The organism is Kribbella sp. NPDC050470, assembly GCF_044458365.1.
GTDB lineage: Bacteria > Actinomycetota > Actinomycetes > Propionibacteriales > Kribbellaceae > Kribbella.
Map to the genome: position 1 here is coordinate 114,892 of NZ_JBITHV010000001.1, position 57,671 is coordinate 172,562.

Consider the following 57,671-nt stretch of genomic DNA (forward strand, 5'->3'; position numbering starts at 1 on the left):
AGTGATTCCGACGGATCGGTTGACGCCGAACTATGCCGTCAGTGCGGGTGTGAACGGTGCGGTAAGCGGCGCGTCTGATCTGCAGATCGGCTGCCGTCCGTCGGGGTCGAATCTGAACTGTTCGTCGACGTCGGGCTGGAACGCGTTCACGTCTCTGATGTACTTCCCGAATCTGGTCGACGCGTTCCGGTACGACACGATCACTGCGGCGCAGTTGGAGGTGTACAACTACCAGGCAGACACCTGTTCGTCGCGCGGTGTGGATGTGTACGGCGTGATGGAGGGCTGGCAGAACAAGCCGTTGGCGGACGTGAAGTACCCGGGTCCGCAGGTGACGCCGTCGGTTGTCGCGGCGAAGAGCTTCTCGCGTGGCTACGTGTCGGGCTCGACGGGTACTACGGCGTGTGCGCCGAGGTACGACGCGATTCCTTTCAACGGGGCGGGTGTGTCGTGGCTGCAGAGCCTGGTGGACGGTAAGCGGTCGAACTTCGGGTTCGCGATGTCCGCGAACCAGCGGACGGACCGGTTGTCGTGGAAGAAGTTCGCTGGGATCAACACGGCGAACCCGCCGAGGCTGGCGGTGACGCACTCGCCGTACCACGCGTCGTACGCGTTCAGGAAGCAGAACCCGGCGGACTACGTCACTCAGGACAAGGCCGGCAAGTTCCCGATGACGATCACGAATCTCGGTGGGTTCACCTGGCAGCCGGGTGACGACTACATGAGCTACCGGGTGTTCAAGAACGGTCAGTTGGTGAACACCCCGGCGATGACGACACCGGTCACGACGTCTGTGCCGCACGGCGGCGAGATCAACCTGGATGTCGCGGTCGGGGCACTTCCCGGGACTGCTGCGGGGATCGATTACCAGATCGAATTCTCGATGGTGCATCGCGACACGACGATCCATCGCTGGTACACCGACTGGGGCGTCGAACCGGCGGCGCGGTTGATCACGGTGCAGAACGTGGCTCCGGTGGTGGACCCGTCGAAGGTGTGGCCGCTGAACGGTGCCCAGACGTACACGCTGACCCCGCAGGTGTGGGCGAGCGGGATCGACCCCGATGCACCGGAGAGCTCGCTCAAGTACGCGTTCCGGGTGTGCGAGGTGGTCGGGAGCGATCCTCATGTGGGCTGCTTCTTCAGTGGCACCTACACGTCGTCGAAGACGTGGGTGGTGCCGGCCGGGAAGCTGGCCTGGAACCGTGAGTACCAGTGGGAGATCTACGTCCAGGACAACGACGGTGAGCACACGATCGGGGCGCCGATCACGATGTTCACCGATGTTCCGCAGCCGGCGATCACCTCGCACATCGCGAACAACGACGGGAAGTCGCAGGACAAGCCGTACGACCCAGCGGTCGGCAACTTCACCACGTCCGCGCTGGACATCGTCGTGCCTGTCGCCGGCCCGGAGCTGAACGTGTCGCGCACGTACAACAGCCTCGACCCGCGGCGCGACGGATTGTTCGGTGCGGGGTGGTCGAGCCGCTACGACATGCGGCTGGTTATCGAGAACGACGGCAGCGCGCTGGTCACCTATCCGGACGGCCGGCAGGTGCGGTTCGGGAAGAACGCCGACGGCACGTTCGCCTCGCCGCGCGGTTCCAAGGCGGTGCTGACTGCGGCTTCGGGGACCGGGCCGTGGACGTTGCAGATCGTGCCGGGGACGAAGTACGAGTTCGCCCTAGGGGCCGGCAAGCTGAGCAAGATCCACAGCACACTGGGCAAGCCGCTCGCGCTGACCTACCGGGCGGACGGCACGCTCGAGTCGGCGGCGAGCCAGGATGGCGCGGGTCGCAAACTGACGTTTACCTGGACGGCCGACAACAAGCATGTCGCGTCGGTCAGCACCCAGCCGGTGAACGGCAGCCCGCTGACCTGGACGTACGAATACACCGGTGACGTGTTGACCAAGTCGTGCAACGCCGAGCAGAAGTGCACGACGTACGCCGTGGCGCAGGGCTCGCACTACCGCAGTGCCGTGCTGGACAGCCGACCGGACGGCTACTTCCGCTTGTCCGACGACGGCAGCGACAACTCGGCGACCAACGAAATCGACATCACGCTGAACGACGGGTTCGGAACCTACACCGGGGTCACGTTCGACCAGGACAGCCCACTGGCCGGAGCGGGTGACGCGGACAAGTCGGTCAAGTTCACCGGCACGTCGCGCGTCGGGCTGCCGAACGGTCTCGCGACCCGCAGCCGCGACGAAGCAGTCGAGCTCTGGTTCAAGACCAGCGGCACCACGGGCCAGCCGCTGCTCGGCTACCAGAAGGCCGCCTTCGGCTCCACGACGACCGGTGGGATGCCGGTGCTGTACGTCGGCAGCGATGGCAAGCTGCGTGGTCAGTTCTGGCATGGGTCGGTCGAACCAATGACGTCGGCGGCGACTGTCAACGACAACCAGTGGCATCACGTCGTACTCACTTCGATGGGGACGCGGCAGTCGCTGTACCTGGACGGTGTCGCGATCGGCACGATCACGCAGAGCGTGGTCGACCACGCCCAGTTCCCGGTGAACCAGATCGGTGCTGCGGTCGCGGCCGCGCCCAGTGCGTGGCCGTCGTACGGCACTGAGACGGCGAAGTACTTCAACGGGCAGATCGATGAGGTCGCGCTATACTCGCATCCGCTCACCACCAAAGACGTAGCCACCCACTGGCAGCAGGGCCGCAACCCGGCCGATCAGCTGACTTCGATCACGTCGGCCGGCGGCCGCGCCACTGCCGAGGTCGAGTACGACCCGGCCAAGGACCGGGTCCGGCGGTACGTGGATGACAACGGCGGTGACTGGACGATCGGCGACCCCCAGGTGATCGGCAACGCCGGCACGGACCAGCGCCGCCTCGTCAAGGTCACTGGTCCCGACAGCATCTCGTACATGTACGAGTACGACGCGGTTGCCGGTTGGCTGCTGCGGACCGGACGGCCGGAGGGTACCGACACCCACAAGCCGTGGACGGCCGACACCTCGCCGCAGTGGCCGGAGAGCGGCTACAGCATTCGCAGCTACACCTATGACAAGACCGGCAAGCTGACCGACGTCACCGGCGAGATGGGCGGCAAGGTCACCATGACCTACGACGCCCGCGGCAACGTCTCGTCGACGAAGACCTGTCGTGTCGCCGGTGCCGGTACGGCGCCGCCGACGGACTGCAAGACCGAGTACACGGCGTATCACGCCAACGAGGCGTGGCCGGCGCTGGATCCCCGTTGGGACAAGCTGCTGGCGTTCCGCGACGGCCGGTCGTCGAGCGCGACCGACGACACCTACAAACGCAACCAGAACCTGACCGTCAATGGTGACGTCGCCAGCGAGTTCACCCCCGATGGCGGGCTCAAGACCTATTCGTACACCGACGGCGTCCAGACCGGTCCGGACGGCAAGCCGATGCCGCCAGGGCTGCTGAAGACCTCGACGGTCAAGCTGAACGCGACGACCACGGCGCAGACGCGGTACCTGTACGACGAGCACGGCCAACTGGTGCAACTGACGGCGCCGTCGGGCCTGGTGACCAAGTACACGTACGACGAGATCGGGCGGAAGAAGACCGAGACGCAGATCTCCGACACGTACCCAGGCGGCGTCACCACGACCTACGACTACGACAAGATGTCGCGGATCACCGCCGTCACCGGCCCGGTGACAACCGACGCAGTCACCGGCGAGCAGCACCAGCAGAAGGCCGAGCTCGAGTACGACGCCGACGGCAACGTGATCAAGACGACCGCGCGGGACCTGAAGACGACGGACGAGCCACGGGTCGCGACGACGGAGTACGACGACCGCAACCGGCCGGTCCGCACGGTCGATGCCGACGGCAAGCTGACCCAGCAGGGGTACGACGCGGCCGGCAACCGGACCTGGTCCGAGGACGCGAACGGGAACCGGTTCGAGTACAAGTACTCGGATCTCAACATGTTGACCGAGGTCTGGGACATGAACCTCCCTGTGGACCCGGACAACCCGCCGTCCGGCGAGCCACGAGAAGGGGTCGACTACGCCATACGGTCCAAGACCACCTACGACGAGGCCGGGCGCAAGGCTGCCGAGGTGGACGCGATGGGTCGCGTCGTCACCTACGAGTACAACCTCGACGACAGCCTGAAGAAGCAGATCCTCCAGGACTTCCACGACCCGGACGGCTCCACGCGCGACTACGTGCTGGAGGAGAACACCTACGACGGGGCCGGGAGCCGGATCAGGGCTGTCACCGACAACGGCATCTCCGTCACGGACTACACCTTCGACAAGGTGGGTCGGGTTGCGACCGAGACCGCGGATCCGGACGGTATGAAGCGCCGGATGACGTACACCCACGACTTGGCCGGGAACATCACGCGCGAGGAGAGCTCGGGGGCGGGCTCGAGCGCCGGGCAGGCGGTTCCGAGCACGGTAACCGATGTCACCAGCTATCTGTACGACGTGGCCGGTCGGCGGATCTCGCAGACCGTCGAGAACACAGGTGGTGCGTTGCTGACAACCTCCTGGACCTTCGACCAACGCGGCCTGGAGACGTCGATGACCACGCCGCGCGGGAACGTGGCCGGCGCGGTCAAGGCCGACTTCACGACGACCTTCACCAACGACGAGCTCGGGCGGAAGGTGAAGACGGTCGCTCCCAAGGTGCAGGCCGAGTCCAGCCGCGACGCTCCGGCCGATGTGCAGCCGACCGTGCTGACGGGATATGGCGCGTTCGGTCAGGCGACGTCATCGAAGGATGCCCTGGGCAACATCGTCAAGTCGACGTTCGACAAGCTCGGCCGGGCGGTCGAGGTGACGGCGCCGTCGTACACACCGCCGGGAGGCGCGGCGATCACGCCGAAGTCGACCTTCGAGTACGACGCGGTCGGCAACCTGCTCGCGCAGATCGACGAGCGTGGGAACACGAGCCGCTTCACCTACGACCACTTGAACCGGCAGGTCCAGGTCGACGTACCTGGCAAGACCAACGACGAGCGTGCGGTCACCAAGCTCACCTACACCCCGAACGGTCAGATCGCGTCGACGACGGACCCGCTGGGTGCGGTGAAGAAGTTCACCTACGACGACCTCGACCGGATGGTCACCTCCACCGAGGTGGAGCGGAAGCCGACTGCGGGGAACTTCGTGACCCGAATGACGTACGACGACATGGACAACCTCGTGAAGGTGCAGTCGCCTTCTGGGGCTGGCTCGATCACCATTCACGACATCCTGGGTCAGCCGCTCTCAGTCAGCGACCCGAACGGCGTGCTGACCAAGTTCGCCTACGACTACGCCGGCCGGCAGGTGCAGACCACCGACAACATGGGCCGTACCAGCGTCGCGACCTATGACCGAGCAGGGCAGTTGGTCGCGTCCAAGCTGCTGAACTCGTCCGGCGTGGCGCTCGGCACGACCGTGCTCGGCTACGACGCCGACGGAAACCTCACGTCGTCCACACCCGCATCGGGCAACCGGGCGACGACGTACACCTATGACGCGCTCGGCCGGATGAAGTCGCAGGTCGACCCGGTGAACGCAACCGAGTCCATCACCATCGGGTACGGGTACGACGCGGCCGGGAACCGGACCCGCTACACCGACGGCCGCGGCAACTCGACCGTCTACACGGTCAACACGCTCGGGCTGCCGGAGAAGGTGATCGAACCCTCGACCACCGCCCACCCAGCTGTGGCCGACCGGACCTGGACCGCGTCCTACGACGCAGCCGGAAACCCGGTGTCGCTGCTGTCACCTGGTGGGGTCCAGCGGACCCGCACCTTCGATGCGGCCGGGCGCCTCGCGAAGGAAGAGGGCACCGGCGCGGAAGGCTCGACTGCGACCCGTGACCTGACCTATGACCTCGTCGGACGCGTGGCGACAACCAGTTCTCTGGACGGCGTCAACACCTACACCTACAACGACCGCGGCATGCTGCTGCGCGCTGACGGCCCCTCCGGTACGTCGACGCACGGCTACGACGCCGACGGACTGCTGACCCAGCGGATCGACGCCGCCGGGACCGCCGACTTCACCTACATCCAGGGCCGCGCGGCCACCGTCACCGATCCTGTAACTCGGGCACTGCAAACCCTGGGATACAACCCTGATGGACAACTGACAACGATCGACTACGGCTCTGGTCGGGTGCGGACGCTCGGCTATGACGCCTACGGGCGGTTGAACTCCGACGTGCTGAAGGCGGGATCGACGTCGGTGTCGTCGATCACCTACGGGTACGACGCCGACAACAACATCACCTCGAAGAACACCACCGGCGTAGCCGGCGCCGGCAACAACACCTACGCCTACGACCAACTCGGCCGCCTCACGTCCTGGACGAAGGGATCAACCACCACCGAATACGGGTGGGACGCCGCCTCCAACCGGATCAAGGCCGGCACGAAGCTTGCGTCGTACGACGAACGCAACCGGCTCCTGAACGACGGCACCTCGACCTACACCTACTCGCCGCGCGGCGCGTTGCTGTCCAAGGTCACCGGGACGACGACGGAGGCGTTCACCTTCGACGCGTTCGACCGGATGATCCGCACCGCCGACCGCGACTTCACCTACGATGCCCTCGACCGTCCCGTCCAGGCAGGCACGGCGCGGATGCGGTACGACGGCTTCAGCGACGAGGTCGTCTCCGACGGCACCCAGTTCTTGGGCCGCTCGGCGACCGACGGGCTCCTGTCGGTCGGCTACGAGACGACCAAGCGCCTGGTCCTGTCCGACCGCCACGGCGACGTCATCGCCGGCTTCGACCCCGCCGACACCGCCCTCGCGGCAGGCCTGCCCGACACCCGCACCTACGACCCCTTCGGCAACTCCACCAACGCCACCGGCCTCAAGTACCGAGTCGGCTACCAAGGCGACTGGACCGACCCCCGCTCCGGCGACGTCAACCAAGGCGCCCGCTGGTACAACCCCACCTCCGGCACCTTCAACTCCCGAGACAGCATCAGCCACACCCCCGGCACAGCCTCCTCCGTCCTCAACCTCTACGCCTACGGCGCCGGCAACCCCATCACCCGCTTCGACCCCGACGGCCACCGATCCGTCGACCCGGAGACCGGCGGCACGCTCAAGAAGCGCTGCTACTGGAAGGAGATGGACGGACTGGTATGGGTCTGTGAAGTCACCGGCGAGGTCTCGGGTGGCGACTGCAAGGCTCTTGGAACCTGCCAACCTGACGACGGGTGCAAGAAGAACTGCGGCACCGGCACCGGCACCGGCACCGGTGACGGTGGTGGCGGGTGCAAGAAGAAAGGCGGCTGCGGCGGTGATGGCGGCAGCGGCGATGGCGGCGATGGCGGTGGTGGCTGCAAGACCACCAAGTGCGGCAAGCCGAAGCCTCCGGTGGTCTGCGATCCGGAATGCCAACTCAAGAAAAAGACCATCGAGGAACGCGAGGAGATCGAGCGCGACGCCAAGACCGTCCCCCAGCCCCCACCAGGCGACCCGGTCTGCACCAACGGCAACCCATCCCTGTGCCCCGTCGAACCCATCCAGCCAGCCACCGTCGTAGGCGCCCAAGACGACCTAACCGACGAAACCAGCAACTGGTCCGACCAACAACACCAAAACGCCCTCAACCAAACCGGCTCCGTCGTAGCCAGCATCGGCACCACCAGCAGTTACAGCTGGCTCAGCTCCTTTCAACTGCCAGACCTCATTCCCCCCTGCCGATGCGGTGGAGGCCCGGGTGGCGGATTCGGCCGCGGCGGCGCCGGCGGCGCCGGGGCAGCCGCCGGTGCCGGAGGAATCTCGATCTCACCGCCGGTCGCTGCAATCCTCGGCGGGTTCCTGGGCCTCGCCTGGGCGCTGTCGAAGGACCAAACAGGCGACAACACATCCTCCTCCAGCGGTAGCGGCACGGGGGCGGGCGCGGCTGCGCAACCGCCGGAGGACGGTGAGAAGGATGCGAGATCGAGGGCGAACTACGACTCGAACGGTGACCCAGTCGATGGTGCGACGATCTCAACAGATGACGCACTCGGGGCTGCAGAGCGGTGGCTGGGCCCTGGCTACACTGAGCCTATTAAGGGCAGCGGCCGTTTCGTGTCAAAGGATGGCACACGCGTTGCCCGTCTCGGCGATAGCGACATCCTTGGCAGGCATGGCGGTGGTCCGCACATAAACCTCGAAAGATTAGGGCCGAATCCAGCCAAGCCAGGCAGGATGAAAGTCGTAGAGAATCGCCACGTCTATCTCAAGTGAATGCATGGTGACGGTCGGATGAAGATAGTTATGAATGTCCCGGAGTTTGATCCGCAGCGAGGGCTGCGCTTCGAATGGGAGGATGGCTTCGAGATCGGGGTCGAGGTGGTCGACGCCGAGGTTCGGCTGGTGGCCAATCGGGCCGGGCTGGTCTCGCTCGCTCGCCATCTGCTGACGTTGGCTCAGGATGGTGTGCCGAGTGGGCGCCATATGCACCTCGTTGCGGATCAAGAGCTCGAATCGTCAGTGGACTTAATTATCGAGCGCCGAGACGGCTGGTCGTAGTGCGACGCATTCTGGTGGTCTCACTTCGCATCGGCGTAGGTTTTGACGGTGGCGGTGGTGAAGGCGAAGTGGGTGGGGGTGGGGCCGAAGGTTAGGGTGCCGGCGAGGTTGCTGGCGGATTGGATGGCTTCGGCTACGGCGGGGGCCTCTTCGGTGGGGGTGTGGACTATTACCTCGTCGTGTTGGAAGAAGACGAGTTCGGCTTTCATGGTGGCGAGGGACTGGCGGAGGGCGGCCAGGAGCAGGAGGGCCCAGTCGGCGGCGGAGCCTTGGACTACGAAGTTTCGGGTGAAGCGGCCGCGGGCTCTCGCGTGGCGGGCGTCAGTGGGTTGGTCGTCGACGCCGGGGCCTTCGAGGAGGGCTGCGTCCAGGGGTGTGCCGGCGGGTGGGCAGGTGCGGCCGAGCCAGGTGCGGACCAGGCGGCCTTCTTCGCCGGCGCGGGCGGCGTCGTCGACGTACGCGACGGCCTGCGGGAATCGCTTGCGGAGCATGGCGAGGTTCTTCAGCCCGTCGCCGGACGTCTGGCCGTAGATGGCGCCGAGTACGGCGAGTTTCGCCTTCGCGCGGTCACCGGAGAACGCGGCGTCCGACACGGATTTGTAGAGGTCGCCCGGAGAGCTCGCGACCTCCATCAGGGCCGGGTCGCGGGAGATCGCGGCGAGGATGCGCGGCTCGAGTTGGGAGGCGTCGGCGACGACTAGGCGCCAGCCGGGGTCGGCGACCACCGCGCGGCGGATGACCTTCGGGATCTGCAGACCGCCGCCGCCGTTCGTGACCCAGCGACCGGACACCGTCCCACCCGGAAGGAACCCGGGCCGGAACCGCCCGTCGTGCACCCAGTCCTGCAGCCAGGTCCAGCCGTTGGCGGTATAGATCCGGTAGAGCTTCTTGTACTCGATCAGCGGCGCGACCGCCGGATGGTCGATCGTCTCCAGCTCCCACCGCCGCGTCGACTTCAACTGATACCCGGCTGACTTGAAAGCCTTCAGTACGTCGGCCGGCAAGTCGGGCCGCACTCGCCGGCCAAAGGCAGCCGACACCTCGTCCGCGAGCTCGGTCAACCGCCGCGGCTCCCCGGTCCCGCCGAACCGTTCGCCGAGCAGCTCGGTCAGCAAGGCGCGATGCGCGTCGGCGCTCCACGGCAACCCGGCGCGGTCCATCTCGGCCGCGACCAGCATGCCGGACGATTCCGATGCCGTGAGCAACCGCATGCGGTCCGGGTGCTCGGCATCCCCATGTCGTCGCAGCTGGTCGGCGTACACCTGCAGCAATGCCTCGAAGGGGACGGCCTCTTCAGCGATCTCGAACAGCGACGACTGCTCACCCGGTACGACGGGACGCAACGGCGGATCGGGTGGGACAGGGCGGCCGGTCAACCGTGCCCAGGCCGCGGCGGCTGAGCGCGGCTCGCCCAGCCGGCCCTCGTGGCCGAGGAGAAGGCCTTCGCTGTTCTCGATGTCGTAGCAGCGTTCCACTCGTACGCCGGCCGAGAGCAGGCGTGGATAGATGTCTGAGGTGGCCCGCCACACCCATCGCGTCACTTGCGGACGGGAGGCGACGGCCGCCACGAGGTCGGGCTCGTGGTGGACGGGGTCGACGGGGTGGCCGTCGGGGCGCAGGGCGACGAGGACTGCCCCGCCACCCTCCTCCGGCGCAATCGCCCACCGCTCGTCCACCCGCAAATCATCACACTCACCGCCGACAGTTCTGCCCACCGCACCTTGAGAAGCCACCAACCACAATGTGGTCCCGGAGGTGGTCGGTGGCTTCTCAAGGTGGACTACGCGGGGGTCAGAGCCGGCGGCACTGGTCTTCCTTGTTGCCGCCGACGATGTTGCCGGAGCCGGTTGGGGCAGGGACGTTGGACTTGCACTGCAGGTTGCCGTTGATGCGGTTGGTGTTGATGTACTGCGCGCCGCGGTTGGTGAACGACTGGACGTCGCCCTTCACGGAGTTGGACCGCAGTGACGCCGTCCCGCCCTGCTTGAGCTGCACGCTGCCGCCGATGGTGCTGGAGCTCAGGCCCACGTGAGCGTGCCCCTCGGCCTGGACGTTGCCGACGATGCGGGCCAGCGACGTGGCCAGCCGGGCGTTCCGCTCGACCTTGACGGTGCCCTTGACCGTGGTCCGGAGCAGCGTGCAACTGGCGCCCGCCGGCACCCGCAGGTTGTCCACGGTGATCGCGCCCAGCGTGCCGCGGCAGACACGTTCCTCGGCGTGGGCGGCGGGGGCGGCGAGCAGGCCGCCGGCCAGTGCGAGCGTGCCCGCGCCGGCCACGATGATGGAGCGTTTCATGGTGTCCTCCGGTGTCTGGCCGGCCCGTCCGGCCGGCTCCAGACCACTGTCTTCAGCCCGGATGAGAGCCGGGTGAAGAACAGGTGAGAGTCGGCTCATCAGGCCAGTTGTGTGACACTGGACTTATGTGGCGGGAGAGCGATCTCGACCCGGTGGACGGGACCAAGACCGAGCAGGTCGAGGCCCTGGTACTGCGACGGATCGAGCGGGGCGACCTGTCGATCGGCTCACGGCTGCCGTCGGAGCGTGTTCTGGCGGACCGGCTGGGGCTCAGCCGCGTGACCGTCGTACGCGCGTTGGATCAGCTGCGCCAGGACGGCGTACTGGAGACAAAGCGTGGTTCCGGGACGGTAGTGCGGCCGCTGGACCGCCTGCTGGACCCGATCGCGCCGGCGTCGACCGTGACTGCGGGGGACCAGCCCGTGCTGGACCTGCGCTTCGCCACGACTGCCGCACCACACGACGTGGCGGAAGTGGCCGCCCAGATCGTCGAGGACGGCCTGCCCCACGCCATGGGTGGCGATGGCCCGCCTCCGGGGGGCTCGCTTGAGCTGCGTACTGCGCTTGCCGCTCGACTCACCCATGAGGGCGTACCGACCGAGCCTGATCAGCTCACGTTGACCGTCGGAGCCGCAGCCGGACTCAACGCCGCTCTGGCCGGCCTGGACCTCGGACCAGGCGTAGCGATCACCGAGACACCGACGTACCCGGCCGCCTTCGATCTGCTTCGCAAACACCGCTTGGACGTCGCCGGCTGGCCTGCAGGCGTGTGGGACACCGACCAGCTCACCCACCTCTGCAGACGGCACCGCCCCAAGGTCATCTACCTGCAGGCCGACAACCACAACCCGACCGGGCTCAGCCTGCCGCCAGACCGTCGTACGGCGGTCGTCGAGATCGCCCGGCGTTATGGCGCCGCCCTGATCAGCGACGAGACGATGAGGCCACTGTGGTTGGCCAGTGGCGAGCAGGCCGAGCCGCTGAGCCGCTACTCGCGCACTGTGAGTGTGGGGTCGCTGTCGAAGACCGTGTGGGGCGGACTGCGCGTCGGCTGGGTCCGCACCGGCAAGCAGCTCCGCAGGCGCATTAACACCGCCGCACAGCTCAGCGTGGCGTCGCCCAGCGCTCTGGACGACCTGCTGGCCCAGGCGATCGTCAGCCGCCTCGACCGTGTGATCAGCCGGCGCCGCACCCGCCTTAGGGCGAATCTCCAAGCCCTGGAGAGTGGTTTGAGGACACTCGACGGTGTGGCGTGGCCCACGCCGACCGGTGGCATGACGCTGTGGCTGGAGCTGACCGAGACCAGAGCGCGGCGAGTGCTCGACAAGGCCCGCGAACAGGGCTTGCTGCTGGGCGCAGGCGACCTGTTCACGCCGGACGGGACTGACCGGCGGCACATCCGGATCCCGTTCACCGCGCCGCCCGCCACGCTGCGGCTCGTGGTGGCCCGGCTCGGTCAGGCGCTGGCTCAGTCCACTTGATCCGAGGTGGACTGAGGATAGGTGCCGCGCGGCCCCTAACCTGGAGACGTGCCCCAGGACCAGGAGGAAGCAGTGACGGAGAACCAGACCCCCCAGACCGGTACCGCGAAGGTCAAGCGCGGGATGGCGGAGATGCTCAAGGGCGGTGTGATCATGGACGTGGTCACCGCCGAGCAGGCCAAGATCGCCGAGGACGCCGGCGCGGTCGCGGTGATGGCGCTGGAGCGGGTCCCGGCCGACATCCGCGCGCAGGGCGGCGTCTCCCGGATGAGCGACCCGGACATGATCGACGGCATCATCAACGCCGTCTCCATCCCGGTGATGGCCAAGGCCCGGATCGGTCACTTCGTCGAGGCCCAGGTGCTGCAGAGCCTCGGGGTCGACTACATCGACGAGTCCGAGGTGCTGACCCCGGCCGACTACGCCAACCACATCGACAAGTGGGCCTTCACGGTTCCGTTCGTGTGCGGCGCGACCAACCTGGGCGAGGCGCTGCGCCGGATCACCGAGGGCGCGGCGATGATCCGCTCCAAGGGCGAGGCCGGTACCGGCGACGTGTCCAACGCGACCACCCACATGCGCCAGATCCGCCAGGAGCTCCGCCGGCTGCAGAACCTGCCGGAGGACGAGCTGTACGTCGCGGCCAAGGAGCTGCAGGCGCCGTACGAGCTGGTCAAGGAGGTCGCGCAGGCCGGCAAGCTCCCGGTCGTGCTGTTCACCGCCGGCGGTATCGCCACCCCGGCCGACGCCGCGATGATGATGCAGCTCGGCGCCGAGGGCGTGTTCGTCGGCTCCGGCATCTTCAAGTCCGGCAACCCGGCCCAGCGCGCCGAGGCGATCGTGAAGGCGACCACCTTCCACGACGACCCGGACGTGATCGCCAAGGTCTCCCGCGGCCTGGGTGAGGCGATGGTCGGCATCAACGTCGACGAGATCCCGCAGCCGCACCGCCTGGCCGAGCGCGGCTGGTGACGAACAGCCTGCAGTCCGTGGACGAGCGGACAGCCCGCGAGCTTCGCGGGCTGGCCCGCGTCCTGGTGCGGTCCGGGTACGCCGACCACGCGGCGATCACGGCCGCGCTGACGGAGGCCGTGCAGGAGGACGCACCGTCGATGGACGCGGCGGCGCTCGTGCCGCTGCTTATCGGTGAAGCGGTGATCGACCTCAACGCCGAGGCGGCAGGCTGGCCTGCGACGACTGATCCCGACCGGCTGGACGCCGTACTGGCCGAGCTCGAGTCCCGAGGGTTGGTGGTGGTCCGCTACACGTCGGACCACCACGCGGCCAGGCAGGCGCTGGAGGCGGCCACGGATCCGAAGGGTCTGGTGTTCTTCACCGACACCGACGTCTGGCACGCGGTGGACTTCGGGATGCTGGAGCTGAAGGTCTGGCATCCCGACACCGCCAACGTCGCGCCGGGCGAACCGCTCCTGGAGGACGTGCTGGCCCTGCTGAACCAGTACGGCCTGCCCGCAGTTTTCGACGAAGGCCGCATCGAGGTGACCCTCGACTGGCAACGAAGGGTGACGCTTTGACCGTGATTGGCGTGTTCGCACTGCAGGGCAACGTGCGTGAGCACGTGGCCATGCTGAACCAGGTCGGCGCCGAGGCGGTGCCGGTACGGCGGCCCGCCGAGCTCGAGCGGGTCGACGCGATGGTGCTGCCGGGTGGCGAGTCGACCACGATGGACAAGCTGGCCCGGGCGTTCGAGCTGTTCGAGCCGCTGCAGAAGCGGATCGCGGACGGGATGCCGGTGTTCGGCACCTGCGCCGGGATGATCATGCTGGCGAACGAGATCACCGGCGGGATCGAGGGCCAGGAGACGCTCGGCGGGCTGGACGTGACGGTCCGGCGGAACGCGTTCGGGCGGCAGGTGGACTCGTTCGAGGCGGACCTCGAGTTCGCGGCGTTCGACACGCCGTACCACGCGGTGTTCATCCGGGCACCGTGGGTGGAGCGGGTCGGACGGGACGTGGAGGTACTCTCGACCGTGAGGTCGGGCCCGGCCGCGGGTAGGATCGTCGCGGTTCGTCACGATCGGCTGCTGGCCACGTCGTTCCATCCGGAGATGACCGGGGACGCCAGGCTGCACGGCTACTTCGCCGAGCTGGTCCGCAGCCTCTGAGTCAGTTGCAGGAGCACGAAGGGTTGGGTTCGCCATGTCAGGCCACTCCAAGTGGGCCACCACGAAGCACAAGAAGGCCGTCATCGACGCGAAGCGCGGCAAGCTCTTCGCGAAGCTGATCAAGAACATCGAGGTGGCCGCCCGGATGGGCGGTGGCGACCCTGGCGGGAACCCGACCCTGTACGACGCCATCCAGAAGGCGAAGAAGTCGTCGGTCCCGAACGACAACATCGACCGCGCGGTCAAGCGCGGCTCCGGCGCCGAGGCCGGTGGCGCGGAGTACCAGACGATCATGTACGAGGGCTACGGCCCGAACGGCGTCGCGATGCTGGTCGAGTGCCTGACCGACAACCGCAACCGCGCGGCCGCGGACGTCCGGACGGCGATGTCCCGAAACGGCGGCTCGCTGGCCGACCCGAACTCGGTCGCCTACCTGTTCAACCGCAAGGGCGTCATCGTGCTCGCCAAGGACCAGGACGGGAAGTCGCTGTCCGAGGACGACGTGATGGAGGCCGTGCTGGAGGCCGGCGCCGAGGAGGTGAACGACCTCGGCGAGTCCTGGGAGGTCGTCACCGAGGCCACCGACGTGGTCGGGGCCCGGACCGCGCTGCAGGACGCCGGCATCGACTACGAGTCGGCCGAGGTGCAGTTCGTCCCGTCGATGACGGTCGAGCTCGACGCCGACGGCGCCGGCAAGATCTTCCGCCTGATCGACGCGCTCGAGGACAGCGACGACGTCCAGAACGTCTACGCGAACTTCGACGTCTCCGACGAGATCATGGCGTCAGTGAGCTGAAGTTCGCGTTTGACGCGCTGTATTTGATTCCCGTCTCCGACGGGGGCTCGACGTCTCCGACGAGATCATGGCGTCAGTGAGCTGAAGTTCGCGTTTGACGCGCTGTACTTGATTTCCCGTCTCCGACGGGGGCTCGACGTCTCGGACGAGATCATGGAAGCCGCCAACGCCTGAGGTGAAGGCTGGGGTGTTCCCCAGCCCTTCCTTCTTGCTTGAAGTGTGTCAAAATCTTGACGAGCGTCAGAGCTGATGGCACGATTCCAGCAATCCGTCGTACGGCCCGTCGTAAGGAGTGCGCCATGGCTGGAACGTTCGTCCTCATCACCGGTGCCTGGCATGGCGGGTGGGCCTGGCGGCCGGTCGCCGAGCAGCTGCGGGCCGCGGGTCAACGGGTGCTCACGCCGACCTTGCCCGGACTGGCCGACGGCGACGACCCCACGTCGTACACGCTGGGCGATGTCGTCGACGCGGTCGTCGAGCTGGTCGAGGGGGAGGACCTGCGCGACGTCACGCTGGTCGGGCACAGCTGGGGCGGATACGTGATCGCCGGTGCGGCCCCGCGGCTCGCGTCGCGGCTGCGCAACCTCGTGTTCTGGAGCGCGTTCGTGCCGGCCGAGGGCAGGAGCCTGTACGACGAGGTGCCGCCGAACTACCAGGCTTTGTTCGACGGACAAGCCGCTGCCTCCGGCAACAACTCGGTCGCGATGCCGTTCGAGGTGTGGCAGGCCGCCTTCATGCCGGATGCCCCCGAGGACGTCCAGCGCATGGTCCACGGCCTGCTGCTGCCGCAGCCAATGCAGTACTTCACCGAACCGGTAGCCCCGCTGGAGCTCGACGTTCTAGGCGTGCCTGTGGCCTTTCTCCTCGGCGAGAACGACATCGCGCTGCCGCCCGGCGAGTTCGGCTGGCACCGATTCGCTGAGCGTCTCGGTGTCGCCCCGATGCCGGCACCGGGCAGCCACGAGGCCTGTTTCACGCGTCCGGCCGAACTCGCCGAGGCCTTCCTCAAGGCCTGACCGATGAGAGGCCTGGAAGGCCTTGCTCAGTCACTGCTCCACCTGGGGTCGAACCGAAGCTCGGGCCCGTGGGCTGATGTGGAACTGTTCGGGCGGTGGCAGCGTCTGCGGCATGGCGAGAGCAATCGAGGTCCGGGTCGTCGTGGCCCGAGGTAGTGATTGCTGAAAGGGGTTCGCGATGATCACTGGAGTCGCCAAGGTCGTCGTGCCGGTCGATGATCAGGAGCGGGCAAAGCAGTTTTGGAGCGGCGCAATCGGATTCGACGTCGTCAGGGACGAGTTCTACGGTGACGAACGCTGGATTGAGGTCGAGGCGCCCGATCACTCGGTCGTCCTCGTGCTGAGCCGCCGTCCCAGTGACGAGCCGAGGCGTCGGGTGTCCGACGCGCTCCCGCACTCGAATGTGTTCCTGACGTGCGAGGACATCGAGCAGACCTACGCCGAACTGACTGGGCGAGGCGTGCGCTTCCCTGCACCGCCCGCGGAGATGCACTTCGGCTTGTGGTCGATGTTCGAGGACTGGGAGGGGACGCGGTTCGCGCTCGGACAGTGGGGATCGCGGCCGGCGAAAGGCGCGACGACCGCGCCCGCCGATCCGCCATGATGGGGCGGCGGGCTCCGGTGCGCGGATGATGTAGATGTCCAGAGTCGCGCAGTACAGTCTGCTTGTGGTGCAAGGTTCGGCTCGAGGGTGGTTCGAAGCCGAGGGCCTTCGGCGCGTTGTGCCGTTCTTCTCTCTGGCGTTCGGCCTCGTTGCGGCGATCACGCAGCCGTCGTCGGCCGGCGACATCGTCCTGGCGGCGGTGCCGATCGCCGCTTTCGGCCTGTGGGCCTTCGCCCCCAACGTGCCACTCGCCGCCGTTTCCGTCGGCCTGGTCATCCCGGTGGTCGTGGTACAGCGCTCCGGGCAGCTCGAGCCGGTCATGTTCAATGTCGTTCTGCTCGCTTTCGCAGCCGCGCGTTGGTCTCGGCCACTCGCGGCGGCGTTGCTCGGTGTGCTCGCGGCGGCCACACCGGTGCTGGTGGCCCTGGTCCAGGATCCGATGGAGGTCGCCGTCGGTATCTGGATGGTCGCCACGGTCTTCATCTGGATCGTCGGCCGCGCGGTCGCGCGCCAGGATCGACTCGTGGTCGAGCTCGAGAGCACCCGCCGTCAGCTCGCCGAGCAGGCGCTGCTGACTGAACGCCGTCGGATCGCTCGTGACGTCCACGACTTCGTGGGGCATGGGTTGGCCGCCGTGATGCTTCAGGTAACGAGCGCCCGGCACGTACTGCACCGCGACCTGGCGTCCGCCGAGGAAGCGCTGCGATCGGCCGAGGAGGTCGGCCGCCTGAGCATGGAGGAACTGCGGCGTACGGTGACGCTGCTCCGTCACGACGACGAGGCGGGAGTCGCACCGCCACTCCCGTCCACCAGAGAGATTCCCGCGCTCGTCGACCAGGCCCGGGCCGGAGGTCTGGCTGTCGAACTGCGAATGCGCGGAGACTTCACCCGGATCTCACCGGGGACGGGCGTCGCGCTCTACCGGATCGCTCAGGAGGCGCTGGCGAATGCTGCCCGGCACGCGCCGCGCGCGCACACCGTCCTCGGGCTCGAGCTGTCAGCTGAGGACGTTCGGCTCGTGGCCGAGACCTCGGGACCCGTCGCCACCGCACTGGCGACTGATCCCGAGCGGCCTCATTACGGCTTGATCGGCATGGGAGAACGGGCGAGTGCGCTCGGCGGCGACCTCGTGGCCGGCCCGACGCCCGACGGTTGGCAGCTGAACTGCCGGCTTCCGCTGACGGTCGACAACCAGCTACCACCAGGACCGTGAACGCCATGATCCGCGTTGCTCTCGTCGACGACCAGGCGATCGTGCGTGGTGGCTTGGCACGGATCCTCTCGCCCGCGGACGGTTTCGAGGTCGTGGCCGAGTGCGCCGACGGCAGGCAGGCGGTGGAGCAGTTGCCCGCCGTACGGCCGGACGTCGTCCTGATGGACATCCGCATGCCGGCTCTCGACGGCATCGCCGCGACGAAACGTTTGTGCGCCACCGAGAACCCCCTCGTGGTCCTCGTGCTGACGACCTTCGGTGAGGACGAAGTGCTGTGGGGCGCGATCGAGGCCGGCGCGGCTGGGTTCGTGCTCAAGTCCTCGTCCGCCGAGGATCTGATCGCGGCGGTTCGTGCGGTCGCCGGCGGCGGAGCCTGGTTCGATCCGGCGGTCGCGCCGCGGCTGCTCGAGCGGTACCGGCGGGTGGTCGCCCCGGCGGCACGGGATGCGGCGCGGCTCGACCTGCTCACCAACCGCGAGCACGACGTCCTGCGGTTGATGGCGCGCGGTGCCACGAATGCCGAGATCGCCGCGGCCCTGCACATCGCCGAGGCGACGGTGAAGACGCGTGTGGGCAGCATCTTCACCAAGCTTCGGGTGCGGGACCGAGCTGCCGCGATCGTGTTCGCCTACGACCACGGTGTCGTCACCCCGGGCCGTACGCCGTAGGACGGCCTCCACCCCTGGTCGTGGCGCGGTTCGGGCCCGCAGGGCGATGCCTGAACCACCCAGGCGTGATTAGCGTCGGCGTGTGACCGAAAAGCTCGCGCTGGTGTGTAGCCGTCGACCGTGGCTCGTCGTCGGAGTATGGCTCGTCCTCATCATCAGCGCCTTCACGCTGGTGGCGACGCTCCTCGCGTTCGAGGGCGAGGCCGAGATCACGAGGACGACCGAGTCCAAGCAGGCCGATCGGGTCCTCGCCGAAGGCTTTCCCCAAGAGGTGAGGAGCGGCGACGCTGTCAGCGAGGTCGTCGTCGTGAGGGCCGAGGCCGGCAAGATCGCATCGGCTGCGTCGCGTTCGCGAGTCGTCGCGCTCGCGGATGAGCTGCGCGCGGCCGGGGCGGTCCGCGTCGTCACGTACGACGAGAACCAGCGCCTCGTGTCTCAGGACGGGGACTCGACGGTGCTCCAGGTCGCGCTCGGCCGCGACGGGGAGGACAAGGTCGAGGACATGGTCGACGCGGTTCAGCGCCTCGATGACGAGCCTGGCTACGCAGCGGCGGTGACCGGCGGCTGGATCGCGGACGCCGACGAGGACGCCGCGTCGCTGGAGGATCTGAAGAAGGGCGAGCTCTTCTTCGGCGTTCCACTCGCGCTCGTCATCCTCCTGCTCGTCTTCGGCGCGGTCGTCGCGGGCCTCGTTCCGGTCATGGTCGCGCTCGCATCGATCGTGGTCTCCCTCGCGCTCGTCGCACTCCTCGCGCAGGCATACGACCTGTCCGTCTTCACCCAGAACATGCTGATCGGCATGGGCCTCGCCCTCGGAATCGACTACTCGCTCTTCACCCTCTCCCGCTATCGGGAGGAGCGGCTGCGCGGGCAGGAGAAGCTCGAGGCCATCGCCACCGCCGGCGCCACCGCCGGCCGGGCCGTCCTCTTCAGCGGCATCGCCTTCGCGCTCGCGATGCTCGGGCTCCTGCTGGTGCCCAGCACGATCTTCCGCAGCCTTGCCGCCGGCGCGATCCTGGTCGGGATCGTCTCCGTGATCGCCGCGCTGACGCTACTCCCCGCGGTCCTCGCGCTGCTCGGCGACCGGGTGAATGCGCTTCGCATCCCCTTCTTCGGCCGCGCAGCCGAGCAGGCAGGCCGTGAGGGCCGCTTCTGGGGCGCCATCGTCCACCGGGTCATGCGCCGCCCCGCCATCAGCCTGGTGCTGAGCGCCGGCCTGTTGCTCGCGCTGGCGGCCCCGGTGCTCGCGCTCGACACAGGTACGTCGGGGGCGGCGACCCTGCCTGACCGCTTCGAGTCGAAGCAGGGCTACCTCCTCCTCCGCGAGGAGTTTCCGAAGGAGTCGACCGAGCCGGTCGACATCGCGATCGCCGGAGACGTCCGCGGTCCCGCCGTCCAAGGCGCTGTGACTCGGCTCGAGCAGGAGATCGCGCGCCGCCCGATCTTCGGGGAACCTGTCGTCGAAGCGAACCAGGCGGGCACGGTCGCCCGCGTCACGGTTGCGATCGCGGCCAATCCGGACAGCGAGGGAGCGATCGAGGCGGTCCGTGGGCTGCGCGACGAGGTCGTCCCCAGCGCGTTCGCCGGTGTTGACGCCGAGGTGTACGTCGGCGGCGATACCGCCGAGGAACTCGACTACCAGGACACCGTCAACTTCTGGCTCCCACTCGTGCTGCTGTTCGTGCTCGGACTCAGCTTCCTCCTGCTCACGCTGGCGTTCCGCTCGATCGTCGTTCCCGCGACCGCGATCGCCATGAACCTGCTGTCGGTCGGAGCGGCGTACGGACTGCTCGTGCTCGTCTTCCAGGAAGGCATCGGCAACGAGCTCCTCGGGCTGAGTCAGGCCGAGACGATCGACGCCTGGGTCCCGCTCTTCTTGTTTGCCGTCCTCTTCGGTCTCTCGATGGACTACCAGGTCTTTCTGCTCAGCCGCATCCGTGAGCGCTACACCGAGACCGGCGACACCGACGCCGCCATCTCCTTCGGCATCGGCTCGACGGCCCACCTGATCACCGGCGCCGCACTCATCATCATCGCCGTCTTCTGGGGCTTCGCGATGGGCGACACCATCGCCTTCCAGCAAATGGGCTTCGGCATCGCTGTCGCACTCCTGATCGACGCGACGATCGTCCGCTCCGTCCTCGTCCCGGCAACGATGAAGCTGCTCGGCGAGCGCAACTGGTACCTGCCCTCCTGGCTCACCTGGCTCCCCGACGTACGCGTCGAGGGCCCCAACCCGCCAACGAAGGCCACGGTCGCGCCGACGCCTGGCAGATACCACTGACGGCATGATTGCCGTGTCCCGGCCGGCAACGCTCGTCGACCTCCTCAAGGCACGAGTGATGAGCTGATGCGCGCGATGATTTCGGGGTGGTTGTCGAGGAGGTAGTAGTGGTCTCCGGGCAGGACACCGGTTTGCACGGGTGCGCTGGTGTGCCGGCTCCAGCCTGGTGAGTCCGCGGCTGGTACGTGCGGGTCCTGCCCGCCTACCAGGGCGGTGATCTCGGCGGTTGAGGCGCACGGCGGATTGCTGTCGTCGGCCGGCAGCGTCCGCCCGTCGAGGGCAAGCGCCTCGACAGCGTCGAGCCGTTCGGCGAGCTGCTCCGGCCGGTCGCTGAGCACCACCGTGCATCCGGCATCCTTGACGACGTGGCCGAAACGTTCGTCCGGCCAGTCGCCGTCAAGCGGTACGAATGTCGCCCCGCACTTCAGGCTGCCCAGCAGGGCCACCAGCGTCTCGGGCGAACGCGGCACGCACACCCCGACGCTCGCTCCCGGCCCGGCGACCTCGGCACGCAGGACGCCGCCAACGAGGACTCCAGCAGCCATGTCTTGCCGATGCCCGGCTCGCCAGACACGACCGGAGGATGACCACCATCCCCGCGCAGGCACCGCCACCCAGCTTGCGCGGGGATCTCCTCGATGTGCTCAGGCCACGACTTTGAAGCCGTGGCGGAGGCCGAGTTTGGTCAGCGACTCCTTGCCGGGGATGCCGTCGGCGTCGGCGCCGGTGAAGCCGAGCTTGCGCTGCCACTGCGCATAGGCCTTGATGGTCACCGTGCCGAACGATCCGTCCTTGGCGAACGCCGGGGACAGCAGTCCCTCGGCCACCAGCGCCGCCTCGACGATCCGTACCGCGGCCGGATGCGAGGTCGCGCCTTGCGGACCCGGCGCGTCCTTGCGGGCAGCGCTCGCGACCGCGGCCGCCGACACCGTCGGCAGTCCCGCACTACCGGCGCCGCCACGCGCTGAAACGGTCTTGTAGTTCGGCCGGCCGAAGCCGCGGATCATCGTCGCGCCGCCGGCCCAGCGCCGGCTGTGCCGGAACACCCCGATGCCGGTCCTGCTGCCGTCCAGGTTGGTGTTGCCCTCGATCGTCTTCACGAAGTCGCCCTCGACCCGCTCGACGAAGAAGACGTGCGCGATCCGGCCCAGATCCCGGTCGAACAGGAAACCGACGTCGCCGGCTCGCGGACTGTTGAACAACCGGCCCGCGTTCTTGAAGCCGCTCTGCATGGTCGGGGTGAACGCGCTGTTCGTGCCCGGCACCAGCGGCACCTTGTTGACCTTCCACCCCGCGACCAGGAACGTCGCGCACCAGGCCTGCCCGTTCGCGTGCCCGGCCTTGGCGGCGTACGGGTTCTTGTTCGACCCGAGCGGCTGCTCCATCGTCCGCACCTGCGCTGCCGCCCAGGTGAGCAGGTCCCGCACGGTGCCGCTCATGACTCCGACTCCAGCGTCGCCCCGTCCACCAGGTCCTCGTCGTACTGCGGGAGCCGGGTCTGCTCGACCTGGTCCTGCGCTCCGTCCTCCGGCAGCGGGTAGTTCCCCGTCTCGACCGGCGTCTCGTCGTCCATCCTGCTCTCCCCCCTCGGTTCCAAGCCCGGCCCAGGCGGACCGGCCCCTCACCGACACCATCCGCAGCGGCCTTCAGACAGACTTAAAGCGTCCTTAAGGAGCTACCTGGCGAAGTCGGCGAACGGGCTGGTGCGGAACCAGGTCCGGAACTGCCGGGTCAGCCCGGGCGGCCCGATCAGTTCGACCCGGCCGGTCCGGATCGCGGCGCGGTAGCTCAGCCGCTTGAGATGCAGATCGACGAGAGCCGCCGAATCACTCCGGCACACCAGATCCTCGTCGTACCCACTGGGCCGCGTGCAGAGCTCGGGCTGCGGCCGGCGCAGGATCATCCAGTGGGTGTCCGCGGGCCGGTCGCGCAGGTCGAACCGCACCGTTGTCGTACCTGCTGGGATCCGGTCCAGGTCGACCAGCTTCATGGTGGCCCAGAGCACGTACGCCGGGTCCAAGTGGTGCGGCTCGATCTCCAGCCAGTGGGCGCCCCACTGACCCATCGCGTCGAGCACCGCCCGGAGGGCCTGGCCCATCTCGGTCAGCTCGTACGTCACCCCGCGCCCTTCGACCGTACGACGAAGTACGCCGTGCCGCTCCAGCAGGTCGAGGCGCTGGGTCAGCAAGGCGGTGGAGATACCGGGCGCGCCCTGCCGGATCTCGTTGAACGTCCGGCAGCCGTTGAGCAGATTGCGCACGATGATCGGCGTCCAGCGCTCGGCCAGCAGTTCGGAACTCCTGGCGATCGGGCAGAACTGGCCGTATGCACGCACCCCTTCAGCGTCGTCCTCGCCAGGGCCGATGGCAACTTCAGAATCTGATATTGCGAGTGCGCCCCGATGTGCCGACCGTGAAGGAGTGGGCCGGTGTCTTGCCGGTCCGGCCGAAGGGTGGTGGGGACGATGACAAGTCGAGCGCATGTGGTCCAGCCGGCACAGGGGCGCTCAGTCGACCTCGGGGTGGCGCGGATGAGGGTGCTGGCCGACAGCACGGTCAGTGCGGCGTTCTCGTTGACGGAGTTCGCAGGCACTGCCGAGGGTGCCTGGACGGTGCCGCATCTGCATCGCGGTTTCGAGGAGTCGTTCTTCGTGCTGGACGGCGAGTTCACCTTCACCGTCGGCGGCGAGGCGATCGTCGCGGGGCCGGGGACCTACGTCCTGGTCGGGAGGGATACCGCGCACACGATCACCGCGGGGCCCGGTGGCGGCCGGTTCCTGACCCTGATGGTGCCCGGTGGCCTCGAGGAGATGTTCATCGAACTCGGTGAGCTCCCGCCCAACGCGATCACGGACCCGGTCGCCCGCAAGGCGGTCTCGGCGCGCTACGACTCGATTCCGACCACCGCGCGACCGTGGACGTCACGCTGACGTCCACGGTCACGTGAGGTCAGGGATTGACGATCTGGTCGCCGACCAGGGCCAGGGTCTGGATGGCGGCGAGGCCGTAGAGGGCGGTGGTGTTGGTAGAGACCCACTTGGCCGACTGGGTCGGGTTGAGGGTGGACGTGACGTCCTCAGCCGTCCACGGGAGGTTCGGACCGTAGCCGTCGCCGGTGTAGAACTCCTTCCAGGCCCGGGCGGCCAGGTCGTCCCGGTCCAGGCGTACGGCGGCGTACGCGGTCAGGCGGGCATGCCCTTGACGGAGGATGAGGTTGCCGAAGTACGCGCCGCACTCTGCCGTCTGCTCGGCCCGGCTGGCGTTGTAGAGCCGGCAGTACTGCAGCCACGCGGCCTCGAACGCCGGCATGTCGACCAGGTCGATGATCTCGGCGCAGATCTCCACCTGGCCGAACATCGCGCTCAGGTGCGACACACTGACGGTCTTCGCGGCGACCGGAGCGAACCGCCCGGTGTCGAGGTCGTAGAGCCCACCGCCGGTGACGAAGCCGTTCGGCATCGCCGCGATCGTCTCCATCGTGCCGAGGAGCTTGGTGCGCGCCGTCTCGGCCTTGGGTCCTTGCCGCTCCCACTCGGTCAGCCAGGCAGCAGCCAGACCACTCCAGTCCGTGCCGAGGCCGATGGCGAGTGCATGCGGGTCCGGCTCATACGGCTCGGTCCTGATCTTCCGCAGCGGGTCCAGTACGAGGAACGTGCGGTCGGAGTCGACCAGCTCGGACAGCAGGTCCCCAGTGCGCTCGTCAGCGGTCAGGTAGTAGTAGAAGCGGCGGTAGATCGCCGTACTGATCCGCTGCTGCTTCGCGCTGTCCGCCCAGTGCTGTACGCCGTGCCGCGTGCCCAGACCGGCCCACTGGCCGAGGTGGTAGACGTCGACCTCACCGGTGTGCCGGGTCATCGCCTCCGCGAACCGGAAGATGTCGGCCCGGCCGGACCGCAGGAACGCGTACCAGAGCCACAGGTCCGGCGAGAGCTCCGAGTTGTCCCACGCGTACCCGCCCACGTCGTACCGCCAGACCAGGCGGTCCTCGTCGTACGTGTGCATGATGTCGCCGTAGTCCCAGAACCCGTACCAGTGCCGCGACTCGACCTGACCGCGGTAGAAGTCGAACAGGAAGTCCAGGTGGTCCTCGATCGCCTTCTTGGCCGGCACCGAGCGGTCGACCGGTGAGACGAGCCCGCCGAACACTCGCGTGCTGACCAGCTGATCCACCGGGTTGATCAGCTGCGGGGGAGTCCGCACCTGGTCGGCCAGGTCGCCGAGCCGGGCGGCCGACGGCGTTGCAGCCAGCGCCCAGAACGTCAGCTCACTGGTCCGTGCGATCCCGTATGGCGTCCCGAAGGCGGGCTCGTAGTCCTCGTAGGTGATGTTGAGACCCTCGAGCTGCTCCGGGTACGTGTCCTGGCCCATGCCGTCGTGGTAGAACCGCGTGTCCATCGGCCCGGCCTCCGGCGACCACAGCCACACCGTGACCTCGGCCTCCTCGGTCGCCGCGCCCCGGATGTCCAGCTGGGTCGGATGCCGCTGCCAGAAATCCCTTAGTCCAAAGGCGAATCCGCCGGTCACGCCGCCGACGTACCCGAGACCGGACGCGCGCTTGCCCTGGTCGACCGGGATCCAGCCGTACCCCTTCTTGGTCCGCTTCTTCACGGTGAAGCCGTCCGCGTTCAGCTGGCTCAGCGTGTAGTCGCCCCACTCGGGGATGTACTGCAGCCGGGTCGTCACCCGCTGGTCCCACGTCGACGGGTCGGGCAGCTTGGTCCCGGCCACCTGCGCAGCCCGTACGACGGCGCCCGGATCCCGCCGCAGTCCGGTGATCCCCTTCACCGCCTCGGCCATCATGCCGTGGCCCGCACCCACGAACCGGACATGACGGTCGTACGCCGCATCGCGCAGCGGCACCCGGAACCGCACACCGAGCCCGGCGATGTAGTCCTGCTGCCCGTCGCGGTCGTAGACGAACGTGTGCACCATCCGCACGTTCTCCGCGCCCGCGGTGAAGTACAGCCGGACCGAGAACGGCAGCCAGGTCTTGCCCTTGCGGGACTTGTGCCGGCCGTCGATCTTGACCACCGCCCGGACCGGGCCGGCCTGCTCGACGGTGACCTTCTGGATGTCGCTGTCGTAGCGCTCCCGGACGCTGCCGCCTTCCTCGTCCTCGGCGATCTTGTCCTGCTTGAGGTTGACGAGCTGGCCCTTCCGGGCGATCACCACGTCACCACGCCAGATCTGGCTGATCAGCTCGGACCCGCTCGTCCGGATCCGTGCCTTGATCACGCCGGTGTCGACGTCGACGTAGCTCTTCTCCTGCTTGACCGTCACGGCCTGCGCCGGCGCGGCCGCCGTACCAGGACCGAGAGTGTAGGACTCGGCTGGTGAGTCCACTGCTATGGCGTGTGCGCTCCACTTGAGTGAGCCGTCCGGCCAGTACGCGGTCGGCCAGCTCTGGACCGGTACGTCGCTGCCGTCAGCAGCCTTGAGTGCAAAGGACTGGTTCGCCGGTACGGCGCCCTTCGGCCACGGCGTGCCCCACGTCGTGACGGCCGCCGTCGTCGGCTTGCCTTCCAGCCAAGTGAGTTTCACGTCTTGTACTTCGGTCTGCTCTGCGAATGCGGCGACCGGATTGTCCAGCAAGGAGACCGCTGGGACTGCGGCCATGCCCGCTAGGACTGTCCGTCGGGAGACCGCTGAGCCGTTTTCCACGCCATTCCACCTCTGTCATTCCGGTGTTCAGGGATCTGGGACAGGTTCTGGATCGCTGCCAGCGCGTACTGGGCCGCGCCGTTGGTGCTGACGAAGGCCGCCTCGTCGACGGGCATCAGGCAGCCGTCGATCGTGGTCGTCTTCCACTCCGCCTCGCGCTGCATGGCGTTGCGGTTGAGCTGGTCGCCCTCGTCGAGGAAGAACTTGCGCCAGGCCAGCCGGGCCAGCTCCGCGTCGCCGGTCCGGGCGGCGGCGTACGCGGCGAGCCTGCTGTGGGCCTGGACGAGTGAGATGCCTTGCAAGGGCTGGCCGACCTCTGCGGCTTGCTGCTCGGGTGGCAGCAGGTACAGCCGGCAGTAGTCCAGCCATGCCTTCTCGAACCCGGGTACGTCGAGGTCCAGGTCGATGAGCTCGGAACAGATCTCGGGCAGCCCGAAGAGCGACGACAGGTGGGACACTGCGATGCCCCTGCGGCTGGTGTCGAAGCGCCCGGTGGACAGGTCCATCCGCGCGTTGCCGGTGAGGAAGCCGTAGTGCAGTGCCGCGATGTCCGACATCGTCCCGACCAGCCGTGCCCGGGCCCGGTTGTCGCCGTGCCGCTCCCAGCGCGTGAGCCAGGCGGCGGCGAGTGCACCCCAGTCCACGCCCAGCTCGATCGACAGTGCATTCGGGTCGGGGGAGTAGACGTCGGGCCGGACCTTGCGCTGCGGATCGACGACCAGGAACATCTCCTCGACGTTCGCCACCTCGTTCATCAGGTCGCCGACCCGCTCGTCGGCGGTCAGGTAGTAGTAGAAGCGCCGGTAGATCGCGTTGGAGATGCGCACCTGCTTGCAGCTGCAACCCCAGTGCTGCACGTTGTGCCGCGACCCGAGCCCCTTGAAGCGGCCCAGGTGATGTACGTCGACCTCGCTGGTGTGCCGCGTCATCGCCTCGGCGAACCGGAACACGTCGGCGCGGCCGGTCCGCAGGTACTGGTACCAGAGCCACAGGTCCGGCGAGAGCTCGGAGTTGTCCCAGGCGAAGCCGCCTACGTCGTACCGCCAGGTGTGTCGGTCGCGGTCGTAGGTGTGCATGACGTCGCCGTAGTCCCAGAACCCGTACCAACGGCGCTGCTCGCGCTGGTTGACGTAGTACTGGAAGAGGAAGTTCAGCCGGGCTTCGATGTCCTGGTCGTCGGCGGTCGGCAGACTCCAGCTGCCGAATACGCCTGCCTCCAGAAGGCGAGCGGGGGAGACGGCGAGCCGGCCGGGGGAGTTGAGCAGCACGGCGTGCTCAGCCAGCTCGTCGGCCGACGGGGTGGTGTTGTGGACTCTCAGCGTGAGCTCGTGAGTGCGGGCGATGCCGTGCGCGTTGCCGTAGCCTGGCTCGTAGTCCTCGTAGGTGATCTCGAGGCCTTCGAGCTGTTCGGCGTGGCTGTCCTGGTCCATGCCGTCGTGCCAGTAGCGCACGTCCATGGCCGGTGCACTTGGCGACCACATCCACACCGTGGCGGTGGCGAGGTCAGTGGCCGCGTTGCGGATGTCGAGGCGGGTCGGGTGCAGCTTCCAGAAGTCGCGGAGGCCGAACCCCAGTCCGCCGGCGGCGCCACCGACGTACCCGTAGCCGGGTGACCGCGTGCCGGCCGGGATGGTCACCCAGGCGTGGCCGGGACCGGTGCGTTTGCGCAGGGTGAAGCCGTCCGCGCTGGTCTGGTCGAGGGTGTAGTCGTTCCACTGCGGGATCAGGTGCAGCCGGTTCGACACCTCGGGGTTGGGGATCTCCTCGACGGCGCGGCCGGCTACCTGCGCTTCACGTGCTTCGTCACCTGGATCGCGTCGCAGACCGGTCAGGCCGCGGACCGCCTCGGTGAGGAAGCCGGACGGACCGGCCAGCCGGACGTGCCGGTTGTGCGGCTCGTCGTGCATCACCACGTCGGCGCTCAGGCCGAGCCCGGCCAGGAAGTCCCGGTCCGGATCGCCGTCCCAGACGAAGCTGTGCACGATCCGGACGTCGATCGCGCCGGCGTAGAAGTACAGCCGGACGCTGAACGGCAGCCAGTCGCCGTGCTTGCCCTCGAGCCGTACCACGGCCCGTACCGGACCGTCCTGTTCGACAATGAGATTGTCGACAATCGCCGTCGTCTGCTGCCGGGTGCCGCCGAGGTCCTCGTCGGGCGCATCCTGCCGCAGGCTGACCAGCCGGACATCCCGTACGACGGTCTGGTCGCTGTGCTGGATGGATGCGATCAGGTGTGGCGCCTTCAGCAACCAGGTGACATCGCCTGACGCGACGCGAACCTCGTCGCCGTCGCGCTCGACGCACACCGGCTGAGCCGGAGCGGACGGCTCTCCGGTGACCAGCTCGTACGACGACTCCGGCTGGTCCGACCGGCCGATCGCGTGGGCGGACCACTTGATCGAGCCGTCCGGCCAGGTCGCGGTCGTCCAGCTCTGCACCGCCGTACCGTCGGCCAGTGCGAAGCTGGTGCCTTCGGCAACCGTGCCGCGGGGCCAGGGGACGCCCCACGTGGTGCCTTGTCTACAAGGTGTTTCGAGCCACTGTAAGGTCGTCATTCCTTCACCGATCCGATCAGGACGCCCTTGGCGAAGTGCTTCTGCAGGAACGGGTAGAAGAACAGGATCGGCAGCGTCGCCACCACCACGACCGCGAACTTCAAGCCCTGCTCCGGGAACGTCACCGTCTCCAGCTGCTGCAGTACATTCGCCGAGTCGGCGTTCGCCGCGGTCAGCTGGCGGACGATCATCTGCAGCGTCCACTTCTTGCTGTCGTCGATGTAGAGCAAAGGAGACATGTAGTCGTTCCAGATCCCGACCGCGTAGAACAGCGAGAACGTCGCGATGATCGGCTTCGACAACGGCAGCACGATCCGCAGGAACACGTTCAGCTCGTTGCAGCCGTCGATCCGGGCGGCCTCCTCGAGCGCCTCCGGGAGCTCCTGGAAGAAGCTCTTCACCACGATCAGGTAGAACGGGTTGATCGCCAGCGGCAGGATCAGCGCCCAGTAGCTGTCCAGCAGCCCGAGGTCCCGCACCACCAGGTAGGTCGGGATCATGCCGCCGCTGAAGACCAGCGTGAACACCACCAGGTTCAGCACCAGCGCCCGGCCCGGCAGGAACCGTTTGGCCAGCGGGTAGGCCATCGTCAGCGTGAGCAGCAGCTGTACGACGGTGCCGACCGCGGTCACGCAGATCGTGGTCAGCAGCGCGCGGACGAACGTGTCGGTGGAGAAGATGTACTGGTACGTGTCGGTGACGAACTTCTCCGGCCACAGGAAGAACGGCCGCGAGCTGATCTCCGACTCGGTCGCGAACGACCCGGCCAGCACATAGACCAGCGGCAGCACCGTGACCAGGGCCAGCCCGGTCAGCAGCACGACATTCAGTACGTCGAACACCTTGCTGCCGGCCGAGTCGTAGTACCGGACCGACGGCTTGCGAGGCTTCGTCAGTGTCATCGCCATGTCGATCCCTCTCAGAACAGGCCGCGCTGGCCGAGGCGCTTGGCCAGCCAGTTCGAGCCGAAGATCAGCAGGACACCGACCAGGCCCTTGAACAGGCCGACCGCGGTCGCGTAGCTGAACGCGCCCTGCGTGATGCCGATGTAGTAGACGAACGTGTCGAACACGTCCGCGACGTCGCGGTTCAGCGAGGTGGTCATCAGCCAGATCTGCTCGAACCCGGAGTCCATCAGGTTGCCCGACGTCAGGATCGCCATCACCACGATGGTCGGCCGGATCGCCGGCAGCGTGATGTGCCAGAACTGCCGCCACCGGCCCGCGCCGTCCACCCGGGCCGCCTCGTACAGCTGCGAGTCGACCCCGGCCAGCGCGGCCAGGTAGATGATCGTGCCCCAGCCGGTCTGCTTCCACAGCAGCTGCAGGACGATCAGCGGCCGGAACCAGTCGGCCTGCGCGACGTAGTCGGTCTTCTGCCCGCCGACCAGGCCGTGGATCCAGTTCGCGATCACCCCGAAGTCGACCGAGAACAGCAGGTAGGTCAACGATGCGACGATGGTCCACGACAGGAAGTGCGGGATGTAGATCAGCGACTGCACCGACCGCTTCAGCACGTTGACCCGCAGCTCGTTCAGCATCAGCGCGACGATGATGGGCGCCGGGAAGACGAACACGATCGTGAGCAGCGCGAGCAGCAGCGTGTTGAACATCAGCCGGCCGAAGTCCGGCCCGGCGAACAGCTCCTGGAAGTGCTTGAGACCGACCCACTCGCTGCCCGAGTAGCCGAGGAACGGCACGTAGTCCTTGAACGCGATGGTCAGGCCGTACATCGGCAGGTACTTGAAGACGATGAAGTACGCGAGGCCGGGCAGCAGCAGCAAGTACAGCCAGCGGTAGCGGAGCAGGTCGCGCCACAGCGGCACCGCGCGGGCGCGGCGTTTGCGTTGCGGGGGTGGGGCCTGCCGCGAAACCTCCGCGGCAGGCTGAGCCACACCCGGCACCAGATCAGTGGCCACAGGTCAGCCGCCGTTCTTGGCGACCAGGTCGTTGACCTCCTGGGCGATCTGCGTGCCGCCGCCGTCGTACCAGCGCTTGATCTGCGCCTTCAGCTGGTCCTCGGTGATCGCGCCGGACAGGTACTTGATCCGGGCGTCCGGGACGATCGTGTCGAGCGTCTGGCCCTTCGACACCGCGGTCGGGGCGATCACGCCGAGGGCCGGGTTGAACACCGCGGTCTTCAGGTCCTCGTTCATCAGCACGTCGAACTTCTCCCGCATCGCCCGGCTGGCCGCGTCGGCCGGCCGCAGCTGGTAGGCGCCGAGACCGACGCTGGCCCGGGTGCCGAGCTGGATGAAGGCCTTGTCGACGTCGTTCTGGATCGCCTTGACCTTCGGGTCGTCGGAGTTGATCGGTACGGCGTACTTCCCGTCGGCCTTGAAGTTGCGGCCCTCGATGCCGTTGGTCAGCAGGATCGAGCCCTCCTTGGACTCCAGCTTGTCCAGCGTCTGCAGCACCTGGTCGAGCTGCTCCTCGGTACGGACGTGCTGCTTGGAGATCGCCATCACCATGTTGTAGCCGGTGAACGGGTAGGAGTGCTTCTCACCGTCCGGGCCCTTCAGGTTCCCGACCAGGGTGACCTTGTCGAAGTCCTTCGGGTTCTTCTCCTTGAACAGGTCGAGCAACTGCGTCGCCCGCACGTTCACGTCGATGATCATGCCGCCCTTGCCCTGCACGAACGGGTCGTTCCAGTTGCCGCTGTCCAAGGTGGCGAAGTCCGGGTTGATCAGGCCCTCGGTGACCCACTTGCGCAGCCAGCGGTTGGCCTCCAGGAACTCCGGGGTGTCGAAGCCCGGAACCAGCTTGCCGTCGCGCTCACCCCAGCCGTTCGGGGCGCCGAACCAGGTCTCGACCACGTCGTACGGGCTGGCGCTGGCGTAGTTGCCCGGCCACTTCGGGATGATCAGGCCGTAGGTGTCCTTCTTGCCGTTGCCGTCCGGGTCCCGCTCGGTGAACGCCTTCGCGATCGTGTAGAGCTCCTCGACGGTCTGCGGCTCCTTCAGCCCGAGCTTGGCCAGCCAGTCCTTGCGGATCACGATGCCGGAGCGCAGCAGCGGCCGGACCCGGTAGATGCCGTAGGTCTTGCCGTTGGTCATCGTGTTCTTGGCGGTCTGCTCGTTGGCCGGCTTCAGGTTCGAGTACTTGTCCAGCTTGCCGGTCAGGTCCCAGAACGCGCCGGCCTCGGCCGCCTTCACGAACGACGGGCCCTTCTCGTTCACCACCATCACGTCGGGGATGTTGTCCGAGGCAAGCGTGACGTTGGACTTGTCGCCGTACTCGGCGTTCGGTACCCAGGTGATCTTGAGCTTCTTGCCGATGAGCTTCTCGACGGCCTGCTGCAGCTCGCCGCTGGGGTCCGGCGCGGTGCCGAACAACGGCGCCATCACCGTCAGCTCGTTACTGGCCGCCTGGCCTTCGTCGCTGTCGCCGCCGCCCGAACACGCAGAGGCGAGCAGTGCCGTCGAGGCTGCGACGGCGACGGCGATACGCCGTCGGGAGAAGATGGTCATGAGTTCCCTTTCAGGTGCAGGCGCGCCTCGTTCTCGGCGAAGAAGCGCAGGCAGAGCCAGGTGTCGATCTGAATCCAGCCGCCACCGGCCAGCACGATCCCGAGCACCGGGAACTTGCCGGACAGGTAGCCGATGGACACCGCGACGAAGAGCAGGACAAGGGACGACGCCGGCCGCGCCAGCGCGACCAACGATGCCTTGGGCAACAACTCGCGGACCCGGAGGTCGTAGTGCACGGCCATCGGGAGCAGGTAGGCGGCGATCACCCCGAGCGCGACCAGCGCGAGCAGGCTGGCCAGCCGGGGGACCGACGCAGTCGCGCCGAGTGACGCGAAGTACAGGTAGTTGCCGACCAGAACCACCGCGGCCGCCACCAGCGGCAGCACGACCAGCTGGCCGCGGCGGAACTCGCGCCGGAACGCGACCCGGAAGGCAGGCAAAGCATGAAACGATTCACCGGAAGACCTGCGTCTGGCCAGCGAATACGCTGCGAGCGTGGCCGGGCCGATACCCAGCGCAACCCCGCCGAGGAGCGTGAAGGCGATCCACAGCGCGTTGAGCTTGATCGCCCAGACGACTTCGTCCGCGGCGTCGTACAGCTTGATCGACCAACCTGGGCTGCTCATCGGGAGCCTTCAGCCGGCCGGCGGTCGGAGATGTGGCGGCAGTGTTTCACGGGTGTCCCTGCCTTGTTTCGGGCGAAAAGTGATGTGACCGTATGGTTGAATCGTCTCAATGTCAAGGCTTCGGAAAGCGTTTGTCAGAGACTGGTCACGAAGACCTGGGGGACTGCTTGAAGTAGCGTCTAGAGCTGGGAAACCCGCAGGTTCGCGTACTCGCCGATCAGCGGCGCCATCTGGCGGAAGCCGAGCTTTCCGCCGGCGAGGGGCTGGTCGTCGTACCACTCGAAGCTTGTGACGTCGTTGATCGCGAAGGAGATGTGGCCGCGGTCGACGGTCAGCCTGAGTTTGTAAGGACCTTGGGCGTCCAGGACCGACGGGAGCGGGTCTGGTCCCTGCGCGACGAGGTGGAAGCCGTAGCTCTTGCGCAGGTTGCAGGTGTGGAACGCGCGCTCGGCCGGCCAGCGGCGGCGGAAGTACGAGACGTGGTAGGTGTCCAGGTCGCCGTGGTGGTACTGCTCGTACGGCCCGGTCCGCGGCCGGAGGTCGAAGAGGTCCTCGCCGGCGCGGCCCTTCGCGTGGAAGAACAGGATGCACAGGCCGGGCTCGCGGATCGGCCAGAAGTCCCACTCCACGACGATGTCGGGCGGGAAGTCCTCCGGGCACCACAGCACCACGTTGGCGTCCTGCCCATGCTCCGGCGGCCGCACACTCTCCAGCCGCAGCCGGCCGAGCGGGAACGAGACGGCGCCCTCGCCTTCTAGGCGGAAGGTTGCCAGGTCTTCGGCTGAGGCGAGCGGGTTTTCGTAGAGTGTGTCAGCGGCGTTTGAAGTCACTCGACTCCCTGACAATCAGATCCGGCTGGAAGATCACCTGCCGATGGCGATGCCGCTCGGCCGCCTCGACCTCCTCCTGCAGCAACTCCATCGCCGACCGCCCGAGCAACTCGGCCGGCTGCCGCACGGACGACAGCGGTACGGCGGCGGCGCGGGCGAAGTCGATGTCGTCGTACCCCACAATCGCCATATCGCGCGGGACCCGCAGTCCGGCAACGGCCATCGCCTGCAGGAATCCCAGCGCCAGCAGGTCGTTCGCGAGGAACGCCGCGGTCGGCCTGCTTTTGGCCGGCATCGCGGCGACCTTCTCGCCGATCGCGCGGCCCTCGACGACGCCCATCACGTCGACCTCGAACTCCTGCAGGTCGACGTGATCGGCCTGCCCGACCACAGTCTTGATGCCGGCCATCCGGTCCGCGACCTGCTGCATGCTGAACGGCCCACCGATGAAGGCGATCCGGCGATGCCCCGACTCGATCAGGTGATTGCCCGCCAGCCGCCCACCCAGCTGGTCGTCGACCGACACCGAGCAGAGGCCGCGGTCCGCCGTACGGTCGACGAGGACGACCGGCGTACCGCGATCGACCAACGCTGTCAGCCGGGGATCGTTGCTGTCGAACGGGGTGATGAGAATGCCGAGGACGCGCTGCTGCTCGAGCTGGTCGAGGTGATGCCCTTCGCGCACCGGGTCGGTCTTGCTGTTGCACAACATCACCACGGTGTCGTGCTCGTACGCCAGCGCCTCGGCGCCTTCGGCGAGATCGGTGAAGAACGGGTTCGCCACGTCGAGCACAACCAGCCCGACCGTCCGGCTCTTGCCCGCGCGCAGGTGCCTGGCCGCCTCGTTGCGCACGAACCCGAGCGCGCTGATGCTGTCCTGCACACGTTGCCTGGTCGCGGGCGCCACGATCCACGGCCGGTTCAGCACGTTGCTCACCGTGCCAACCGAAACCCCCGCGCGGTGCGCGACCTCTTTGATGCTGGGCGTCGCCATCGTCCCTCGAAACCGGTCACACTCCGTCAGAACCCCCAGTCTACCGGCGCCCAATTGAATCGTCTAAATCACCAAGAGGACACCACCTTCGCTGCGAGCTGGCACCGCGCCGCAGCACCTGCCCTGTCAGCCGCCTCCAGCGGCGCGCCCACCGACGTCCCGCACACCACACCGCGCTCGGCGCCCGCACCCGCCGCCACGCAGCTCGGTCACCGCTCCGCGGAGGCTGCTCTCCTAGCCGCCTTCGGCGGCGCGCCCACCGCTTTCCCGCGCACCGCGATCGGCGACCGCGCCGCCTCGCGGGGTTGCGTCGGCGCCTCACGGAGGCGGATATCCCCTGGTGTTGTGGCTTCTCCCTTCGTACTCAAGGGGAGAAGCCAGCGTTCGAGGGGACATCCCCGTCAATTGACGGCGGTGGGTTCCGTCAACTGCTTGTGGCGGGCACAACCTGGTGCCACGGGCAACCTGCTCGGCGGATCCAACCTCCGGCGAGCACGCGGTCACCGCTGCGCGGCGGCTGTCTTGTTGGCCGCCTTCGGCGGGCGCCCGCCGCTGTCCCGCGCACCGCGATCGGCGAGGGGCTGCTCGCGGGGTTGCGTCGGCGCTTCGCGGGGCGGATATCCCCTGGTGTTGCGGCTTCTCCCCTCGCACTCAAGTGGAGAAGCCACCGTTCGAGGGGAAATCCCCGTCAATTGACGACGGCGGGTTCCGTCAGTTGCCCGTGGCAGGCCCAACCTGGTGCCACGGGCAACGTGATCGGCGGACCCAACGTCCGTCAGGCAGAGCGGTCACCGCTGCGCGGCGGCTGATTTGCCGGCCGCCTTCGGCGGCGCGCCCACTGGTGTCCTGCGCACCGCGATCGGCGAGCGCGCCGCCTCGCGGGTTGCGTCGGCGATTCACGGAGGCGGATATCACCTGGCGTTGCGGCTTCTCCCTTCGCACTCAAGGGGAGAAGCCACCCTCCAAGGGGACATCCCCGCCAATTGAGGGCGGCACCTACGGGCTGCTGGCCCCGCGCCTCCGCGCCCGGGTGAGCTTGCCTACTCACGTTGGGGGTTGCCCACTCGAATTTCCAGTGGGCAACCCCTTAGCTCAGGGGGCATCCGGCTGTTGTGGCGGATCTGTGGGTGGGTTGGCATGGCGGGCGAGCGGTGCGGCGGTCTGGCGGGGCCGTGGGTGAGGCTGCGGTGGCGGCGAGACGGGAGGGCGTGCAGTTCGACAGGTGGTGCCGGGCCGCCGGTAGTGCGGTTGAGCGCGGTCGGGTCGGTGTGTACGGCGTCTCGCTGGTGCACTACCTGTCCGTATGTCCCCGGCTCCATGCAACCGGCTGTTCGGATGTCCCCGGCTCCATGCAATCGGTTGGGGGTCGACGGGGATGTGACTGGTGGGTAACATTGGGGGATGAGTGAGGTGCTGGGGTTGTGGGAGCGGTTGCGGGGGGTGCCTGGTGGGGATCGGGTGTTCTCGTGGGGGTTCGCCTGGAAGGCGCCGTACTTTCGGTCGGTTCGGCCTCGGTTCGTGCAGGTGAGTCCTAACTACGCGGCGTTGAGGTTGCCGAAGCGGCGGGCGGTGCAGAACCACATCGGGACCGTGCACGCGATTGCCGTGTGCAACGGGTTGGAGGCGGCGATGGGGGCGTTGGCGGAGGCGACTGTTCCGGGTGGGAAGCGGTGGCTGCCCAAGGGGATGGAGGTTGCGTACCTGGCCAAGTCCACGTCCGATCTCACGTGCTCGGCGGAGACCGATCCGCAGGACTGGACGGCTGGGCCGGATGTGCCGGTGCGGGTGAAGGCGACGCGGGACGACGGCACGGTCGTGGTCGAGGGGACGATCCACCTCTGGGTGACCGACCGGAAGTAGCACGGGCGGGCCAGTGGTCGCGGGGTGGTATTGCTGTCGCTCGGGGGAGCGGTAGGACATAGGGTCGGCGGCGTGAGTGACGCGTTGCGGTTTGTGGACATCGCCGAGGACCAGTTGGACGCGGTGTTGCGGGTGCGGGCCCGGTCGTTCGGGGTGATGGCGGCCGGTGATCGGGAGCAGTGGCTCAAGGACGCGCGGGCGTTCATCAAGGACGGCCGGTACGTCGGTGTGGCCGACGGCGACGAGGTCGTCGCGGCGGCGCGGTTCTGGGACTTCGAGCAGTGGTGGAGCGGTCGGCGCGTGCCCGTGGCGGGTGTTGCGGGAGTCGTCGTGTCGCCGGAGTACCGGGGGCGTGGCGTTGGCAGCAAGCTGATGCGCGGGCTGCTGCAGCGGGCGGCTGACAAGGGGTTCCCGCTGACTGCGCTGTACCCGGCGACCACAGTCATCTACAGGCACCTGGGGTACGAGTTCGGTGGCGGGCGCTACCGGTTCTCGTTCCCCGCGGCCGATCTGCGCGAGCTGGGTGGCAAGGAGGTCGCCGTACGGCGGGCTGGGCCGCAGGACGCGGAGCGGGTCCTGGAGTTGGTGGGGCAGTCGCACGAGCGGCGTCGTACCAGCGGTCCGCTCGTGTGGCCGCTCAACGAGGTCACCGAGTGGCTGGCGGACGAGGACAACTTCGCGTACCTCGCTGAGGACGGGTTCGTGGTCTACAGCTGGTCCGGCTCGGACCTGTGCGTGGACGAGCTCGTGGCCGGCTCCGAGGCCACCGCCCGCGCGCTGTGGGCGACGGTCGGCTCCGGCTCCTCGATTGCGCGGACTGTGCAGGCCTACATCTCGCCGAACGACCCTGTGCATCTCCTGGTCGAGCATGAGGCGGAGAAGGAGGTGCAGCACCAGCGCTGGATGGTGCGGCTCCTCGACGCGCCCGCTGCGATCGCTGCGCGTGGGTACGCGCCCGGTGCGGTTCTGGAGGTCGACCTGCGGGTCGAGGATCCCGACGTACCGGCGAACAGCGGTGACTGGCACCTGTCTATTGCTGACGGTGCCGGTGAGCTCACGTCGACCCAGGCGTCCGGTGACGTGCTGCAGCTCGGCCCGCGCGGGCTGGCTGCCCTCTATGCCGGTACGCCGCTGGCCACGCTGCGCGGGTCTGGTCTCGCCAGAGGTGGAGCCACGACGGCGGATGCGGCGCTCGACGCGGCCTTCGCAAGCGCCACGCCGTACATGCTCGACTACTTCTGATCGCGGTGCGGTTAGGGTTGTCGAACAAACGTTCGGAGGTGGTCCATGCGGGTGCTCGGCGTCGACCCGGGGTTGACTCGCTGCGGCCTCGGCATCGTCGAGGGCTCACCCGGCAAGCCGCCGGCGCTGGTCGCCGTCGGGGTGATCCGGACGCCGGCCGACCTGGACGTGGCCAAGCGGCTGGTCCGGATCGATGCCGAGCTGGAGGAGTGGATCACCGAGCACCGGCCGGACGCGGTCGCGGTGGAGCGGGTGTTCGCGCAGCACAACGTGCGGACGGTGATGGGTACGGCGCAAGCGTCCGGAGTCGCCATGGTCGTGGCGGCACGGCGGGGTCTGCCGGTCGCGTTGCACACGCCGAGTGAGGTGAAGGCGGCGGTCACCGGCTCCGGCCGGGCAGGTAAGGAGCAGGTCACCACGATGGTCACCCGGATCCTCAAGCTGGCCGAGCGCCCGACCCCTGCCGACGCGGCGGACGCGCTGGCGCTGGCGATCTGCCAGGTCTGGCGCGGCGGTACGGCGTCCCGGCTGCAGGAGGCGGCCGGGAGCCGGTCGAACCTCGAAGCGCTGGCCCAGGCACAATCCCGCCTGCAGGTAGCTCGGCTGCGAGCAGCGGTGGCAGCCCAGGAGAGTAAGAGATGAGTACTGCGGTGCCGGGAGGCTGGACATGATCGCGTTTGTGCGGGGGCCGGTGGCGGCGATCGGGGTGGACAGCGCCGTGATCGAGGTCGGGGGCGTGGGGCTGCAGGTGTTCTGTCATCCGGGCACGCTCGCCGGGCTTCGGCCGGGGCAGGAGGCCCGGGTGTCGACCTCGATGGTCGTACGTGAGGACTCGCTGACGTTGTACGGGTTCGCCGACGACGACGAGAAGAGCCTGTTCGAGCTGCTGCAGACCGCGTCCGGTGTCGGACCGAAGCTGGCGCAGGCGGCACTCGCCGTACTGAGTCCTGATCAGTTGCGGCAGGCGGTCGCCACCGAGGATCTGAACATGCTGGTGAAGGTGCCGGGCATCGGGAAGAAGGGCGCCCAGCGGATCGTGCTCGAGCTGAAGGACAAGATCGGTGCGCCGAGCCGGACGGTGACCGGCCGGCCGCTGCAGACCACGGAAGCGTGGCGCGAGCAGGTGCATGCGGGCCTCGTCGGCCTCGGCTGGTCTGCCCGCGACGCGGACGACGCCGTCACCGCTGTGTCGCCGCTTGCCGCCGACAGCCCGAACCCGTCCGTGCCCGACCTGCTCCGCGCCGCGCTGCGCGTGCTTTCCAAGGCATAAGACATTTAAGGCATAGGTATGGAAGACAACGTCCGGCCGCTCGTCTCCGCGGACGCGGTGGATCTCGAGGAACGCAAGATCGAGTCCGCCCTGCGCCCGCGCACCCTGGCCGAGTTCGGCGGCCAGCGCCGCGTGAGCGAGCAACTCGAGCTGGTGCTGCACGCTGCCCGCGGCCGCAACCGCGCTCCGGATCACGTGCTGCTGTCCGGCCCGCCCGGCCTGGGCAAGACCACGCTGGCGATGATCATCGCCAGCGAACTGTCAGCGCCGCTGCGAGTGACCAGCGGCCCAGCGATTCAGCACGCGGGCGACCTGGCTGCGATCCTGTCCGGGCTCAGCGAGGGCGAGGTGCTGTTCCTCGACGAGATCCACCGGATGTCCCGGCCGGCCGAGGAACTGCTCTACATGGCGATGGAGGACTTCCGGGTCGACGTGATCGTCGGCAAGGGGCCGGGCGCGACTGCGATCCCGCTGGAGATCCCGCCGTTCACGCTGGTCGGCGCGACCACCCGGGCCGGGCTGCTGCCGGGGCCGCTGCGGGACCGGTTCGGGTTCACCGGGCACCTGGAGTTCTACGAGGCCTCCGAGCTCGAGAAGATCGTCAACCGGTCGGCCGCGCTGCTCGAGGTCGACATCACCCCCGAGGGTGCGGCCGAGATCGCCTCCAGGTCCCGCGGTACGCCGCGGATCGCCAACCGCCTGCTACGCCGCGTGCGCGACTACGCCGAGGTGCGCGCCGACGGGATCATCACGCTCGCACTGGCGAAGGCGGCGCTGGAGCTGTACGAGGTGGACAAGATGGGCCTGGACCGGCTGGACCGGTCCGTGCTGGACGCTTTGTGCCGCCGCTTCGGCGGCGGTCCGGTGGGCCTGTCGACGCTGGCGGTCGCAGTCGGTGAGGAGCGCGAGACCGTGGAAGAGGTGGCCGAGCCGTTCCTGGTTCGCTCCGGATACCTCGCCCGTACGCCGCGCGGCCGGGTCGCAACACCCGCGGCCTGGCGCCACATCGGCCTCAAGGTCCCCAAGGGCGCAACCTTCGCCGACACCCTTTTCGACACCGACGAGGACTGATCGGGCACGCTCCGGCGGCAGCTTTGACATCACGGGGCTGCGGGGGAGACTGGAGTGGAGTCCTGGTGCTGAGTAACACAAACGTGACCACGTGTCATGACGTAGTTCTTGGTGCTCGGCGTTAGACTCCCCGATGGCCTGTCCTCAGGTCGATCCGCTGCGACCTGCACGCTTGGGCAGAGCGTGCCGGACGCCCCGTACTCCCGATGACGAAGGATTCTGAGTCCCGATGCAACTGATCGCCGTACCAATGGCCTCTTCCGGGGGCGGCTCCGGCTTCACGCTGCTGCTGCCGCTGATCCTGATCGTCGGGATGATCTGGTTCATGAGCCGCACGCAGCGCAAGCAGCGCCAGCGGCAGGCCGACACCGTCGCCGCCCTCACCCCGGGCACCAAGGTGATCACCACCAGCGGCCTGGTCGGCCTCGTCGAGGAGGTCGACGACGAGTACGTGACGCTGGAGATCTCCGAAGGCGTCCTGGTGCAGGTCGTCAAGCCGTCGATCGGCCGGGTCATCCCGGACGAGGACGGCACCGCGGCACAGGCCGAGGCGCCGGCCGCCGAGAAGGCCGATGACAAGGACGAGGCTGCGGACGACGCCGCCGACGAGGCTGTCGAGGAGCCCGCGAAGGACCCGGTCGACGTCCCGGACGCGGGCCGTGACAAGGCCGACAAGGCCGACGGCAAGGTGCAGGACACGCCGAAGCTGCCGCCGACGCACACCGAGAACTGACGCACCCCCTGTTCTAACGGCCTGCGGCGCGCCGACCGGCGTCCACCAGACGATTCGGCGCGCCCAGAAGTACAAAGGTTGAATCTGACGTGGCAACGACGACGACATCCCGCCCCGGGCGGCTACTGATCGTCCTGGGGGTGATCGTGGTCCTGCTGTTCGGGATCATGGGGCTGACCAAGACCTGGAAGCCTAAGCTGGGCCTGGACCTGCGCGGTGGCACCACCATCACGCTGACCGCGAAGTCCCTGGCCGGCGGCGGTTCGGTGACCGCCGACCAGCTGAACGAGGCGAAGAACATCATCTCCCAGCGGGTCAACGGTGCGGGTGTCGCCGAGGCCGACATCACCACCTCCGGGCGGGACCACATCAACGTCGCCGTGCCCGGCGCGAACCAGGACAGCCTGGTGAAGCAGGTCGGCCAGACCGCGTTGCTGTACTTCCGGATCGTGTACGACGCCCAGGCCGCGGCTCCGGTCGCGGCCCCATCGCCGACGCTGACGACCAAGCCCAGTACGACGCCGAAGCCGAGCACCACGGTCAAGCCGAGCACCACCGTCAAGCCGAGTACGACGGTCAAGCCGAGCGCGACGCCGAACGGCCGGGCCTGGAGCAGCGTCCTGGGTCAGGCCGACCCGACGCCCACACCGACGCCGAAGCCCAGCACCCCGGCTCCCAGCACTCCGGCGGCGAGCACTCCGGTCGCGACCCCGTCGACGCCGGCCGCCTCGACCGACCCGCTGCAGTACGTGCCGGACGCGGCCACGCAGACCGCGTTCGCGGCGTACAAGTGCGGTGACGAAGGGCAGACCGACGACCCGAACAAGCCGCTGTTCGCCTGCGACCGCGAGGGCACGTACAAGTACCTGCTCGGTCCGGCGATCCTGAAGGGCACCGACTTGTCGGACGCCAGCGCGGGTATCCCGCAGGGCGGCTTCCAGTGGCAGGTGAACCTGGAGTTCACCGGCGAGGGCGGCGACAAGTTCCTCAAGGCGACGCAGAACATCTCGGCCCGCGGCCAGGGCCAGAACCTGTTCGCGATCGTGCTGGACAGCGAGGTCATCTCCACGCCGAGCGTCGAGAACCCGATCCCGGGTGGCCAGGCGCAGATCACCGGCACCTTCACCGAGGCCGAGGCGCGCGACCTGGCGAACGTCCTGAAGTACGGCGCGCTGCCGGTCTCGTTCGACATCTCCTCGGTCGAGACGGTGTCGCCGCAGCTCGGTGGCGACCAGCTGTCCGCGGGCATCTGGGCCGGTATCGCCGGTCTGGGCCTGGTCGTGCTGTTCTCGTTCCTGTACTACCGGGGCCTGGGCATCGTCGTGGTGGCGTCGCTGGGCGTGGCCGCCGTACTGACGTACGCGTCGGTCGTGCTGCTGGGGAGGGCGATCGGGTTCACGCTGACCCTGGCCGGTATCGCCGGTCTGATCGTGGCCATCGGTATCACCGCGGACTCGTTCGTCATCTACTTCGAACGACTACGTGACGAAGTCCGCGAGGGCCGCAGTCTGAGGTCGTCGGTCGAGACCGGCTGGGCGCGGGCCAAGCACACGATCATCGCGGCCGACTCGATCTCGCTGCTCGCCGCGGTGGTGCTGTACATCCTGGCGATCGGCAGCGTGCGTGGCTTCGCGTTCACGCTCGGCCTGACCACGCTGATCGACCTGCTCGTGGTGTTCATCTTCACCAAGCCGCTCGTGACGCTGCTGGCCCGGACCGACTTCTTCGGCCACGGTCACAAGCTGTCCGGCCTGGATCCGGAGCATCTCGGCGTGGAGCGGTTGCCCGGCCAGATGAAGCCGTCGGCGCGTCCGGCCAAGCGGCCGTCGACGCCGAAGCCGGTGGGAGGGGAGGTCTGATGTCGAAGCTCGGACAACTCGGCGCCAAGCTGCACCGCGGTGAGGTCTCCTACGACTTCATCGGCAAGCGCAAGCTCTGGTTCGGTGTCTCCCTGGTGCTGATCGCGATCTCGCTGATCGGCCTGTTCACCCGCGGCCTCGCGCTCGGCATCGAGTTCAAGGGCGGTGTCGAGTACCAGACCAACGTCAAGGTCACCGACAACACGGTCCAGGACTTCACCGACGCGGTGAAGGCGACCAACGCCCAGGACCTCGGCGACCCGGTCGTCACCACCATCGGCGCCGACAAGGTGCGGGTGCAGACCAAGCCGCTGGCGCAGGACGACATCACCAAGGTCCGGGCGGCGATCGCCGCCGAGGCCGGGGTCGCGGTCGAGCAGGTGACGTCGCAGCAGATCGGCGCCTCCTGGGGCCAGCAGATCGCGAACAAGGCGATCATCGCGCTGATCGTGTTCATCGGCCTGGTGTTCCTGGTGATCTGGGCCTACTTCCGAGAACCCAAGGCCTCGATGGCCGCGATCATCGCATTGCTGCACGACGTGCTGATCACGGTCGGCGTGTACGCGCTGATCGGGTTCGACGTCACGCCCGCCACGGTGATCGGCGTCCTGACGATCCTCGGGTACTCGCTCTACGACACCGTCGTGGTGTTCGACAAGGTGCGCGAGAACACCCGCGGGATCACCGGCTCGAACCGCTACACCTACTCCGACGCGACCAACCTGGCCGTCAACCAGACCGTCGTACGGTCGATCAACACGACGCTGATCGCGTTGCTGCCGGTCGGGTCGATCCTCGTGGTCGGCACCGTCGTACTGGGGACCGGGCCGCTGAAGGACCTGTCGCTGGCGCTGTTCGTCGGTATCGCCGTCGGCGCGTACTCCTCGGTGTTCATCGCGCCGGCGCTGCTGGCGGCCTTCAAGGAGCGCGAGCCGGGCATGCAGGCGCTGAACCGCCGGGTCACCGCCAAGCGGGCCTCGGCCGCCGCGACGCCGGCCCCGGCCCCGGCCACCGCCGGTGCGGCGGTGGCGGTGGGAGCCGGGAGTGCTGCCAAGCCTTCCAGGCCGCAGGACAAGCCTTCGGGTACGGCGCCGGTGGCGTCGCCCCGGCCGATGAAGGCGTCCGGGCACAACCGGCCGCAGCCGTCGCGCAAGCCGCGATCGAAGCGCGGTAAGTGATGCGGTCGCTCGAGCAGGTGCTGAAAGACGGGATCCGGGACATCCTGGACTACCCGCAGCCGGGGGTGGTGTTCAAGGACATCACCCCGCTGCTGGCCGACCACAGCGGCTTCGCCCAGGTGGTCGAGGCGCTGGCTGCGTCCGGCAAGGACGACGACGGCAACCCGATCGTCGACAAGGTGGTCGGGATCGAGGCGCGCGGGTTCATCCTCGCCGCCCCGGTCGCGCTAGCCCTCGGCGCCGGGTTCGTGCCCGTGCGCAAGAAGGGGAAGCTGCCGGCCGCGACGTACGAGGAGTCGTACGCCCTGGAGTACGGCGAGGCGACCATCGAGGTCCACCAGGACGCCTTCCAGCCCGGTGACCGGGTGCTCGTCATCGACGACGTCCTGGCCACCGGCGGGACGGTCGAGGCCTGCCTGCGGCTGATCCGCCGCTGCGAGGCCGAGGTGACCGGTACGACGGTCCTGCTGGAGCTCTCCTTCCTGCCCGGACGCGAGCGGCTGGCCGGTGAGCAGCTCAGCGCGCTCGTCACGGTCTGACCCGAATTCGGGCAAACTCTCCGCCACGACACGCTCACCCGGCGTGTTGTCCACAGGGCGTTTCAACGAGCCTGGGGCGTTCCCCCTAGACTGGTGGTCTGTCGGCGGAGGGACACAAACGTGGGCGAAGACCCGGCGATGACGTCAGCGGTACCGAACGTAGTACCGCAGGAGCCCCCGCGCGCCCCGGTGCGCCCGGCTCCGTCCCCGCCGCCTGTCGCCCAGCCGCCCCGGATCGCTCCCGCCCGGGTCCGCGCCCGGCTGGCCCGCCTGGGCGGCACCCGGCACCCAAACCGGGCGCCGATGCTCGAGCCGCTGTTCCGGGTGGTCCGGGCCACCCACCCGAAGGCCGACCTCGGCATGATCGAGCGCGCCTACCGGACCGCGGAGAAGTACCACACCGGCCAGCTCCGCAAGAGCGGTGACGCCTACATCACGCACCCGCTCGCGGTCGCCACCATCCTGGCCGAGCTCGGTATGACCGCGCCGACCCTGTGCGCCGCGCTGCTCCACGACACCGTCGAGGACACGCCGTACACGGTCGAGGAGCTGACCCGCGACTTCGGCGAAGAGATCGCCATGCTGGTCGACGGCGTCACCAAGCTGGACAAGGTCAAGTACGGCGAGTCCGCGCAGGCCGAGACGATCCGCAAGATGGTCGTCGCGATGGCCAAGGACATCCGGGTGCTGGTGATCAAGCTCGCCGACCGGCTGCACAACATGCGCACCCTGGGCTTCCTGCGGCAGGAGAAGCAGGAGCGGATCGCCCGCGAGACGCTGGAGATCTACGCCCCGCTGGCGCACCGGCTCGGTATGAACACGATCAAGTGGGAGCTCGAGGACCTGTCCTTCTCGACCCTGCACCCGAAGGTGTACGACGAGATCGTCCGGCTGGTCGCCGAGCGCGCGCCGTCGCGCGACGAGTACCTCGCCTCGGTGATCGACCAGGTGCACGAGGACCTGCGCGCGGCCAAGGTGAAGGCCACCGTCACCGGCCGGCCGAAGCACTACTACTCGATCTACCAGAAGATGATCGTCCGCGGCCGCGAGTTCGGCGACATCTACGACCTGGTCGGCATCCGGGTCCTGGTCGAGTCGGTCCGGGACTGTTACGCCGCCCTCGGCATCCTGCACGCGCGCTGGAACCCGGTCCCCGGCCGGTTCAAGGACTACATCGCGATGCCGAAGTTCAACATGTACCAGTCGCTGCACACCACCGTGATCGGCCCGCAGGGCAAGCCGGTGGAGCTGCAGATCCGGTCCTTCTCGATGCACCGCCGCGCGGAGTACGGCATCGCCGCGCACTGGAAGTACAAGGAGGACCCGACCACCGCCGCGCCGGAGGCCGCCGGGCCGCCCACCACCGAGATCGGTGGGCCGAACGAGATGCCCTGGGTCCGGCAGCTGGTCGACTGGCAGCGGGAGACCTCCGACCCGTCGGAGTTCCTGGACTCGCTGCGGTTCGAGATCAACAACTCCGAGGTGTACGTCTTCACCCCGCGCGGTGACGTGATGTCGCTGCCGGCCGGGTCGTCACCGGTCGACTTCGCGTACGCGATCCACACCGAGGTCGGGCACCGCTGCATCGGCGCCCGGGTGAACGGCCGGCTCGTCCCGCTCGAGAGCACGCTCGAGAACGGTGACGTCGTCGAGGTCTTCACCTCGAAGGCGCAGGGCGCGGGACCGTCGCGCGACTGGCTCTCGTTCGTGAAGAGCCCGCGGGCGCGGAACAAGATCAAGCACTGGTTCTCCAAGGAGCGCCGCGACGAGGCGATCGAGCACGGCAAGGACGCGATCGCCAAGCAGCTCCGCAAGGAGGGCCTGCCGCTGCAGCGCCTGCTCTCGCACGAGACCCTGACCGCGGTCGCGAACTCGCTGCGCTACCCGGACGTGACCGGTCTGTACGCCGCCGTCGGCGAGAGCCACGTGAGCGCGCAAGCCGTCGTACGGCGCCTCATCGAGACGTATGGCGGTGAGGAAGGCGCGGCCGAGGACCTCTCCGAGGGCGTGCGGCTGCCGGCCTCGAAGGAGCGGCGGAAGCGGTCGGCCCGCGGCGACGCCGGTGTCATCGTCAAGGGCGCGACGGACGTGCTGTCGAAGCTGGCCCGGTGCTGCACGCCGGTGCCGGGTGACGAGATCATCGGCTGGATCACGCGCGGTGCCGGTGTCTCCGTGCACCGCGCCGACTGTGCGAACGTCGAGAACCTGCAGACCCAGCCGGAGCGCATCGTCGAGGTCGAGTGGGCCCCGACGGCGCAGTCGGTGTTCCTGGTCGCGATCCAGGTCGAGGCGTTGGATCGGGCGCGGCTGTTGTCGGACATCACGCGGGTGCTCTCCGACTACCACGTGAACATCCTGTCGGCAGCGTTGACCACGACCCGCGACCGGATCGCCAAGTCCCGCTTCACTTTCGAGATGGGTGACCCGACGCACCTCGGTCACGTGCTCAAGGCGGTCCGTTCGGTCGAGGGTGTCTTCGACGTCTACCGCGTCACGCAGTAGATGCCGTAGGCAACCGGCTTACCCGAGGCTCTTGCGGCGGATGCGGAGTGTGTAGTTAAGGCCTTGGCGTTCGCCGTCGGCTCCGAAGCGGACCGACGTACTCACGCCGCCAGTGGTCGCGACGTCCCACCCGAGTTGCTCACGTGCCTGCCGGGCAAAGGCCTTCAGGTCCTTGATCTCGCATCCGCAGTCCAGCGTGGTGTCCACGAACACGTACGACGCCGCCGAGTGCTGGTCGTCCGGACTCAGTTGCCAGCTGATCCGGTGCTCGTGGTCCTGCAGGCCCGTACGGACCGGGTCGTGCTGGATGCCGAGCGCCTTCTCGTAGTCGTCGATGTCGTCGATCAGGAACAGGTCGCTGCGGTACTTCCCGGGCCAGACGGCGTACAACCGGCTCTCACCCGCCCGCACCCGCCCCGCGGCCCATCCGGCGGCGGCGACTGCACCGACCCGTCGGCTGCGACCTCCAGGTAGCAGATGGTCGACAGCTCGTACGGGAAGTCCGGCGAGTGACTGGCGTAGCGCACGCCGCCAGCCTATTCACCACCGCCGCGGCAACCGCGGATGCTGGCACAAGAAACTCCCCACCGCGAGCTCCAACGCCGGATAAGCCCCCCACAGATCAGTCCGCCGAACCGAGATGATGCGCCACCCAAGCGCCTCAAGCTCACCCCGCCGCCGCTCGTCCCGCACCTCAGCCCTCCGCCCGGAGTGCCACGCATCGCTGTCGTACTCGAGCTCCAACCGACGCCCGTCGACCGGGCGCTTCGGGTAGCCCAGGTCCAGTCGGTAGGTGCTGCTAGGTCCGGTGACGCGGACTTGGAGATCTGGTACGCCGAAGCCGGCATCGATCAACCGGAGTCGCAGCCAGGACTCACCGGGGGAGGCTGCGCGACGGTCGGCGTACCGGAGGATGTCCTGGCTCTGTGAGTAGCCCGGCCGTCCCTCATAGGCAGCCGACGCGGCGCGGAGCGCCCAGCGATCGGCCTTGCCGGCGTGCAGGAACGCGTCGACCGCGGAGAGCGCGAACGGCCGGGGGAGACGCATCGCCAACTCCACCGCCGTGGCCAGCGGGCTGGTCAGCCGCAGATCGCCGATCTCGACGGTGTCGACAGGCTCCCGCGTCCAGTGCGCGCCGACGAGCTCGTCAGGTCCGAGCGCGGTCGTGTCGAGGCCGTGCGCCCAAGCAGCCGTCTTCCCACAGGCCACCGCGTCCTGCGGGATCGCCAGGCTCGCCGCCGCGACCCGCAGGTCGTACGAGTCAGGCACCCGGACGTCGACGTACACGCCTTTCATCACCTGGCGGATCTCGCCGCGCGCCAACAGCCACGCCCTGCTGCGCGTTATCCACAGCCCTTGGGGTCAGCTGAAGTCGGAGAGGGCGTTTTGGGCTTGGGTTAGCCATTCTCGGCGGGCGGCTATGGCTTCGCGGGCTTCGGTGGCTTTGCGGGTGTTGCCTTGGGACTCGGCCTTCGCGGCCTGCTTCTCCAGGTCGGCGATGAGGGACTGGAGTTGCTTGACCGTGGCTTCGGCGCGGGCGCGGGCTTCGGGGTTGCTGCGGTTCCAGACCTCGTCCTCGGCGGCCTTGACGGCTTGCTCGACGGCGCGCAGGCGGGAGTCGATCGCCCGCATCGAGTCGCGCGGGACCTTGCCTATCTGGTCCCAGCGGTCGAGCAGTTCGCGGAGTTGCTCGCGGGCCGCCTTGGCGTCCTCGACCGGCAGGATCGCCTCGATCTCGACGAGCAGGGCTTCCTTGGCCTGCAGGTTCTCGACCTGCTCGGCGTTCTCCTCGGCCTGTACGGCGTCCCGCGCGCCGAAGAACGTGTCCTGGGCGGCCCGGAAGCGCGCCCACAGCTTGTCGTCGACCTCGCGCGGCGCCGGGCCGGCGGCCTTCCACTGCCGCATCAGGTCGCGGAAGCGCCCGGACGTCGGGCCCCAGTCGGTGGACGAGGCAAGCGTCTCCGCCTCGGCCGCCAGCCGCTCCTTCACCACAGCCGCTTCCTCACGCTTGGAGGACAGCTCGGCGAAGTGCTGCTTGCGATGCCGGGTGTACGTCGTGCGCGCGGAGGAGAACCGGTGCCACAGTTCGTCGTCGCTGGACTTGTCCAGCCGCGGTAGCGCCTTCCACTCCTCCAGCAGCTCGCGCAGCCGGGTGACGCCGTGCCGCCAGTCGGTGCCAGCGGCGATCGTCTCGGCCTCGGTGGCGATCTTGGTCTTGGCGGAGCGTGCCTCCTCGACCTTGGCGGCGCGCTCGGCCTTGCGCTTCTCGCGCTGCTGTGCGACCAGCGGGGTGAGCGCATCGAGCCGGGCCCGGAGCCCGTCGAGGTCGCCGACCGCCTGGGCCTCCTCGAGCGTGCCGGCCACCTTCTTCACCGCGGCGCGGGCGTCGTCGGGTGACACGGTGCCGGCCTGGACGCGCTTCTCCAGCAGGTCCACCTCGAAGGCCAGTGCGTCGTACCGCCGGGTGTAGAAGGCGAGGGCCTCCTCCGGGTTCGCGTCCGGCCACTGGCCGACCGCCCGTTCACCGTCCTTGGTCCGTACGAAGACCGTTCCGTCCTCGGCTACCCGGCCCCAGCTCTCTCCGGCCACAACTCGCCCCTTCCGGCGGTATGCACTGCGCTCGTGCCCATTCTGGTCAGTCCCTGGTCCAACCGCGCGAACAGGGCCTGCGTGGGCGCGTCGAGCCGCTGTCTCGACGCTTATCCCTGAACAATCACAAACTCCACGCTGGGACGCAACGGTGTTGAGTCACAATCCGGTTCGTTCTCCGCGTGCCGGCACCGGTAGCCTTGGGTGGTCCCGAACCGTTCCAGGAAGGTCAGTCGTGCTCATCGCCGGGTTCCCCGCGGGGTCGTGGGGTACGAACTGCTACGTCGTCGCCACCGGCCAGGGCGCGGAATGTCTCGTCATCGACCCGGGTCAGGACGCGACCGCCGGGGTCGAGCAGGTGGTCCGGGAGAACAAGCTGAAGCCGGTCGCCGTGCTGCTCACCCACGGTCACGTCGACCACATGTTTTCCGTACTCCCGGTCTGCGGGGCGTACGACGCGACCGCCTGGATCCACCCGGACGACCGGTACCTGCTGAGCGACCCGCTGGCCGGGATCAGCCCGGAGTCCGCCCGGATGCTGCTCGGCGGCAACCACGAGTTCGCCGAGCCGGACGACGTCGCCGAACTCAAGGACGGCCTGAGCCTGGAGCTGGCCGGCCTCACCTTCACCGTCGACCACACCCCAGGCCACACCCGGGGGTCGGTCACGTTCACCACGCCGTACGACGGGCCGGAAGAGGCGCCCGCGGTTCTGTTCTCCGGTGACGTGTTGTTCGCCGGGTCGATCGGCCGGACGGATCTGCCTGGGGGCGACCATCCGGCGATGCTGCATACGTTGGCCACCAAGATCCTGCCGATGCGCGACGAGATCGTCGTCCTGCCGGGTCATGGTGGCCAGACAACGATCGGCCGGGAGAAGGCGACCAACCCCTACTTGCAGGACCTGGAGATACCCGAATCATGAGCAAGGCCAAATCGTGAGCAAACTCAGCCCGCTGAGTGGGTTCCCCGAATTCCTTCCGCAGGACCGGATCGTCGAGCAGAAGTTCCTCGACGTGATCCGGGAGACCTTCGAGCTGCACGGCTTCGCGTCGATCGAGACCCGCGCGGTCGAGCCGGTCGAGCGGCTGTCCAACCAGGGCGAGGACGCCGACAAGGAGATCTACGGCGTCCGGCGGCTGGCCGCGGACAGCGACGAGGACGCGGCGCTCGGCCTGCACTTCGACCTGACCGTGCCGTTCGCCCGCTACGTGCTGGAGCACAGCGGCAAGCTGGTGTTCCCGTTCCGCCGCTACCAGATCCAGAAGGTGTGGCGGGGTGAGCGCCCGCAGGAGGGCCGCTACCGCGAGTTCACCCAGGCCGACATCGACATCGTCGACAGCGGCGAGCTGCCGTTCCACTACGAGGTGGAGCTGCCGCTGGTGATCGCTGACGCGTTCCGCAAGCTGCCGATCCCGGCGTTCCGGATCCAGGTGAACACCCGGCAGATCCCGGAGGGCTTCTACCGCGGGCTCGGTATCGAGGACGTCACCGGTGTGCTGCGGATCGTCGACAAGCTGGACAAGATCGGCCCGGACAAGGTGACCGACCTGCTGACCGGCGGGCCCGGCCTGTCCCCGGAGACGGCCAAGCAGGTGCTGCGGCTGGCGGAGATCGCCACCACGGACGCCTCGTTCGCCGACCAGGTCCGGGCGCTCGGGGTCCAGCACGAGCTGCTCGACGAGGGCCTCGAGCGGCTGACTCAGATCATGACTGCCGCCAACGAGCACGCGCCGGGCCTGCTGCTGGCCGACCTCAAGATCGCCCGCGGCCTGGACTACTACACCGGCACCGTCTACGAGACCCAGCTGATCGGCGACGAGTCGTACGGCTCGATCTGCTCTGGTGGCCGGTACGACTCGCTCGCCTCCGACGGCAAGACGACATACCCGGGGGTCGGGATCTCGATCGGTGTGTCCCGGCTCGTGCACCGGTTGCTCGGCAAGGGCCTGGTGGCCGGCTCGCGTCGTACGCCGACCGCCGTGCTGGTCGCGCTGAACGCCGAGGAGGACCGGGCCGAGGCCATGCGGACGGCGGCGCAGCTGCGCGGCCGGGGGATTCCGGTGGAGGTGGCGCCGGCGGCGGCGAAGTTCGGGAAGCAGATCCGGTTCGCGGACCGGCGCGGCATCCCGTTCGTGTGGTTCAGCACCGAGAACGGCCCCGAGGTGAAGGACATCCGCAGCGGCGAGCAGGTGCCCGCCGATCCCGCCTCCTGGACGCCGCCCGCCACAGACTTGCTACCCCGTATCGAGACATCTCAGGAGAACCAGTGATCCGTACCCATTCCGCAGGCTCGTTGCGCGCCGAGCACACCGGGCAGACCGTCACCCTGGCCGGCTGGGTGGCGCGGCGGCGTGATCACGGCGGCGTGGCGTTCATCGACCTGCGCGACTCCAGCGGCACCGTCCAGGTGGTCATCCGGGACGAGGAGGTCGCGCACCCGCTGCGGGCCGAGTTCTGCCTGAAGATCACCGGCGAGGTGAACGCGCGGCCGGAGGGCAACGCGAACCCGAACCTGCCGACCGGCGAGATCGAGGTGATCGCCTCCGACGTCGAGGTGCTGAGCTCGGCCGACCCGCTGCCGTTCCCGGTCGAGGAGCACCACGCGACGCCGGTGAACGAAGAGGTCCGGCTGAAGTACCGGTACCTCGACCTGCGCCGGCAGGGCCCGGGATCCGCGCTGCGGCTGCGCAGCCAGGTGAACAAGGCGGCGCGCGACGTACTGGCGAACCATGACTTCGTCGAGATCGAGACGCCGACGCTGACCAAGTCGACGCCGGAAGGCGCGCGGGACTTCCTGGTCCCGGCCCGCCTGCAGCCGGGCTCGTGGTACGCGCTGCCGCAGTCGCCGCAGCTGTTCAAGCAGCTGCTGATGGTGGCCGGGATGGAGCGCTACTACCAGATCGCCCGCTGCTACCGCGACGAGGACTTCCGCGCCGACCGGCAGCCGGAGTTCACCCAGCTCGACATCGAGATGAGCTTCGTCGACCAGGACGACGTGATCGCGCTGTCCGAGGAGATCCTGGCCGCGCTCTGGAAGCTCGTCGGGTACGACGTCCAGACGCCGATCCCCCGGATGACGTATGCCGAGGCGATGGCGCGGTTCGGCAGCGACAAGCCGGATCTGCGGATGGGCCTCGAGTTGGTCGAGTGCACTGAGTACTTCAAGGACACCCCGTTCCGCGTGTTCCAGGCGCCGTACGTCGGTGCCGTCGTGATGCCCGGTGGTGCGGACCAGCCGCGCAAGCAGCTGGATGCGTGGCAGGACTGGGCGAAGCAGCGTGGTGCGCGCGGGCTGGCGTACGTGCTGGTCGGCCAGGACGGCGAGCTCGGCGGTCCGGTCGCGAAGAACCTCTCCGAGGAGGAGCGCGCCGGGATCGCCGACCACGTCGGCGCGAAGCCGGGCGACTGCATCTTCTTCGCCGCCGGCCCGGTGAAGTCGTCGCGGGCGCTGCTCGGCGCGGCCCGGCTGGAGATCGGCCGCCGCGGCGGGCTGATCGACGAGTCGGCCTGGTCGTTCGTGTGGGTCGTCGACGCGCCGCTGTTCGAGCCGGCCGACGAGGCGACCGCCGCGGGTGACGTCGCGGTCGGTTCCGGCGCCTGGACCGCCGTACACCACGCTTTCACGTCGCCGAAGCCGGACTCGCTGGACACGTTCGACACCGACCCGGGGTCGGCGCTGGCCTACGCGTACGACATCGTCTGCAACGGCAACGAGATCGGCGGCGGGTCGATCCGTATCCACCGCGAGGACGTGCAGAAGCGCGTGTTCGCGGTGATGGGCCTGACCGACGAGGAGGCGAGCGAGAAGTTCGGCTTCCTGCTCGACGCGTTCAAGTTCGGCGCGCCGCCGCACGGCGGGATCGCGTTCGGGTGGGACCGGATCACCGCGCTGCTGGCCGGGACCGAGTCGATCCGCGACGTGATCGCGTTCCCGAAGTCCGGTGGCGGGTTCGACCCGCTGACGGCCGCGCCGGCGCCGATCACCGCGGCCCAGCGCAAGGAGGCCGGTGTCGACGCGAAGCCGGAGAAGAAGGCCGACGCCGCGCAGTAGGCAAGCCGATGTCCCCTTGAGCAACGGCGCCTGACGCTGGGAAAGTGACGATGCCGTTCGCGCCGCACCGGATTTCGGTTCACACCGAGAGGTCCGGCGCGGTCCGCGTGGTGGTCAGCTCATCCAGGACCCGGTCGGCGTGCTCGCGGACGGCGACGAAGTCGGCGGGCTGGAAGATGGCGGCCTGGGCGTCCTTCATCAGCAGGTTCACGTGACCGACGACGAGGCGCCGGCCGGTGTCGTCGACGCAGAACTGACCGGTGCTGTGCAGGACCCGGAGCTGTGCCCGGACGACACGCGGTTCGGCTTTGCCATAACGCCGTACCTGACCACACGCGAGGTCGAGGTAGTACGCGAGATCTCGCCCGGGTACGACGACCCGCAGTACGCCGGCCTGGTCGCGAAGGAACTGGCTGCCGAGCTCACGCTTGGCCAGCGCGGCGAGCACGACGGACAGGTGCTCGATCGCCTGGATCGAGGTGTAGGGGTCGTTGATCGCCGCCGATAGCGCCTTGACCGCGATGTCGGCGAGCTGCCGGACCCCGAACGCGACGTCCTGCTCGGCGGTCCGCTCGAAGCCGATCCGAATGGAATCCCGCGCCGCCGCCGCGAGCCGGTCGACGGCAGGTGGCGGCCCGGGCCGGTCCGTCCACACCCGCACGAGCGCTGCGCCGGCGACGACATGCTCGCCGACCATGCGCGTCACCGACGCCGTCACGCCGGTGGCGGTCGCGGCGGCGAGCAGCGACTCGGGGTGGATGGTCTGCAGGTAGCCGGAGCTATGCGCGGGGATGTCGATCGCCCACTCGGGCGGTGCCGGGCGCGGCTCGGTGGTGACTCCCACCGTCGGCAGGTCCCGGTCGATGACGTTCAGTGTCGTGCGCTCGACCTTGCGCATGACCTCGTCGATCTGGATCGAATGGGTCAGGTGGTGCAGGAAGAACACCAGCATCAGCAGGCTGATGAACAGCAGCACCAGTGCAACGGTGACCGCGAGCCGTGGGTACTCGTCCGTCCGTTCGCCGGCCTGGACGCCGACCGTGTAGAGGCCGGCGCTGGCGTAGGTGAAGGTCGCGACGAAGACGCTCAGCACGAACTGGTTGGCCCGGTCGCGCAGGAAGTTGCGCAGCAGCCGGGGCGAGAACTGGGTCGAGGCGAGCTGGAGCGCCACCACGGTGAGGCCGAGGACCAGCGCGATCACGGTCGCCATCGTGCTGGCGATCGCGATCAGCAGGGTCCGGGCGTCGTCCGCCGTACCCTGGAACAGGAAGCGGTCCCGCCACGAACCGGGCTCGATCTCGACGAAGGTCAGGGCCGAGCCGGTGACGAGGGCGAGCACGACGGCCACCGACGGCATCGCCCAGAGGGCTCCGCGCAGGTACTCGCTCGCCGCATCCCGCCGCACACCGGCCACCCCCTCCCTGTGGTCAGGGTCGCGCCACCCGCGGGCGTCGGTCAACGGTAGGCGTGCAGATCGTCGTACCGTCGACGGTCTAGGCTCGGGGTGTGGCAGGCGGCGTACCGGTGGAGTTGCTGGCGCATCTGCGGCGTGCGCGGGATGTTGCTGACCGCAACTATGCGGAGCCGCTCGACCTGGCCGGGCTGGCGGCCGCGGCCGGGGTGTCGAAGTACCACTTCCTGCGCTGCTTCGCGGCCGAGTACGGCGAGACGCCGATGCAGTACGTGACCCGGCGGCGGATCGAGCGGGCCAGCGACCTGCTCCGGGCCACCAACCTGACCGTGACCGAGGTGTGCGGCCTGGTCGGGTACAGCAGTCTGGGGTCGTTCTCGCAGCGGTTCACCGAGTTGCTCGGGATGAACCCGTCGGAGTACCAGCGGACCCAGTCCGGCGCCCGGATCCCCGGCTGCTTCGTGTTCATGCTCGGGCTGAAGTCCGCAATTCCGGAGAAGCCAGAGGCGGGCGCCGCGCCCTACCGTCGTACCGAGAGCAACGACGAGGAGGAACCATGATCACCAACATCAGCCTGATGAGCGTGTTCGTCACCGACATCGACGAGGCGAAGGAGTTCTACACCGAGAAGCTCGGGTTCGCGGCCGGGAGCGACGTCAAGCTGCCCGACTACCGCTGGTGCACCGTCTACCACCCGGATCACCCGGAACTGCACCTGCAACTCGCGCTGCCCGGACCACCCCTGGACGAGGAGGCCGTCGCGGCCGTCCGGCGCATGATGGCGAAGGGCACGATGCACGGGTTCGGCATCGCGACCGACGACTGCCGCAAGACGTTCCAGGAACTCGTCGCCAAGGGCGTCGAGTACATCCAGGAGCCGAGCGAACGCCCGTACGGCGTGGAGGCGGTGCTGAGGGACAACTCCGGCAACTGGCTGGTCCTGGTCGAGCAGAAGCTGTACACCGCGGAGGACTTCGCCTGATCCGGCTCGTCAGGAGCGGCCTCGGCGAGGTCGGTTTGCGTAGCGGATCAGGTTGTCCTGCAGTAGCCGTCCCGACCTTGGTCAGGCCGAGTACCAACTGTGGGGAGTGGAGGGTCACGGTCGGTTGTGGTGTCCGGTTGTTCGCGGCGCAAGTGGTCGGGCATGGTGACCGGATGGACATCACGGTGGATCCGGTCGGGATCACCCCGCCGTACGAACAGGTGCGGTCGCAGATCGAAGGTCTCATCCGGGCAGGCGAGCTGGCGAAGGGGACCCGGCTGCCTACGGTGCGGCAGCTGTCACTGGACCTCGGGCTGGCGGTGAACACGGTGGCGCGGGCGTACAAGGAGCTCGAGGCGGATCGCCTGGTGGAAACCCGCGGACGGAACGGGACCTTCGTCCTCGCCGAACGCAGCCAGGTAGACGACGCGGCCACCCACCAGGCCGCCGTCGCCCTCGCGCTAGCCGCCCGCCGGGCGGGTCTATCCTTCGCCGAGACAACCGAAATCCTTCACCAGGCCTGGTAGTCCCCCCACGCGTGCTACGCAGCCGCACCTACGTCGCGGCCGCTCCGCGCGCTCCCACCCGCCCTCCCGGCTTATCGCCGGTGCATCCTTGCCTGGCCGCCGCCGGCGGGTTTGCGGGCTGCCGCCCGGGGTGCGGTGCAGTCGCCCCGCGGTGTGCGGGCTGTCGCCCAGCGGTCGTGCGGGCTGTCGCCCGGAGTGCCGTGCTGTCGCCCGGGGTGTGGTGCTGTCGCGCCGCGGGTGTGCGGGGCTGTCGCCCGGGGTTTAGGCACGTAGTGCGCGTGGGTTGATGTCCGGGCGGGCGTTGTCGGCAGCCGGTGGGTGTCATCCCAGGGTGACTGTTCAGATGCGCGAGTTGAATCGGGGGCTTGGACAGGTACTGGTGGGCTGGTACCTGGTATCTCCTGTCCGCACCCACCAGTGGGTGTCCCACGCCCCGAGCGCCACCACGGATCACGGCGAGTACGACAGGCGACAGCCGAACGACCGTGGGCCAACAGACCGACGGCGGGCGGTAGCCCGCAGGTGGACGGCGGCAGCCGTCACACCCGCGGGGCGACAGCACCGCATACACGCGGAGCGGCAGCACCGCGAACCGCCGGCGGTAGCCAGGCAAGGGATGCACCGGCGGTAGCCGGGGGGCGGGTGGGAGCGCGCGGAGCGGACGCGACGGAGGAGCGGCTGCGTAGCACGCGTGGGGTGGACCACGCGTCGGACGGACCCCCTGCATCGGAAACGATTCCAGATTGGTTGGGGCAACGT

47 protein-coding genes (1 of these 47 running past the window's edge) are annotated in these 57,671 nt (G+C 68.3%); 29 read left to right on the forward strand and 18 right to left on the reverse strand.

Annotated elements, in window-relative coordinates; all coding sequences use genetic code 11:
- Positions 1-8,194 carry the 3' portion of a LamG-like jellyroll fold domain-containing protein gene (locus tag ACIBGM_RS00520; RefSeq protein WP_396384006.1) on the forward strand. Its footprint begins 1,019 nt before the window's first position, so the window shows 8,194 of its 9,213 coding nt (coding positions 1,020-9,213); its start codon lies off the left edge, out of view; its stop codon occupies positions 8,192-8,194.
- A gap of 30 nt (positions 8,195-8,224) precedes the next feature.
- On the forward strand, positions 8,225-8,479 hold the full coding sequence (locus tag ACIBGM_RS00525; RefSeq protein ID WP_360530177.1) for a hypothetical protein: 255 nt from the start codon (positions 8,225-8,227) through the stop codon (positions 8,477-8,479).
- Positions 8,480-8,499: 20 nt separating this feature from the next.
- On the opposite strand, the gene ACIBGM_RS00530 is transcribed toward ACIBGM_RS00525, so the two are convergent.
- Positions 8,500-10,155 carry a bifunctional 3'-5' exonuclease/DNA polymerase gene (locus ACIBGM_RS00530; RefSeq protein WP_396384007.1) on the reverse strand — a complete coding sequence of 552 codons (1,656 nt, stop codon included), beginning with the start codon at positions 10,153-10,155 and terminating at the stop codon, positions 8,500-8,502.
- Positions 10,156-10,270: 115 nt separating this feature from the next.
- Positions 10,271-10,774: a hypothetical protein gene (locus ACIBGM_RS00535; RefSeq protein ID WP_360530184.1), complete on the reverse strand. Its 504-nt coding sequence runs from the start codon at positions 10,772-10,774 to the stop codon at positions 10,271-10,273.
- 125 nt (positions 10,775-10,899) lie between these two features.
- Here ACIBGM_RS00535 and ACIBGM_RS00540 point away from each other — a divergent pair, with 125 nt between their 5' ends.
- The 10 genes from ACIBGM_RS00540 to ACIBGM_RS00585 all read left to right on the forward strand — a co-directional run bounded on the left by ACIBGM_RS00540 (position 10,900) and on the right by ACIBGM_RS00585 (position 20,961).
- Entirely contained in the window at positions 10,900-12,255 is a 1,356-nt protein-coding gene (locus ACIBGM_RS00540; protein WP_396384008.1) for a PLP-dependent aminotransferase family protein, read from the forward strand.
- 48 nt (positions 12,256-12,303) lie between these two features.
- Positions 12,304-13,227 (forward strand): pyridoxal 5'-phosphate synthase lyase subunit PdxS, encoded by a 924-nt coding sequence (gene pdxS, locus ACIBGM_RS00545; RefSeq protein WP_396384009.1) that lies wholly within the window; start codon positions 12,304-12,306, stop codon positions 13,225-13,227.
- A gap of 17 nt (positions 13,228-13,244) precedes the next feature.
- Positions 13,245-13,790, forward strand: coding sequence for a DUF6891 domain-containing protein (locus ACIBGM_RS00550; RefSeq protein WP_396384010.1), 546 nt, complete (start codon positions 13,245-13,247; stop codon positions 13,788-13,790).
- Positions 13,787-14,380 (forward strand): pyridoxal 5'-phosphate synthase glutaminase subunit PdxT, encoded by a 594-nt coding sequence (gene pdxT / locus ACIBGM_RS00555; protein WP_396384011.1) that lies wholly within the window; start codon positions 13,787-13,789, stop codon positions 14,378-14,380. Before ACIBGM_RS00550 ends, pdxT begins: the two co-directional genes overlap by 4 nt.
- 34 nt (positions 14,381-14,414) lie before the next feature.
- Positions 14,415-15,176, forward strand: a complete 762-nt coding sequence (locus ACIBGM_RS00560) for a YebC/PmpR family DNA-binding transcriptional regulator (protein ID WP_360530196.1) — start codon at positions 14,415-14,417, stop codon at positions 15,174-15,176.
- A gap of 299 nt (positions 15,177-15,475) precedes the next feature.
- Positions 15,476-16,192: an alpha/beta fold hydrolase gene (locus tag ACIBGM_RS00565; RefSeq protein ID WP_396384012.1), complete on the forward strand. Its 717-nt coding sequence runs from the start codon at positions 15,476-15,478 to the stop codon at positions 16,190-16,192.
- 178 nt (positions 16,193-16,370) lie between these two features.
- Positions 16,371-16,796, forward strand: a complete 426-nt coding sequence (locus ACIBGM_RS00570) for a glyoxalase superfamily protein (RefSeq protein ID WP_360530202.1) — start codon at positions 16,371-16,373, stop codon at positions 16,794-16,796.
- 64 nt (positions 16,797-16,860) lie between these two features.
- On the forward strand, positions 16,861-18,009 hold the full coding sequence (locus tag ACIBGM_RS00575; protein WP_360530205.1) for a histidine kinase: 1,149 nt from the start codon (positions 16,861-16,863) through the stop codon (positions 18,007-18,009).
- Between the two features lie 5 nt (positions 18,010-18,014).
- Positions 18,015-18,677: a response regulator transcription factor gene (locus ACIBGM_RS00580; protein WP_360530208.1), complete on the forward strand. Its 663-nt coding sequence runs from the start codon at positions 18,015-18,017 to the stop codon at positions 18,675-18,677.
- Between the two features lie 82 nt (positions 18,678-18,759).
- Positions 18,760-20,961, forward strand: coding sequence for an MMPL family transporter (locus ACIBGM_RS00585; RefSeq protein ID WP_396384013.1), 2,202 nt, complete (start codon positions 18,760-18,762; stop codon positions 20,959-20,961).
- 44 nt (positions 20,962-21,005) lie between these two features.
- On the opposite strand, the gene ACIBGM_RS00590 is transcribed toward ACIBGM_RS00585, so the two are convergent.
- The 4 genes from ACIBGM_RS00590 to ACIBGM_RS00605 form a co-directional block, all read right to left on the reverse strand.
- On the reverse strand, positions 21,006-21,506 hold the full coding sequence (locus ACIBGM_RS00590) for an AMP-binding protein (protein ID WP_396384014.1): 501 nt from the start codon (positions 21,504-21,506) through the stop codon (positions 21,006-21,008).
- Positions 21,507-21,605: 99 nt separating this feature from the next.
- Complete coding sequence (locus tag ACIBGM_RS00595; protein WP_396384015.1) at positions 21,606-22,400, reverse strand: hypothetical protein; 795 nt, start codon at positions 22,398-22,400, stop codon at positions 21,606-21,608.
- Entirely contained in the window at positions 22,397-22,534 is a 138-nt protein-coding gene (locus tag ACIBGM_RS00600; protein ID WP_360530222.1) for a hypothetical protein, read from the reverse strand. The genes ACIBGM_RS00595 and ACIBGM_RS00600 overlap by 4 nt, the downstream gene beginning before the upstream one ends.
- 102 nt (positions 22,535-22,636) lie before the next feature.
- Entirely contained in the window at positions 22,637-23,296 is a 660-nt protein-coding gene (locus ACIBGM_RS00605; RefSeq protein WP_360530225.1) for a helix-turn-helix domain-containing protein, read from the reverse strand.
- A gap of 195 nt (positions 23,297-23,491) precedes the next feature.
- Between ACIBGM_RS00605 and ACIBGM_RS00610 the strand changes: the two genes are divergently transcribed.
- On the forward strand, positions 23,492-23,890 hold the full coding sequence (locus tag ACIBGM_RS00610) for a cupin domain-containing protein (RefSeq protein ID WP_396384016.1): 399 nt from the start codon (positions 23,492-23,494) through the stop codon (positions 23,888-23,890).
- Positions 23,891-23,909: 19 nt separating this feature from the next.
- Here the strand turns inward: ACIBGM_RS00610 and ACIBGM_RS00615 are convergent, their stop codons facing one another.
- From ACIBGM_RS00615 to ACIBGM_RS00650, 8 genes are all read right to left on the reverse strand, one after another.
- Positions 23,910-26,576, reverse strand: coding sequence for a Tat pathway signal sequence domain protein (locus ACIBGM_RS00615; protein WP_396384017.1), 2,667 nt, complete (start codon positions 26,574-26,576; stop codon positions 23,910-23,912).
- A gap of 5 nt (positions 26,577-26,581) precedes the next feature.
- Positions 26,582-29,176 (reverse strand): Tat pathway signal sequence domain protein, encoded by a 2,595-nt coding sequence (locus ACIBGM_RS00620; RefSeq protein WP_396384018.1) that lies wholly within the window; start codon positions 29,174-29,176, stop codon positions 26,582-26,584.
- Positions 29,173-30,078 (reverse strand): carbohydrate ABC transporter permease, encoded by a 906-nt coding sequence (locus tag ACIBGM_RS00625; RefSeq protein WP_360530236.1) that lies wholly within the window; start codon positions 30,076-30,078, stop codon positions 29,173-29,175. Before ACIBGM_RS00625 ends, ACIBGM_RS00620 begins: the two co-directional genes overlap by 4 nt.
- A 17-nt stretch (positions 30,079-30,095) precedes the next feature.
- Positions 30,096-31,070, reverse strand: a complete 975-nt coding sequence (locus ACIBGM_RS00630) for an ABC transporter permease subunit (RefSeq protein WP_360530239.1) — start codon at positions 31,068-31,070, stop codon at positions 30,096-30,098.
- Positions 31,071-31,097: 27 nt separating this feature from the next.
- Positions 31,098-32,645 carry an extracellular solute-binding protein gene (locus ACIBGM_RS00635; protein WP_396384019.1) on the reverse strand — a complete coding sequence of 516 codons (1,548 nt, stop codon included), beginning with the start codon at positions 32,643-32,645 and terminating at the stop codon, positions 31,098-31,100.
- Positions 32,642-33,271 carry a DUF624 domain-containing protein gene (locus ACIBGM_RS00640; protein WP_360530245.1) on the reverse strand — a complete coding sequence of 210 codons (630 nt, stop codon included), beginning with the start codon at positions 33,269-33,271 and terminating at the stop codon, positions 32,642-32,644. The genes ACIBGM_RS00635 and ACIBGM_RS00640 overlap by 4 nt, the downstream gene beginning before the upstream one ends.
- Positions 33,272-33,450: 179 nt before the next feature.
- Entirely contained in the window at positions 33,451-34,101 is a 651-nt protein-coding gene (locus ACIBGM_RS00645) for a DUF1961 family protein (RefSeq protein ID WP_396384020.1), read from the reverse strand.
- On the reverse strand, positions 34,082-35,095 hold the full coding sequence (locus ACIBGM_RS00650) for a LacI family DNA-binding transcriptional regulator (protein WP_396384021.1): 1,014 nt from the start codon (positions 35,093-35,095) through the stop codon (positions 34,082-34,084). Before ACIBGM_RS00650 ends, ACIBGM_RS00645 begins: the two co-directional genes overlap by 20 nt.
- A 1,401-nt stretch (positions 35,096-36,496) precedes the next feature.
- On the opposite strand from ACIBGM_RS00650, the gene ACIBGM_RS00655 reads away from it, so the two are divergent.
- The 10 genes from ACIBGM_RS00655 to ACIBGM_RS00700 all read left to right on the forward strand — a co-directional run bounded on the left by ACIBGM_RS00655 (position 36,497) and on the right by ACIBGM_RS00700 (position 47,349).
- Entirely contained in the window at positions 36,497-36,955 is a 459-nt protein-coding gene (locus ACIBGM_RS00655) for a hotdog fold domain-containing protein (protein ID WP_360530254.1), read from the forward strand.
- Between the two features lie 72 nt (positions 36,956-37,027).
- Positions 37,028-38,197, forward strand: coding sequence for a GNAT family N-acetyltransferase (gene eis, locus ACIBGM_RS00660; RefSeq protein ID WP_360530257.1), 1,170 nt, complete (start codon positions 37,028-37,030; stop codon positions 38,195-38,197).
- 45 nt (positions 38,198-38,242) lie between these two features.
- Positions 38,243-38,839, forward strand: coding sequence for a crossover junction endodeoxyribonuclease RuvC (gene ruvC, locus ACIBGM_RS00665; protein ID WP_360530260.1), 597 nt, complete (start codon positions 38,243-38,245; stop codon positions 38,837-38,839).
- 25 nt (positions 38,840-38,864) lie between these two features.
- Positions 38,865-39,467 (forward strand): Holliday junction branch migration protein RuvA, encoded by a 603-nt coding sequence (gene ruvA, locus ACIBGM_RS00670; protein WP_360530263.1) that lies wholly within the window; start codon positions 38,865-38,867, stop codon positions 39,465-39,467.
- Between the two features lie 18 nt (positions 39,468-39,485).
- Positions 39,486-40,538 (forward strand): Holliday junction branch migration DNA helicase RuvB, encoded by a 1,053-nt coding sequence (ruvB, locus tag ACIBGM_RS00675; protein ID WP_360530266.1) that lies wholly within the window; start codon positions 39,486-39,488, stop codon positions 40,536-40,538.
- Between the two features lie 250 nt (positions 40,539-40,788).
- Positions 40,789-41,271: a preprotein translocase subunit YajC gene (gene yajC, locus ACIBGM_RS00680; protein WP_396384022.1), complete on the forward strand. Its 483-nt coding sequence runs from the start codon at positions 40,789-40,791 to the stop codon at positions 41,269-41,271.
- A gap of 89 nt (positions 41,272-41,360) precedes the next feature.
- The gene (secD, locus tag ACIBGM_RS00685; RefSeq protein WP_396384023.1) at positions 41,361-43,130 is read left to right on the forward strand and encodes a protein translocase subunit SecD; all 1,770 of its coding nucleotides are present in this window, start codon (positions 41,361-41,363) and stop codon (positions 43,128-43,130) included.
- Positions 43,130-44,308, forward strand: coding sequence for a protein translocase subunit SecF (gene secF, locus ACIBGM_RS00690; protein ID WP_360530275.1), 1,179 nt, complete (start codon positions 43,130-43,132; stop codon positions 44,306-44,308). The genes secD and secF overlap by 1 nt, the downstream gene beginning before the upstream one ends.
- The gene (locus ACIBGM_RS00695) at positions 44,308-44,847 is read left to right on the forward strand and encodes an adenine phosphoribosyltransferase (protein WP_396384024.1); all 540 of its coding nucleotides are present in this window, start codon (positions 44,308-44,310) and stop codon (positions 44,845-44,847) included. The genes secF and ACIBGM_RS00695 overlap by 1 nt, the downstream gene beginning before the upstream one ends.
- A 303-nt stretch (positions 44,848-45,150) precedes the next feature.
- Complete coding sequence (locus tag ACIBGM_RS00700; protein ID WP_360530323.1) at positions 45,151-47,349, forward strand: bifunctional (p)ppGpp synthetase/guanosine-3',5'-bis(diphosphate) 3'-pyrophosphohydrolase; 2,199 nt, start codon at positions 45,151-45,153, stop codon at positions 47,347-47,349.
- Positions 47,350-47,367: 18 nt separating this feature from the next.
- Here ACIBGM_RS00700 and ACIBGM_RS00705 read toward each other — a convergent pair whose 3' ends face one another.
- The 3 genes from ACIBGM_RS00705 to ACIBGM_RS00715 form a co-directional block, all read right to left on the reverse strand.
- Complete coding sequence (locus ACIBGM_RS00705; protein WP_396384025.1) at positions 47,368-47,739, reverse strand: hypothetical protein; 372 nt, start codon at positions 47,737-47,739, stop codon at positions 47,368-47,370.
- A 150-nt stretch (positions 47,740-47,889) separates the two neighbouring features.
- Positions 47,890-48,648: a hypothetical protein gene (locus tag ACIBGM_RS00710; RefSeq protein WP_396384026.1), complete on the reverse strand. Its 759-nt coding sequence runs from the start codon at positions 48,646-48,648 to the stop codon at positions 47,890-47,892.
- Between the two features lie 63 nt (positions 48,649-48,711).
- Entirely contained in the window at positions 48,712-49,938 is a 1,227-nt protein-coding gene (locus ACIBGM_RS00715; RefSeq protein ID WP_360530286.1) for a DUF349 domain-containing protein, read from the reverse strand.
- 235 nt (positions 49,939-50,173) lie between these two features.
- Here ACIBGM_RS00715 and ACIBGM_RS00720 point away from each other — a divergent pair, with 235 nt between their 5' ends.
- The 3 genes from ACIBGM_RS00720 to aspS are packed head-to-tail and all read left to right on the forward strand — an operon-like array spanning position 50,174 to position 53,992.
- The gene (locus ACIBGM_RS00720) at positions 50,174-50,863 is read left to right on the forward strand and encodes an MBL fold metallo-hydrolase (protein ID WP_396384027.1); all 690 of its coding nucleotides are present in this window, start codon (positions 50,174-50,176) and stop codon (positions 50,861-50,863) included.
- A gap of 13 nt (positions 50,864-50,876) precedes the next feature.
- Complete coding sequence (gene hisS, locus ACIBGM_RS00725) at positions 50,877-52,211, forward strand: histidine--tRNA ligase (RefSeq protein ID WP_396384028.1); 1,335 nt, start codon at positions 50,877-50,879, stop codon at positions 52,209-52,211.
- Positions 52,208-53,992: an aspartate--tRNA ligase gene (aspS, locus tag ACIBGM_RS00730; RefSeq protein ID WP_360530297.1), complete on the forward strand. Its 1,785-nt coding sequence runs from the start codon at positions 52,208-52,210 to the stop codon at positions 53,990-53,992. Before hisS ends, aspS begins: the two co-directional genes overlap by 4 nt.
- 79 nt (positions 53,993-54,071) lie before the next feature.
- Here the strand turns inward: aspS and ACIBGM_RS00735 are convergent, their stop codons facing one another.
- A complete protein-coding gene (locus tag ACIBGM_RS00735; protein WP_396384029.1) occupies positions 54,072-55,397 on the reverse strand; it encodes a DUF2254 domain-containing protein in 1,326 nt (441 codons plus the stop codon).
- A 101-nt stretch (positions 55,398-55,498) separates the two neighbouring features.
- On the opposite strand from ACIBGM_RS00735, the gene ACIBGM_RS00740 reads away from it, so the two are divergent.
- The 3 genes from ACIBGM_RS00740 to ACIBGM_RS00750 all read left to right on the forward strand — a co-directional run bounded on the left by ACIBGM_RS00740 (position 55,499) and on the right by ACIBGM_RS00750 (position 56,912).
- Entirely contained in the window at positions 55,499-55,963 is a 465-nt protein-coding gene (locus tag ACIBGM_RS00740) for a helix-turn-helix transcriptional regulator (protein ID WP_360530303.1), read from the forward strand.
- Positions 55,960-56,385: a VOC family protein gene (locus ACIBGM_RS00745; protein WP_360530306.1), complete on the forward strand. Its 426-nt coding sequence runs from the start codon at positions 55,960-55,962 to the stop codon at positions 56,383-56,385. Before ACIBGM_RS00740 ends, ACIBGM_RS00745 begins: the two co-directional genes overlap by 4 nt.
- Positions 56,386-56,558: 173 nt before the next feature.
- Positions 56,559-56,912: a GntR family transcriptional regulator gene (locus ACIBGM_RS00750; RefSeq protein ID WP_360530309.1), complete on the forward strand. Its 354-nt coding sequence runs from the start codon at positions 56,559-56,561 to the stop codon at positions 56,910-56,912.
- The last annotated feature ends 759 nt before the right edge of the window (positions 56,913-57,671 follow it).

Excerpts from the sequence above, each read along its gene's own strand:
- ACIBGM_RS00525 (WP_360530177.1), top strand. The coding sequence starts at position 8,225 with ATGAATGTCCCGGAGTTTGATCCGCAGCGAGGGCTGCGCTTCGAATGG.
- ACIBGM_RS00535 (WP_360530184.1), bottom strand. The coding sequence starts at position 10,774 with ATGAAACGCTCCATCATCGTGGCCGGCGCGGGCACGCTCGCACTGGCC.
- ACIBGM_RS00540 (WP_396384008.1), top strand. The coding sequence starts at position 10,900 with ATGTGGCGGGAGAGCGATCTCGACCCGGTGGACGGGACCAAGACCGAG.
- ACIBGM_RS00560 (WP_360530196.1), top strand. The coding sequence starts at position 14,415 with ATGTCAGGCCACTCCAAGTGGGCCACCACGAAGCACAAGAAGGCCGTC.
- ACIBGM_RS00565 (WP_396384012.1), top strand. The coding sequence starts at position 15,476 with ATGGCTGGAACGTTCGTCCTCATCACCGGTGCCTGGCATGGCGGGTGG.
- ACIBGM_RS00570 (WP_360530202.1), top strand. The coding sequence starts at position 16,371 with ATGATCACTGGAGTCGCCAAGGTCGTCGTGCCGGTCGATGATCAGGAG.
- ACIBGM_RS00580 (WP_360530208.1), top strand. The coding sequence starts at position 18,015 with ATGATCCGCGTTGCTCTCGTCGACGACCAGGCGATCGTGCGTGGTGGC.
- ACIBGM_RS00590 (WP_396384014.1), bottom strand. The coding sequence starts at position 21,506 with ATGGCTGCTGGAGTCCTCGTTGGCGGCGTCCTGCGTGCCGAGGTCGCC.
- ACIBGM_RS00595 (WP_396384015.1), bottom strand. The coding sequence starts at position 22,400 with ATGAGCGGCACCGTGCGGGACCTGCTCACCTGGGCGGCAGCGCAGGTG.
- ACIBGM_RS00600 (WP_360530222.1), bottom strand. The coding sequence starts at position 22,534 with ATGGACGACGAGACGCCGGTCGAGACGGGGAACTACCCGCTGCCGGAG.
- ACIBGM_RS00610 (WP_396384016.1), top strand. The coding sequence starts at position 23,492 with ATGAGGGTGCTGGCCGACAGCACGGTCAGTGCGGCGTTCTCGTTGACG.
- ACIBGM_RS00615 (WP_396384017.1), bottom strand. The coding sequence starts at position 26,576 with ATGGCCGCAGTCCCAGCGGTCTCCTTGCTGGACAATCCGGTCGCCGCA.
- ACIBGM_RS00620 (WP_396384018.1), bottom strand. The coding sequence starts at position 29,176 with ATGACGACCTTACAGTGGCTCGAAACACCTTGTAGACAAGGCACCACG.
- ACIBGM_RS00625 (WP_360530236.1), bottom strand. The coding sequence starts at position 30,078 with ATGACACTGACGAAGCCTCGCAAGCCGTCGGTCCGGTACTACGACTCG.
- ACIBGM_RS00635 (WP_396384019.1), bottom strand. The coding sequence starts at position 32,645 with ATGACCATCTTCTCCCGACGGCGTATCGCCGTCGCCGTCGCAGCCTCG.
- ACIBGM_RS00640 (WP_360530245.1), bottom strand. The coding sequence starts at position 33,271 with ATGAGCAGCCCAGGTTGGTCGATCAAGCTGTACGACGCCGCGGACGAA.
- ACIBGM_RS00650 (WP_396384021.1), bottom strand. The coding sequence starts at position 35,095 with ATGGCGACGCCCAGCATCAAAGAGGTCGCGCACCGCGCGGGGGTTTCG.
- ACIBGM_RS00655 (WP_360530254.1), top strand. The coding sequence starts at position 36,497 with ATGAGTGAGGTGCTGGGGTTGTGGGAGCGGTTGCGGGGGGTGCCTGGT.
- ruvC (WP_360530260.1), top strand. The coding sequence starts at position 38,243 with ATGCGGGTGCTCGGCGTCGACCCGGGGTTGACTCGCTGCGGCCTCGGC.
- ruvA (WP_360530263.1), top strand. The coding sequence starts at position 38,865 with ATGATCGCGTTTGTGCGGGGGCCGGTGGCGGCGATCGGGGTGGACAGC.
- ruvB (WP_360530266.1), top strand. The coding sequence starts at position 39,486 with ATGGAAGACAACGTCCGGCCGCTCGTCTCCGCGGACGCGGTGGATCTC.
- yajC (WP_396384022.1), top strand. The coding sequence starts at position 40,789 with ATGGCCTCTTCCGGGGGCGGCTCCGGCTTCACGCTGCTGCTGCCGCTG.
- secF (WP_360530275.1), top strand. The coding sequence starts at position 43,130 with ATGTCGAAGCTCGGACAACTCGGCGCCAAGCTGCACCGCGGTGAGGTC.
- ACIBGM_RS00695 (WP_396384024.1), top strand. The coding sequence starts at position 44,308 with ATGCGGTCGCTCGAGCAGGTGCTGAAAGACGGGATCCGGGACATCCTG.
- ACIBGM_RS00700 (WP_360530323.1), top strand. The coding sequence starts at position 45,151 with ATGCTCGAGCCGCTGTTCCGGGTGGTCCGGGCCACCCACCCGAAGGCC.
- ACIBGM_RS00745 (WP_360530306.1), top strand. The coding sequence starts at position 55,960 with ATGATCACCAACATCAGCCTGATGAGCGTGTTCGTCACCGACATCGAC.
- ACIBGM_RS00750 (WP_360530309.1), top strand. The coding sequence starts at position 56,559 with ATGGACATCACGGTGGATCCGGTCGGGATCACCCCGCCGTACGAACAG.